Raw genomic sequence first — 57671 nt, 5'->3', positions numbered from 1 at the left:
TCAATCACGCCATTAGCCATAAATGCGGCCCGGTCAGACATATGGGCAATCACATCGGCATCATGGCTGACCAGCAGATAGCTCATACCGTGCTGCTGCTTCAGGCGATTAAGCAGGTTAAGGATTTCGGCCTGCACCGACATGTCCAGTGCCGACGTCGGTTCATCCAGCAGCAGAATTTTCGGTCGCAGCAACAGTGCACGGGCGATCGCCACGCGTTGGCGCTGGCCACCGGATAACTGGTGCGGGTAACGGCGTGCGGCATCAACCGGAAGCCCGACCTGCTCCAGCGCGGTAGCCACCTGCTTATCAATCTCCGGTTCGCCGTGGATTTTCAGCGGCTCCGCCAGCGTTCTCCACAGCGTATGGTTCGGGTGTAGCGAGGCGTAAGGATCCTGGAATACCATCTGTACATTACGGCGCAGCGCCCCTTGATAACGTGTTCCGGCTTTCACCGGCTGGCCGAACAGCGACAACTGGCCCTGCCATTCGCGCTGCAACCCTGCCAGCACACGTAGCAGGGTTGATTTTCCGCAGCCAGACGCGCCAATCAGGCTGAAGGTTTCACCTTCTTCCACGCACAGACTGGCACCTTTCACCACCGTTTTCTCACCAAAAGTGACCTGCAACTGCGCGATATTAACGATGCTCATCATTCACCTCCGTGAAGGACTGGCTGCGATCCAGCGTCGGCAGCATCTGGCCCCAGGTTTCCGCGCCCGGTCGGCAGGTCCACAGCGTGCGGGTGTAGGGATGCTGTGCGTGAGGCAGATTGCTCGCCGCCATCGCGTCCACGCACTCCCCCTGATACATCACCATCACCCGGTGACAATGCTGCGCCACCAGCGGCAGATCGTGGCTAATGAGCAGCATCGCCATTTGTCGTTGTTCACACTGGGCGACCAGCAGTTCAAGGATCTGGTTACGCAGACGCGCATCCAGGGCAGAAGTGGGTTCATCCGCAATCAGCACATGTGGATCGTTAACCAGTGCAATGGCGATCATTACCCGCTGCCCCATACCGCCGGAGAGTTCGCCGGGGTAACGTTGCAGCACTGTTGGTTCCAGCTCTACAGCCCGCAACGCCTCGTTGATCTTCTCCATCCGCTGCTTGCGGTTCATCCGTTGGTGGAGCGTCAACGCTTCATCCAGTTGTGCCAGCACAGTTTTCACCGGGTTCAGCGCGTAGCGCGGATCCTGTAAGACCATCGCGATATCGTTGCCGCGCAGCGCGCGCCATCCGCGATCGTTGAGTGTGGTGACATCCCGTCCCAATACATTCAGCGTGGTGGCGCTGACGTGACCCGGCTTGCGCACCAGTCCCATCAGGGCGCGGGCGGTCATCGATTTTCCCGAACCGGATTCGCCGACCAGTGCCAGCCGCTCGTTGCCAAGCGTAAAGCTCAGGTTTTTCACCACCCGAGCACCGGGGTAGTCGATATTCAGGCCGCTTACCGCGATACGAGTCTCAGTCATGTTGCGGCTCCAGTACATCGCGCAGACCATCGCCCAGCAGGTTGAAGGCGAGGCTTGCCAGTAAGATCACCGCACCAGGCGCTGCGGCAATCCACCATTGATCGAAAATCACCTGCATACCGTCGGCGATCATCGCGCCCCATTCCGCCATCGGCGGGCGGGCGCCTAACCCTAAGAAACCCAGCCCGGCGGCAGCCAGAATGATGCCTGCAAGATCGAGCGCCAGCCGCACAATCGCCGAGGGCAAACAGAGCGGCAGAATATGGCCAAACAGCAGCCGCCAGCCGCGAATGCCCATCATTTCGGCGGCAGCCAGATAATCACTGTGGCGCAAACGCTGGATCTCGCTGCGCGCCTGGCGGGCGTAAGCGGGCCAGGTGGTGAGTGCCAACGCCAGCGCACCGTTCACCAGCCCTGGGCCAAGCATGGCGACGAAGGCAAAGGCAAGGATCAGGCGCGGCATCGACATCACCACATCGGTAAAGCGCATCAGCACACGCTCCAGCCAGCCGCCGTAATAACCGGTAACAATACCGATCAGCAGCCCGACAGGCAGGGTAATGGCGGTCACCAGCGCCACCAGACCGAGCGCCGGGCGGGTGCCGTAAATCAGCCGCGAGAGTAAATCGCGCCCGTAGCTGTCGGTGCCGAGCCAGTATTTCGCGCCCGGTGCCTGCAAGCGCGCGGCGGCGTCTTGCCAGTTGGGATCGCGCGGCGCTAGCCACGGCGCAAACAGGGCAATCAGCAGCAGTACAGCGACAATCAGCAGCCCGCTAAACGCGGCGGGCGAGCGGCGCAGACGGCGCAGAAAAAGAGTCGTCGGCATCAGCGCACCCTCGGATCGGTTAACCGTACCAGCAGGTCGGTCAGGTTATTGATCAGCACAAAACAGACGCCAATCACCAGCGTACCGCCCATGATGGCTGTGGTGTCGCCAGCGAACAGTGCGGTAGTGAGATAACGGCCAATACCGGGCCAGGAGAAGACCGTTTCGGTGAGTACCGCGCCTTCCAGCATGCTGGTGTATGCCAGCGCGATCACCGTCAGCAGCGTACCGCGAATATTCGGCAGTACATGGCGCAGCAGAATGGTCATCTCACCTGCGCCTTTGGCGCGCGCCAGCAAAATGTACTCTTTGTTCATTTCACTCAGGCAGGCAGAGCGGGTAAGGCGAGTAATGCTTGCCAGCGAATAGTAGGCCAGCAGCAATACCGGCAGCAGCAGGTGGCTGAGCGCATTTTTAAACGCGCTGTTGTCACCGGAAAGCCAGGTGTCGATCAGCGCAAAACCCGTGCGCGGCGTGACAGTGTACTGGTAGATATCATCGAGTCTGCCCGGCCCGGCGCTCCATTGCAGCCGGGCGTAAAACAGCGCCAGCATCAACAAACCCAGCCAGAAAATTGGCACCGAGTTGCCGAGCAGTGTAAAGGTGCGCACCGCCATATCCCACAGCGAGCCTTTAAAGCGCGCACATAAAACTCCCGCGATCACGCCGAGCACGCTGCCGACAACCAGCGCCAACGTTGCCAGCTCCAGCGTCGCCGGAAACGCGGCGAGCAGATCCTGCAACACCGGTTGCCCGGTCGCGCTGGCAGTGCCTAAATCGCCATGTATCAGGTTCACCAGGTAGTGCCAGAACTGCACTGGCAAAGTCTGGTCCAGCCCCAGTTGATGACGTACCTGATCGTAGGTGGACTGGCTGGCATGATCGCCGACAATCTGCAAAACCCGGTCAACGGGGGAGAAGGCCGATAACGAAAAGGTCACCAGCAGCAGGCCAAAAAGCGTCAGGGCTAGCGTGAGCAGCCCCTGAAATAGCGCGAGCAGAGGGCGTTTGATGCGCCGCTCTGCTCTGTTGGGTAAGACCACTGACATGGAAAAACTCGTCTTCAGCGAAAGAACCCTCCCGCGTGGGCGGGAGGAGGAAACGTTACTTGGTGACGTGGTCGTACCATACCATATCGGCATTCAGGCCTTGCTGGTAGCCTTTCACGTTATCACGTACCACGATCTGCGTTTTGCCTTGATCGACAAAGACATATGGTGAGTTGTGCTGCAATTCCTGTTGCATTTTCTTATACAGTTCGAGGCGTTTTGCCGCATCCGGCTCGGCCACTGCCGCCAGCGTCTCTTTATTCAGTTGCGGGATCTGCCAGCCGTTGAGCCCGGCTACGGTGCTGGATTTTCCATCGTTCCAGGCAAAAGCGCTGGCGTTAGAGTGAGCGTCGAAGTAGTCAGGGATCCACAAACGAATCGCCGCCTGATGCTGTTTTGCCCGTACTCGGGCGTACACCTGACTGCCCGCTGCGGGCAGCAGATCCACTTTCACGCCGCCCTGGGCGAAGCTGGCCTGCATTGACTGGGCAATGGTGATAAACGGCGGTTTGTTTTCGACATCCAGTGTGAAGTGCGCATCTTTAATGCCCGCTTTAGCGAGGATCGCTTTTGCTTTCGCCGGATCAAAGGTGAACGGGTTATCCTCCAGCGCGCCCGGCAGGCCAACCGGCAGGAAACTCTGGTGAACAAAATACTGGCCTTTCAGCAGATCTTTGGTGATGCCGTTGTAATCAACCAGCCAGCGCGCGGCTTCCCAGAATGCCGGGTTGTTCAGCAGCGGGTTGGCGCTGTTGCCGGTGTTAAATACCAGGTAATTCTGCTCGGCGGACGGAATGCTCAGCACTTTCACGCCTTTTTTATCCGCCAGCGCGCTGATTTGATCGGCGCCCAGATCGCGTGCGACATCGGCATCGCCCTGCTGGATCAACAGACGGCGGGAAGCCGGATTCGGTACGTTTTTAATGATGATGTTTTTAAGCTTCGGCGCACCGCCTGGTGCGCTGGCGTTGGCATCCAGCACAATGGCCTGGTGTGGCTGGTAGACGCGCATTTTAAACGCGCCGCTGCCCGCCGAGTGCATCTTCAGCCAGGCGTTGCCGAAGTCATTTCCCTGCACATTAGCGCTGACCAGCTTCTCATCCACGATCGAGGCAATCGGCGTGGAGAGAATATTCAGCGCTACCGCCGGGCTGACATCCGCCGTCCAGTGCAGTTGCAGGGTGTGGTCATCCACTTTTTTCAACTGGCTGGCAATATTATCTGGCTGCCAGCCGAGGACGTTGAGGATAAACGCCGGGGATTTGTTGAGTGTCACCGCGCGGGTATAAGAGAAAATTACATCTTCCGGGCGCAGTGGGTTGCCGGAGGCAAATTTCGCGTCGCTCTTCAGTTTGATGGTCAGGGTTTTTGCCGCTGGGTCTGCCTGCCAGCTTTCGGCCAGAATTGGGGTGATTTTTTCCGGATTTTCACGATCGGGCTGTACCAGGCGCTGATACAGGCTCGGCACGGTCTGAATACTGGAGAGTTCGTTCGCTTCCGCTGGGTCAAGGCTGACAATATCATCTAAACCCTGAGCGACTACCAGCGTATCCGGCGGTGTTGCTGCGTAGCTGGCAGCAGAAAGGAGCGTCAATATGACAACAGACAGTAGTTTTTTAGTCATAAGAAATCCCTGAAAAGTTAATACGATGTGATTATTTTGTACTGCTAAGGTAGGCCAGCTTCCGCCGTTTCTTAAAGTTTAAATTCATCTTTCTATATGCTGCATGCGCATAAGCCAGATTTTTTTGTCATTAGGGGAAAAATGCGCAGGGCGAGTACCCAGCGCCGATTGCTGATAGTTCTGGCGCATCGCTGCGCTCACCCGGCCAATGACCAATGCACATACAGCCATGTCTAAGCTATTTTTGGGCACAACTCTCACAGCGAGGGGTTGTGTCCCCGCTGAAATCGGCGAACCGAAGCGCAGATGACAAGGTCTGGACGCCATGGATGGCGACCAGAGGTGAAACGAGACAGGACGTCGAGTCGAGCCGACCGCAGGCAGATGCGTGGGAGGTGAGTGTAGTGCGCAGCACCGATTTCCCGCGGGGCCGCGGGGATTGGCAAGGGGAGCGCGGCAGCTCCCCTTGTCCCGTTCACGTGATGTCATGTTTCTGAAACTACCGAACGTCTGGTGAACGGAACCTTTACTCATAGGGTGAGTCAGCGGTTTGCTAAATTCGTAGACCCGGTTCGCGCAGCGTCAGCGGGCATTTCCCCCACGACACCCGCAGTGGTTGTCATCACTATTTTCAAATAAAAGCCACCGCCTTATTTCTTTTTAATCTTAATTAACTCTGTCGTAACGCCGATGGAAATTTAAGCAGCGCTGTATGACTGCTATTTCTTTTCTTCACAGCAACTTACCGGGATTTTTATGCACTTTATTCGAAATTTAAAAATCAAGGTCGTGATGCTTGCGATCCTGATCATTTTCACTCTGCTCTGGGGCGGTGTGTCGTTTTTCTCACTGCATGCATTAAACGGCTTAACGGGCGAAGTTGAACTCACCAATGTTCAGCAGGTGAACGGCGACATTATCAATAACGCCAGCGACCGCTACTATCAGGTGAAACTGCTGATGGATCGCGCGATGGTTTACCAGGCAAATAACGATACTCAAAACTACCAACAAACCATCGAGCAAATCGGCAAAGATATCGACTTTCTGCAGGGCGGGTTGAATCAGTTTAAAGCTACCGACCACGCTAATATCAGCACCACTGCCACGGATAATATCTACAACAGTTCGCTGACACTGTTTAACCAGGCCATTACTCCTATGTTTGCCGCTGTTAAGGGGAACAACGCCACGAGTTATGCGCAACTGTCGAAAGATCAGTTCAGCCCGCTGCGCAGTGGTTTTTCGCAGGCTATCGTCGCTTACAACCAGGAAATTCACGATCTGAAATCTGCGGCGAATGGGCGTATAGCCAGTTGGGTGTCGGTGACGCGCACCATCATTATTATTGCGATGGTCATTGGCCTGGCGATGCTGGTACTGTCGGAACGTTACCTGGCGCTGTACCTGGCGCGTTCGCTGGAGTGGGTGAAACAGCATTTGCAGGTGCTGTCGGTTGGGAGTCTGGATAAACCGACCAGGGACCTGGGGCGCAACGAAGTTGGGCAGTTGATCCCGTATCTGGCAACGATGCAGGAGAACTGGGTGAAAACCGTCGCTCAGATCCGTAACAGTGCCGGAGAAATCTACCAGGGAACCAGCGAAATCGCTTCCGGGAATACCGATCTCTCTTCGCGCACCGAAGAGCAGGCTGCGGCGCTGACCCAAACCGCCGCCAGCATGGAAGAGTTAAGCGCAGTGGTGAAACAGAACGCCGACAACGCCAACCAAGCCAGCCAACTGGCGAAAACCGCGTCGGAAGCGGTGAACACCGGTGAACAACGGGTGCAGGCAGTCATCGCCAGCATGAAGAACATTACCGAAAGTTCGCAGAAAATCACTGACATTATCAATGTGATCGACAGCATTGCTTTCCAGACCAATATCCTCGCGCTAAACGCCGCCGTGGAGGCCGCGCGTGCTGGTGAACAGGGGCGCGGTTTTGCCGTCGTCGCCAGCGAAGTTCGTAACCTGGCGCAGCGCAGTGCCGGTGCGGCGAAAGAGATCAAAGCGCTGATCGACGAGTCAGTGGTTAACGTCAATAACGGTTACGACCAGGTGACGCTGACCAGCGAATCGATGGATAACATCCTGCGTTCAGTCACCAGCGTGACGGACATCATGGGCGAGATCGCGTCGGCATCCAGCGAGCAGAGTAAAGGGATAGTTCAGGTCGGCACGGCGATTTTGCAAATGGACGGCGTTACCCAGCAGAACGCCGCGCTGGTGGAAGAGTCCTCCGCCACCTCCGCTTCGCTGGAGCAACAGGCTTACCAACTGACCGAAATCGTGTCGGTGTTTAAGCTGCCGGGCGATGTTGCTGCGCCAGGGGCTGCCAGCAAACCAGCATCTAAAGCGCCGAATGCCGGAAAATCGGCGCTGAGCCCGACGCTCGCCAGCGCCAGTAAAGCGCCGAATACCGAGTGGGAAGCGTTTTAATAAAAAATGCCCGGCCGCATCGTGCGAGCCGGGCAAGCTGGTCTATTTACCTTCCATCACCGCCACGCCTTTTTGCCGCCCGCAGCCGGGAAAAATATTCTCCGCGACGTTGAGATTTTCAAACAACTTCAGCTCCTGGCACACTATGGCGATACTGCGCGCGGCGGCACGGGTGTTGGTAAAGTGCATTATTAAGATAAAAAGATCACCATCCGAACGGCAAACCAACGGCTAGCGTCATCACCTGTTTATGGTTGGCTTTCCAGTGGATGTTTGCTTTTTTATCAATCAGTTGTGGGGAAAATTCCGCCAGAAAACGCAGTTCAAGATGCCATTCGTCAATGGCGGTGATATGGGTGCTGGCAAAGCCGGGGAAGGGCTGCGCCAGCGAGGAAAACGCTTTGTAAAGGCTCTCTTTCGCGCTGAAGGCGAGCGTTAACGCCAACGGAAACGGCAAGGTGCAGGCGGCCAGCAGCGCCTGTTCCTGCTCGTTAACAATGCTTGCAGCCAATTCATCGCACAGCGCCGGGCTGAACTGCGCCTCAAGATCAACGCCTACAGGATGCGGTGCCACCACGGCAACGGCACGCTGCCCGCTGTGGCTGATGCTACCCGATACGCCTTGCGGCCAGCAGGGTTCACCTGCCAGGCCAATGGCCGGAATCGTACTGAAACCATGCTCCTGTAATGCGTACAGCGCGGCGATACGCCCGGCCAGATGCTCGGTCTGGCGCTTTAACGCACAGTGTGCCAGCGCGTCGTGATGGGGCAACCAGAGCAGATCGGCGTGGGTAAACGTCGCGGGAAGAAAGTCGATCAAATGAAGCGTATGACCGGCGAGGGAAATAGTGTGATGCGTGGTGTGCATGGTGTTTTCTCGCCTGGCGCTCTCCCCGCCGGGAAGCGGGAGATCTTCCGTTGGGGGAGAGGGCGGGTGCAACTTAGAAGTGGGTATTCACACTCATATACCAGGTGCGGCCCGATTCGTTATAGGTTTCTGCGCCAGCGCCATACATCCAGCCGGTGCTACCGCCGGTGCTCTGGGCGTTACCCGCGCGCCAGTGGCGTTTATCGAACAGGTTATCGATACCGGCCGTCAGGCTGACGTATTTGGTCACATCCCAGGTGCCGCTCAGGCCAACAATACTGTAAGGGCTGACTCCATTGGTGGCGGAACCGGTCACGCGGTTGCCCTGATAGTCATACTTTTTCGGTTCCTGTTTGCCGTACCAGGTAAAGGTCGACTGAACAGAAATATCCGGCACAATCTGCCAGCTCAGGGTGGAGTTTACTGTGTACTCCGGAATGATCGACAGACGTTCTCCAGTGGTCTTGTTTTTGCTTTGCAGCATGTAAGTGAAGTTGTTGCTCCACGTTACCGCATCGCTGACCGGCACGTTCAGTGTGCCTTCTAAACCTTCCACTACCGCTTTTGGCACGTTTTCCCATTGATAGAGATCGGTTTTGGTACTGCCAACAGAGGTCTGGCTCAGCGGTGAATAACCGGCTTCAATCTTGTTGCGGTAATCGTTGCGGAACCAGGTCACGCCAGCCAGCCAGCCCTCATGTTTGAACTCCAGACCAATCTCTTTGTTGATGCTGGTTTCCGCTTTCAGATCGTCGTTACCCATCATGTAGCAACCCACGCCGCTGCCACTGGCGTAGCAACCCTGGCCCTTACTGTAGAGGATGTAGTTCGGGTTGGTCTGATAGAGGCTCGGTGCTTTGTAAGCGCGGGCAATCCCCATTTTCAGCGTGAAGCCATCGCCCAGCCCCTGCGACAGGTTCAGTGATGGGCTCCAGTTATTGCCGACAATGGTGTGATGATCAAAGCGCAGAGCCGGCGTTAGCATGGTGCTGTCGGTCAGCTCCATATTGTCTTCCGCGAATACCGAGTAGATGTCGGCGCTGGAGTAGGGGCTGCGGTTGGTGCTGCTCAGACCGGAAATCGGGCCGCCCTGGAAAGCCTGCTGATTCGACGCCATGTCTTTCATCCGTTGCTGGTTCCACTCGGTTCCCAGCGTCAGCGTCTGGTTAACCAGTAGATCCAGCGGCAGGTTCACTTCGTTATGCAGCATCACGTCCGAGAGATCGATATCGGTGAACTTATTGGTGTTGAATAACCCTTCCTGACCGCCCGCCAGGCCTTCGCCGAGACGCGAGTTGCGTGTGTGCTCATACTGGAGCCAGTTATTGGTGGTCACACCGTTATCCCAGCCGCCATTCCAGGTGACAGAGTAGTTCTGGCGATAAAGGCGGTTAGTCTCTTTGCCATAGTTCTCTTTCACGTAGTTATTGGTGCTGCTGTCGTTGTTAGTGTTCTGCGTATCGCCCGCGTAGAGATTCCCCTGGCGGCTGTACCCGGCTTCGAACTCCAGCGACTGCAAGGGTGCGAAGTCCCAGCGCACCACGCCATTGATATCTTTGTTAATCGAACCTTCGCGCCCGGCGGCCATGGTGTTGGCATAGATCCCGGTACGTTCAGACTGGTGATCCTGGTTGATGTCCCACGCGTCGGCCTGGGTTTTAGCCAGGTTGCCATACAGGCGGAAGCTGACATCGCCGCCCAGCGGGCCGCTCAGGCTAAAGTCGGTACGTTTGGTGGCGCCTTCGTCTTTATGTTCCGGCGCGTTGAACCAGGTGTTCCATGCGCCGTGCCATTCGGTTGTTTTATCCTTTTTGGTGATGATATTCACCACGCCGCCAGCCGCGCCGTTACCGTAACGCGCCGCTGCCGGGCCACGAATCACTTCGATACGTTCGATCATCTCTGGCGGCACCCAGTTGGTGTCACCGCGGCTGTCACGCTCACCGCGCCAGCCAAGGCGCACGGAGTTGCGGCTGGTAACCGGTTTGCCATCAATCAGGATCAGGGTGTTTTCCGGGCCCATACCGCGAATATCGATTTGGCGGTTGTTGCCACGCTGACCGCTGGTGGCGTTACCGGTTAAGTTAACGCCTGGCATGGTACGGATAATTTCAGAAACGTCGCGCGCTGGCGGGTTTTTACGAATTTCGTCAGCGGTGATAGTGGAAACGCCCGGCGCCTGCAAATTTTGCTGCGCGGCGGTAACGACGATGGTGTCATCCGTCGCGGTGGAGTTGGTGGTATTGCTGTCTGCCGCCATGGCGGGCAAGGCAGCACCGTAGATCCCCAGATTGACCAACAAGGTCAAGGTATTGATTTTGTTATTCATTGTTTTACCTGCTTTTCATCTCATCGCCGCTTCCCGGTTAATCCATTCCCAGAGGGAGAGGAGGCGGCATCATGGAGCCAACATAAAGCGAGCTACTCAGCCTGAGCAGCATCGACAAAGGTGGCCAATGTAGTGAAAGACGCGCTTCGCACAGTGTGTCAATACGCTATTGCAAATGAAAATTGTTATCAATATTATTATCAATAAATTTCGAAGTGCAAGCAAAAATTTCCACAGCATATTTGGAGTAATAGACGTGACATCAACAACAGGAAGTGATGCCTGGTGGGAGTCAAAACAGGGACCAGAATGGGTGCAGGAATCGGGTGAATACCGCGTCACGTTTTGGTGGCGGGATCCGGCAGGCACGGAAACCACGTCCCCCATTCAACGGGTCTGGCTCTATATCACCGGCGTGACCGATCATCATCAAAATGCCCGGCCGCAATCACTTGAGCGCGTTGCCGGTACCGATGTCTGGTGGCGGGAAATCCGCCTTGAAGCGGGCTGGCGCGGCAGCTACTGCCTGATACCTTCACAAAATCACGACGATTTTCCCCCCGCAGTGTTTGCGGCCATTCCGCCAGATCACGCCGCTCTGCGCGAAGGCTGGCGCAAACTGTTGACGCAGGCGATTGCCGATCCGCTTAACCCGCAAAGCTGGCGTGGCGGGCGTGGGCATCCGGTTTCGGCGCTGGAAATGCCCGATGCACCGCTACAGCCGGGCTGGCAGGCATCTGAGAACCCTTTTAATGAACCGCAATTACTGCACTGGCGTAGCCAACGACTGAACAACACGCGCCGCGTGTGGATCTACACCACTGGCGAGGAAAACACCGCTGAACGCCCGCTGGCGGTGCTGCTTGACGGGCAATTCTGGGCGCAGAGCATGCCGGTCTGGCCTGCACTGGCCGCGCTCACCAACGAGGGACAATTACCGACGGCGGTCTATGTGCTGATCGATGTGATTGATAACGCGCACCGCACGCGCGAACTGCCCTGCAATGCCGATTTCTGGCTGGCAGTGCAGGAAGAACTGCTGCCTCAGGTGCAGGTACTGGCGCCGTTCAGCGATCGTGCTGAGCGCACTGTGGTGGCCGGACAGAGTTTTGGCGGTCTCTCTTCACTTTATGCCGCGCTGCACTGGCCGCAGCGTTTTGGCTGCGTACTGAGTCAGTCCGGCTCTTACTGGTGGCCGCATCGTGGCGCAGAACAGAATGGCATCATTATCCAACAACTTCAAAGTGGTGAACTGCATCCCTCCGGCCTGCGCATTGTGCTGGAAGCGGGTGTGCGCGAACCGCTTATTTTTCGCGCCAATCAGGCTCTTTTTTCTCAGCTACAACGCATACAACAGCCGGTTTTCTGGCGTCAGGTTGACGGCGGGCATGATGCACTTTGCTGGCGTGGCGGGCTGACTTCCGGGCTGATTACGCTCTGGCAGCCATTGGCCAGCGACCGCTGACGCGCCTTTCTATGACAGGAGTTTGCTATGGAGTTCACTAACCCCTTCGATAATCCGCAAGGGCAGTTTTATATTCTGCAAAACGACCAGCAGCAATACAGCTTGTGGCCTGCACAGTGTGCATTGCCTGACGGCTGGCGCGTGGTGTGTGAACCGCAACCGCAGGAGGCCTGCAATATGTGGCTTGATGCTCACTGGCAGACCTTAACCCCGGCCCACTACGTGACAGCAAGGAGCGGCCAATGACGCAACGTTTACCGCTGGTCGCCGCCCAGCCAGGGATCTGGATGGCAGAAAAACTCTCGTCGTTACCCAACGCCTGGAGCGTAGCGCACTATGTTGAACTGAATGGCGATATCGATGCCGCGCTGCTGGCGCAGGCAATTGTCACCGGTATGGTGCAGGCTGATACGCTGCGCATGCGCTTTGTGGAAGATAACGGAGAAGTTTGGCAGTGGGTGGATGAATCGCAACAGTTTGCGCTGCCCGCCATCACCGATTTACGCGCCCACCGTGATGCGCATACCGTCGCACTCAACATGATGCGCGCCGATCTGGCGCAAAACCTGCGTGTCGAGAGCGGCAAACCGCTGGTCTGCCATCAACTTCTGCGCGTGGGTAAGCAGTGCTGGTACTGGTATCAGCGCTATCATCATTTACTGGTCGATGGTTTCAGTTTTCCGGCCATTACCCGCCAGATAGCCGCAATTTATAGCGCCCGGCGACGCGGCGACGCGGTACCGCCGTCCCCCTTTACGCCGTTTGCGCAAGTGGTGGACGAGTATCAGCGTTATCGCGATAGCGACGGCTGGCAGCGTGATGCCGCTTTCTGGGCGAAACAGCGCAGCGAACTGCCACCGCCGGTTTCACTTTCACCGGCACCGCTGCCGGGACGCGCAGCGACCACCGATATTCTGCGTCTGAACGTTGCGCTCAATATTGATGATTTCCATCGTTTAACCCGCGCACAGCCGAACAGTCAGCCCGCCGATCTGGGGCTGGCGCTGATGGCGCTGTGGTTCGGGCGTCTGTGCGGGCGGATGGATTACGCCGCAGGATTTATCTTTATGCGCCGCATGGGCTCCGCCGCGCTGACGGCGACCGGGCCGGTACTGAACGTGCTGCCGTTAGGCATTCATATCGATGGCACTCAAACCCTCGCAGAACTGGCCGCGCAACTGGCGGGCAGCCTGAAAGTGATGCGCCGCCATCAGCGTTACGATGCCGAACAGATTGTCCGCGATGCGGGCCGCGCCGCAGGCGATGAGCCGCTGTTTGGCCCGGTATTCAACGTCAAAATGTTTGACTATCTGCTGGATGTCGATGGCATTCATGGCACCACGCACACGCTGGCTACCGGGCCGGTTAATGATCTGGAGATTGCACTGTTCCCGGATAACGAGGGCGGCCTTGCCGTTGAAGTGCTGGCGAACCGCAGCCGTTATGATGAGGCCACGCTGCGCGGCCATGTGGCGCGGCTGGGCCAATTACTGGCTCAGTTTGCCGAAAACCCGGCGCTGCGCTGTGGCGATGCCGATCTGCTTGCCCCGCAGGAAGCGCAGCAGTTGGCAAATATTAATGATACCAGCAGGAGGTTGCCGACCACCACCTTAAGCGATTTAGTGGCGACGCAGGCGGCGAAAACCCCGGATGCGCCCGCATTGCGCGATGCCTGCTGGCAGTTCAGCTACCGCGAAATGCGTGAACAGGTTGTCGCGCTGGCGCAGCATCTGCGTCAGCTTGGCGTGCAGCCCGGCGACAGCGTAGCGGTGGCGTTGCCGCGCTCGGTCTTCCTGACGCTGGCGCTACATGGCATTGTCGAAGCGGGCGCCGCCTGGTTGCCACTGGATACCGGTTACCCGGACGAGCGTCTGCGGATGATGCTGGAAGATGCGCAGCCAGTATTATTGATCACCGCAGAAGATCAACGCTCCCGCTTTAGCGATATTCCGGGGCTGGCACACTTCTGCTACCAGCAGCCGCTGGCCGTACAGGGCAGTGAAGCGCTTAATCTGGCGCACCCGGAACAGACGGCGTATATCATTTTCACTTCTGGCTCGACCGGGCGACCGAAAGGGGTGATGGTCGGCCAGACCGCTATCGTCAACCGTCTGCTGTGGATGCAGGAGCAGTATCCGCTGAATGCGCAGGATGTGGTGGCGCAGAAAACGCCATGCAGTTTTGACGTCTCGGTGTGGGAATTCTGGTGGCCGTTTATCGCCGGGGCCAGCCTGGTAATGGCCGAGCCGGAAGCGCACCGCGATCCACAGGCGTTACAGGCTTTCTTTGCCGAAAATGGTGTGACCACGACTCATTTCGTACCGTCGATGTTGGCGGCTTTTGTCGTTTCGCTGACGCCTCAGAGTGCGCAGCAAAGCTGTCGTTCGCTAAAACTGGTGTTCTGTAGCGGCGAAGCGTTGCCGACGGAATTATGTCGCGAATGGCAACAACTGACCGGTGCGCCGCTGCATAACTTGTATGGCCCGACGGAAGCGGCGGTGGACGTGAGCTGGTATCCGGCGCACGGAGAAACGCTGGCGCAGGTGCGCGGCAACAGCGTGCCGATTGGCTTCCCGGTGTGGAATACCGGGTTGCGTATTCTCGACGCCATGATGCACCCGTTGCCGCCGGGCGTGGCGGGCGATCTCTATCTGACTGGCATTCAACTGGCGCAGGGCTATCTGGGCCGTCCGGATCTGACCGCCAGCCGCTTTATTGCCGATCCGTTCGCGCCCGGCGAGCGCATGTACCGTACCGGTGATGTGGCGCGCTGGCTGGAAAATGGCGCGGTGGAATATCTGGGGCGCAGCGACGATCAACTGAAAATTCGCGGCCAGCGTATTGAACTGGGAGAAATTGATCGGGCGATGCAGACCCTGGCGGATGTGGCGCAGGCGGTGGCTCATGCCTGCGTCTTTAATCAAGCGGCGGCCAGCGGCGGCGATGCGCGCCAACTGGTGGGTTATGTGGTTTCCGCATCCGGTTTGCCACTCAATACCGCCGCGTTGTTGGATCAACTGCGTGGGCAACTGCCGCCGCATATGGTGCCGGTGCGCCTGCTGCAACTGAGCGCCTTGCCGCTGAGCGCGAACGGTAAACTCGATCGCAAAGCATTGCCGTTGCCGGAACTGGCAGCGATACGTCCTGGTCGCCCGCTGAACGTCGGTATGGAAACGCATGTAGCGCAGGCGTTTACTGCGCTGTTGGGCTGCGAGGTGCAGGATGCACAGGCCGATTTCTTTGCGCTTGGCGGTCATTCGCTGTTGGCAATGCGTCTGGCGGCACAACTCAGCCGCGAGCAGCAAAGGCCGGTGACGCCGGGACAGATTATGGTCGCTTCTACGGTGGAGAAACTGGCCGCGCTGCTGGAACAGAGCCTGACGGCGGAGCAAACGCAGCGTTTCGGGATGGAAACGCTGCTGCCGCTGCGTGAAAGCGACGGCCCGACGCTGTTCTGCTTCCATCCGGCTTCCGGTTTTGCCTGGCAGTTCAGCGTGCTCGCGCGTTACCTTGCGCCGCGCTGGTCGATAACCGGCATTCAGTCGCCGCGACCTTTCGGACCGCTACAGCAGGCGGCGACGCTGGATGAAGCCTGCGAACAGTATCTTGCCACGCTGCTGGCTCAGCAGCCGCACGGGCCTTATCACTTGTTCGGTTATTCGCTTGGCGGCACGCTGGCACAGGGCATTGCCGCGCGTTTACGGGCAAGGGGCGAAGAGGTGGCCTTCCTTGGGCTGCTCGACACCTGGCCACCGGAGACGCAAAACTGGGCGGAGAAAGAGGCCAATGGGCTTGATCCGCAAGTGTTGGCAGAGATTGAGCGTGAGCGGCAGGCTTTTCTTGCCGCCCGGCAGGAGCAAGGCTCCGGGGAGCTGTTTTCGACTATTGAGGGCAACTACGCTGACGCGGTGCGTTTGCTGACCACCGCGCATAGCCTGCCGTTTGACGGTAAGGCGACGCTGTTTGTCGCCGTGCGCACGTTGCCCGCAGGCACCGATCCACATAAAGCCTGGGCACCGTGGGTGCGGGAACTGGAGGTGTATCGCCAGGATTGCGCCCATGTTGATATTATTTCGCCGCAGGCGTTTGAGCGTATTGGGCCGGTGTTAAGGGAGATATTGGGGGAGTAAAGGTGAATGTGCAGGTTGGGTAAGGCGTTTGTGGAATGGTTCCGTTCACCAGGCGCGAGGGAGTTCCAGTGAATCACTATGCGGTGAACGGGAAAAGGGGAGCTTACCGCGCTCCCCTTTTCAATCCCCGCGGCCCCGCGGGAAATCGGTGCTTCGCACTGCGCTCACCTCCCGGGCATCTGCCTGCGGTCGGCTCAACTCGCCGTCTATGGCTCGGTTCGCCTCTGGCCGCCATCCCTGGCGTCCAGCCCTTGTTATCTGCCCTCCGGTTCGCCGATTTCAGCGGGGACTCAACCCCATCGCGGCAGGCCTGGTGTTTCCCAAAACTGTTTCATTGCTGAAGTTAATGTAGAGATCCGGTAGCTCCCCTTTTCCCGTTCACGTGTTAGTGCGTTTCTGAAACTCTTGCATGCCTGGTGAACGGAGCTATACCTCTGACATGACATATCCTTAGGGGAGAATTCCGCTGCGCCCCAGCGGCACCACCAGCGGCGTATGCACCACCGGATCGTCAATGATCATGCAACGCAGCCCGTAGACTGCTTCTATCAGTTCGGCGGTAACGATCTCTTTTGGCGCGCCCTGCGCGACAATTTTGCCATCGCGCAGCGCAATCAGATGCGTGGCGTAGCGGCAGGCCTGATTCAAATCATGCAGTACCGCCGCCAGCGTATAACCCTGCTCGCGGTTCAGTTCGCTTAACAGCTCCAGCAGATCGATCTGGTAGCTGATATCGAGCCAGGTTGTGGGTTCATCGAGCAGCATAATGGCCGTCTCCTGCGCCAGTACCATCGCAATCCATGCCCGCTGCCGCTGGCCCCCGGAGAGTGTATCGACACTCTGGCGGGCCAGCAAATCCACGCCAGTGGCTTTCATCGCCCGCGCCACGGCGTCTTCATCCTCTTTACGCCAGCGGGTGAACAGCGGCTGATGCGGATAGCGCCCGCGCGCCACCAGTTCCTGCACGGTGATATCGCCCGGTGTGGTGGCGTTTTGCGCCAGCAGCCCGACGCGACGCGCCACCTCTTTGCTGGCGAAGCGCTGGATCTGTTCGCCATCGAGATAAACATGTCCCCGTGCGGGCGTCATCAGGCGGCTCAGCGTGCGCAGCAGCGTTGATTTACCGCAGCCGTTGGGGCCAATAATGGCGGTGAAATGGCCGTCGGGAATGGCGACGCTTAACTGCTCAGCAATGATTTTTTTACCATAGCCCAGTGTTAAGTCTGCGCCGTGCAAACGGGAAGATAACTCGGTCATTTCTTGCGGGACTCCTGAATTAACAAGGCGATAAGGTAGATACCGCCAAGGCTGACGGTGACCACGCCCACTGGCAACTGATAAGGCGTAAACCCTTGCCGGGCGATAAAATCCGCCAGCAATAGCAGCAGCGCGCCGCACAGGGCCGACTGCGTTAAGCCCCAACGGGCGGTGGCGCTGATGCGCCGGGCGATGTGCGGTGCCACCAGCGCGATAAATGAAATCGGCCCCGCCAGCGCAGTAGCCGCCGCCGTCAGTGCCACCGCCACCAGCATTAACAGTAAGCGCGAGCGCTCGACACTGACGCCGAGTGCACAGGCGCTGTCATCGCCCATCTCCAGCAGTCGCATCCGGCGTGCGAGCAGGGCGGCGCACACAAACATCAGCATAATGATTGGCGCAGAAGGCAGCGTCTTCGCCCAGGTCAGGCCGTTCAACGAGCCAGCATTCCACAGCCCGGCGGTAACGGCAGTTTCCAGCGATGCCCGCAGCAGCAGCCACGTATTGAACGCCACCAGCATCGCCCGCACGCCAATGCCGACAATAATCAGGCGAAAAGTTTCAATGCCATTGCGCCAGGCCAGCAGCCAGACCACCAGCGAGGTGAGCATACCGCCGGCCATCGCCGCCAGCGCAATGGCCGTTAAATGCTGACCAAACAGCACCATCGCCACCAGCACGCCGCTCCACGCGCCGGTGTTAAAGCCCATCACATCCGGGCTACCTAACGGGTTGCGCATCAGCGATTGAAAAATCGCGCCGCTGACGCCGAGCGCGGCACCAACCAGCAGCGCCAACAGGATGCGTGGTAAACGCCACTCCATCACCACGCGTTGAAGCGCGCGCGGCGCATCACCGGTTAATGCATTCATCACCTGGGTCAATTCCAGCGTCACCGCACCGCTGCGCAGGCTCCAGACCGCCATCAGCACGGTACAAGACACCATCAGCAAGCAACTGGTGACTAAACGACGGGACGGCGAAATCACAGACCACCTCCGCGCGCGCGGCGCACCAGGACAATCAGTACCGGCGCACCGAGAAAGGCGCTGACCACCGAAACTCGCAGCTCACCTGGCACAATCAGGCGGCCAATAATATCGGCGAACAGCAACAACGCTGGCGTCGCAAGCAATGTGACCGGCAGAGACCAGCGGTGATCCGCGCCCACCAGCCAGCGTGCCATGTGCGGCATCATCAGGCCGATAAAAGCAATCGGGCCGACCACCGCTGTCGCGCTGCCGCACAGCACGGTGATGGTCACTAATCCGAGCAACTGCGTACGTGCCACCTTGCTGCCAAGCGCTGTGGCGGTATCGCTGCCGAGGCTCAAACTGTTGAGCGAGCGGCTCAGCATCAGCGCGGTTGCCGCCGCCAGCAGCAGCGGAATTATCACAATTTTCAACGTTTGCAGGGTGCGGATATCCAGCGACCCGGCTTGCCAGAATCGCAATTGGTCGTAGACATCGGTATTCAGCAACGCAATCCCGCTGGAGAGTCCTTCCAGCACTGCGCCAAGCGCTACCCCTGCCAGTGTCAGACGCACCGGGCTGAGTTGCCCGCCGCCCTGGCTGCCGGTAAAGGCCACCAGCAGCGACGCGGCCAGTGCGCCGCCAAACGCCAGCAGCAATTGTTCCACTGGAGACGAAATACCAAGCAGCGCCGCGCCGAGCACAATGGCGAAACTGGCACCTGAGTTAACGCCAAGTAAGCCAGGATCGGCTAGCGGATTACGGGTGAGGGTTTGCATCAACGCGCCGGCAAGCCCCAGCGCGCCCCCTGACAGTAGACCTGCCAGTGTGCGTGGCAGACGTGCATCACGGATCACGGTGCAGTCGGCGCTCTGGCAGATGCCAGAGAGAGCATCGATCACCACGGCCGCGGGCATCGGTCTGGCGCCAATAAACAGGCTGAGTGCAGCAGCGACAACAAGCAGTACCAGTAATCCGGCGAGAACAGAGGGGCGCGCCGGAAAAGCAGAACACGACATAAGAACGTCCCGAGTTTGATAATGATAGTAATTATCGTTATCGATATTGTTTTGATATGTTAACATGCGAAGCCGACATATGGACATAAAAAGTACGTATTTAAGGCGCTGTGATGAAACAACAATCCTGGCTGTTGAACCTTAGTCTGCTGCGTACGCATCAGGCTTTTCGCGCGGTGTTTCTGGCGCGTTTTATCTCGATTTTATCGCTGGGCCTGCTTGCTGTAGCGGTGCCGGTGCAGATTCAGGCTATGACCCACTCAAGCTGGCTGGTGGGGTTATCGGTCACGCTGACCGGTTCGGCAATGTTTGTTGGCCTGATGTTTGGCGGCGTGCTGGCGGATCGCTATGAGCGTAAAAGACTGATTTTACTGGCGCGTTCCACCTGCGGTGTTGGGTTTATCGGCCTGTGTATGAATGCGCAACTGGCGGAGCCTTCGCTGGTGGCGATCTACTTGCTTGGTTTGTGGGACGGTTTTTTTGGCGCGCTTGGCGTGACGGCGCTGCTGGCGGCAACGCCTGCGCTGGTCGGGCGGGAAAATCTGATGCACGCGGGTGCGATCACCATGCTGACAGTGCGTTTGGGGTCGGTGATTTCGCCGATGTGCGGCGGTCTGCTGCTGGCTTCGGGCGGTGTGGTATGGAACTACGGTCTGGCGGCGGCGGGGACGTTTATCACCCTGTTGCCGTTACTCAGCCTGCCTGCATTGCCGCCACCGCCTCAGCCGCGCGAGCATCCGCTGAAATCGCTGCTGACAGCACTGCAATTTTTATTTCGTAACCCGTTAATTGGCGGCACTGCGCTGCTCGGTGGGCTGTTAACCATGGCCAGTGCAGTGCGCGTGCTTTATCCGGCGCTGGCGATAAGCTGGAACATGTCGGCGGCGGAAATCGGCCTGCTGTATGCCGCATTACCACTTGGTGCGGCGATCGGGGCGTTGACCAGCGGCAAACTGGCGCACAGCGAACGGCCTGGCGTGATTATGCTGATGACCAGCGTCGGCGCTTTTGTCGCGATAGGGCTATTCAGCCTGATGCCGGTGTGGGCGTTCGGCGTGCTGTTGCTGGCGTTATGTGGCTGGCTGACCGCCGTGAGTTCACTGTTGCAATACACCCTGCTGCAAACCCAGACGCCAGAAGCGATGCTCGGGCGCATCAACGGCTTGTGGACCGCACAGAACGTGACGGGCGATGCGATTGGCGCGGCGCTACTGGGGGCGATGGGATCAATAATGACGCCCGCGTCATCGGCGAGTATTGGCGGGCTGGTACTGGCGGCGGTCGGTTTAGCACTGGTGGTGGTGCTCGGTGAGCTGCGCCGTTTTCGTCGGATGCAGCCTGCCGCATAGCCTGCCGCATAGAAAGCTTACTACCGGGTGGCGCTGCCGCCTGCCGCATAGCCTGCCGCATAGAAAGCTTACTACCGGGTGGCGCTGCCGCCATCCGGCAGACGGATTAGCCAAACAGCGCCGCTAAACGCTGCAACACGCGGGTGGCGCTGTAGTAGTCCAGGCGGAAGGTTTCTGCACCGAGGGCGTAAACGCGTTTGTTCTGTACCGCAGGCAGATGCGCGAGCAGCGGATTCGCGTTCAGCGCATCGGCATCTTTTTGATCGCTGGCGAACAGGAACAGCGCTTCACCGTTCAGCCCGGAGGCAAGGTTTTCTCCGCCCAATTGCACGATATCGTGGCGTTTACCCTGGCTCTGGCTGGTTTGCAGCGTAGCCGGTAACGGCGCAAGGGTGAAGCCCAGTTGCTGCATCAACTTGCCCTGCGCGGAGTCGCGGGTCCACAGGTTGGCGCTGTGTGCGGCGGGGGTATAAACCAGCGCAGTAACCGGCTGCGGCGGCAGTTTCATTCGCGCTTTGACGTCGGCCAGTTGCTGGTTGAATTCGCTAATGCGCACAGCGGCCTGTTTTTCCTGCCCGGTGATTTCACCCAGCTGGATGAGCAGCGCCTGCCAGCTTTTGTCGTCGTAATTGATGACCAGCGTTGGCGCGATGGTGGAAAGCTGGTCGTACAGGGCGAGGGCGGAATCGCCACCAGTGGCGCTGATAAGGATCAGATCCGGCATCTGAGCGGCAACGGCCTCGGCATTCGGTTCCCCAATGTAAAGACGCGCGACGTTGCGTTGTTTCGCTACGTCACCCCACTGACGCAGAAAGCCCTGTGCGTCGGCAAAACGGTTATTCGGCGAGGTCGCACCGCTGGCAATCACCGCTGCATCAATCGCCAGCAGCGAACCGGTAAGAGTGACGCTGGTTGACACAATGCGCAGCGGCTTGCTGTCGAGTTGATGCGTACCGTGGCTATCGGTGACCTGGCGAGGCCATTCGGCGGCGCTCACTGAGGTTAATCCTGAAACAAAAATACCCAGAACCACTAAGGACTTACGGAACAAAAAAGACAATCTCACGGATGGCGTCCTGTTTTGTTGATGTTAATGCTTCTCATTTTCCTTATTGTATGAAAGGGATGCAAGCATTAGCGGCGCAGAAGAAGAATCTGCTGTTGACAGCGTGGGCAATAACTTTTTATCTTATCAATGTGAAAAACAAATGATAATGATTATTAAAATCACTTATGGTTTTTTTGGAGGATGATATGGATATGTCCCAGGCTGAGGACATCCAGCAGTCTGCGAAGACACTGGCCGCAGATCAGTTTTTGTTTATGTCGCCGTACCGCAGTTTTATAACCTCTGGATACGTTGCCCGTTTCTCTGAACCTGCCGTCGGCGGAGATTCCCCAGAGAGCGCCTTCCAGACCAAACTGGCGCAGGCCTTTGCCGATGCGAAAGCGCAGGGCGTTGTCCGTCCGGTGATGGTCGGCGCGATCCCGTTCGATACCACGCAACCTTCGACGCTGTTTATTCCGGCGTCATGGCAAACCTTCTCCCGCCCGGCGCGCCAGCGTTCTGCCCGCTATTTCAGCGCCAGCAACATGCCGAATATTGTCAAGCAACGCGAAATCCCGGAGCAGGACACCTTCATGCAGATGGTGGCGTGCGCGGCGCAGAAGACCGCCACGCCGGAAGTGGATAAAGTGGTGCTTTCCCGCCTGATAGATATTACCGCCGACAGCCACATTGACAGTGGTGTATTGCTGGAGCGATTGATTGCCCAGAACCCGGCCAGTTTCAACTTCCACGTTCCGTTGCCGGATGGCGGCGCGCTACTGGGTGCCAGCCCGGAGCTGCTGCTGCGCAAAGAGGGTGATCATTTCAGTTCGCTGCCGCTGGCAGGTTCCGCCCGTCGCCAGCCGGATGACATGCTGGATCGCGAAGCAGGCAACAAGTTACTGGCGTCGGAAAAAGACCGTCACGAGCACGAGCTGGTGACGCAGGCGATGAAAAAAGTGCTGCAACCGCGCAGCCGCTCTCTGACCTTGCCAGATTTCCCGCAACTGGTGACCACGCCCACGTTATGGCATCTGGCGACGCCAATTGAAGGCACAGCATTGGCGGGGGAAAACGCCACGACGCTCGCCTGTCTGCTACATCCGACACCGGCGCTGAGCGGTTTCCCACATCAGGCGGCAAAAAAACTGATTGCCGGGCTGGAACCGTTCAATCGGGAACTGTTCGGCGGCATTGTCGGCTGGTGTGATGACGAAGGAAATGGTGAATGGGTGGTGACTATCCGCTGCGCCCGTATTCATGAAAACAATGTCCGGCTGTTTGCCGGCGCCGGTATTGTGCCTGCTTCCTCGCCGCTGGCGGAGTGGCGCGAAACCGGGGTGAAACTGACCACCATGTTGAACGCATTTGGTCTGCACTGAGGAGCGAAGATGAGCATTCCTTTTCCCCGCTGGCCGGAAGAATTCGCCCGTCGTTACCGCGAAAAAGGGTACTGGCAGGATCTGCCGCTCACTGACATTTTGACCCGTCATGCGCACAGCGATGCCACGGCGGTGATCGATGGCGAGTGCGCGTTGAGCTACCGTCAACTGCATCAGGCTTCCGATAATCTGGCGTGCAGCTTACAGATGCAGGGGATCGCGCGCGGCCAGACCGCGCTGGTGCAACTGGGCAATGTGGCGGAGTTCTACATCACGCTGTTTGCTCTGCTGAAACTCGGCGTTGCGCCAGTGAATGCGCTGTTCAGCCATCAGCGCAGCGAACTAGCCGCCTATGCCGCCCAGATCAAACCGGCGCTGCTAATTGCCAATCGCGATCACGGGCTGTTTGCCGATGACGCTTTTATTCGCACGCTGGATTCCGTTCGCGTGGTGCTGTTGCGTGGCGAACAGGGCGAGCGCGCGTTGGACGCGGTGATTGCCCGCCCGGCGGGTAACTTCGTCGCCACGCCGACACCGACCGATGAAGTGGCGTTTTTCCAGCTTTCCGGCGGCAGTACCGGCACGCCGAAGCTTATCCCTCGCACCCACAACGATTATTACTACAGCATTGCGTGCAGCAACGCGATTTGCGGTTTCACCGCGCAAACCCGCTACTTATGCGCACTGCCCGCAGCGCACAACTACCCGATGAGTTCTCCCGGCGCGCTGGGCGTCTTTCTCGCGCAAGGTTGCGTGGTGCTGGCTGCCGATCCGAGCGCCACACTCTGCTTCCCGCTGATCGAAAAGCACCGGATTACCGTCACTGCGCTGGTGCCACCTGCGGTAAGCCTGTGGTTGCAGGCGATTGCCGAGTGGGGCAGCAATGCGCAACTGACATCGCTCAAACTGTTACAGGTCGGCGGCGCGCGGTTGTCAGCCACGCTGGCAGCGCGTATTCCGGCGGAACTCGGCTGCCAGTTGCAGCAGGTGTTTGGCATGGCCGAAGGGCTGGTGAACTACACCCGGCTGGACGATCCCTTTGATCGCGTTATCCATACGCAGGGCCGTCCGATGTGTCCGGATGATGAAGTGTGGGTGGCGGATGAACATGGTAATCGGCTGCCGCCAGGCCATGTCGGTCGGCTGATGACACGCGGGCCGTACACCTTCCGCGGCTATTTCAATAGCCCCGAGCATAACGCCAGCGCCTTCGACGCGAATGGTTTTTACTGCTCCGGCGATCTGATTTCAATGGATGAGCAGGGCTACATCACCGTGCAGGGGCGGGAAAAAGATCAGATCAACCGTGGCGGCGAGAAGATCGCTGCCGAGGAGATAGAAAACCTGCTGCTGCGCCACGAGTCGGTTATCCATGCCGCACTGGTGAGCATGGAAGATAGCCTGCTGGGGGAAAAAAGCTGCGCATGCCTGGTAGTGAAAGAACCGCTGCGTGCCGTTGCTGTGCGTCGTTACCTGCGTGAACTGGGCGTCGCGGAATATAAGCTGCCGGATCGCGTGGAGTGCCTGGAGGCACTACCGCTAACGCCGGTCGGCAAAGTGGATAAAAAACAGTTACGTCAGTGGCTGGCCGGGCGCGCCACTGCGTAAAGGAGAGAAGATGGCTATTCCAAAATTACAGGGTTACGCGCTGCCTGCTGCGACCGATATTCCGCAGAACAAAGTCAGTTGGCCGTTTGAGCCGGGGCGCGCGGCGCTGCTGATTCATGATATGCAGGACTATTTTGTTAGCTTCTGGGGCGATAACAGCCCGATGATGCAACAGGTAGTCGCGAACATTGCTGCGTTGCGCGCGTTCTGCAAACAGCAGCGCATCCCGGTTTACTACACCGCGCAGCCAAAAGAGCAGAGCGATGAGGATCGTGCGTTACTGAATGATATGTGGGGGCCGGGACTGACCCGTTCGCCGGAGCAGCAGAAAATTGTCGGCGAACTAACCCCCGATGAAGCCGATACAGTACTGGTGAAGTGGCGCTATAGCGCGTTTCATCGCTCGCCGCTGGAGCAGATGTTGAAAGAGTGCGGGCGCAACCAGTTGCTGATCACCGGGGTCTATTCGCACATTGGCTGTATGACCACCGCCACGGATGCGTTTATGCGTGATATCAAGCCGTTTATGGTGGCCGATGCGTTAGCGGATTTCAGCCGCGAAGAACATTTGATGTCGCTGAAATATGTCGCCGGGCGTTCCGGCCGTGTGGTGCTCACCCAGCAACTGCTGTCGGTACCGGGCAGCAAAGCAGCGCTGCGCGCAATAGTATTGCCGCTGCTGGATGAATCCGACGAACCGCTGGATGACGAGAACCTGATCGACTACGGTCTGGATTCCGTGCGCATGATGGCGCTTGCCGCCCGCTGGCGCAAAGTCCACAGCGATATCGATTTTATTATGTTGGCGAAAAAACCGACCATTGATGCGTGGTGGGCGCTGCTCGCGCGCGAGGTGAAATAATGACCCGCCTGGATTTTATCGGCAAAACTGTATGGGTGACCGGCGCCGGGAAGGGTATCGGTTATGCTACCGCACTGGCCTTTGTTGCGGCGGGGGCGCAGGTTACTGGCTTCGATCTGGCCTTTCCCGGCAGTGATTATCCCTTCTCCTGTGAAACGGTGGATATTGCGGATGCCGCGCAGGCGCAAGCTGTCTGCAAACGCCTGTTGGCGCAGAACGAACGGCTGGACGTGTTGGTCAATGCCGCCGGGGTTTTGCATATAGGCGCCACCGATGCGCTGAGCGCAGAAGCCTGGCAGCGCACCTTTGCTGTGAATGTTGGCGGCGCGTTCAACCTGTTTCAGCAGACGATGGCGCAGTTTCGACGTCAGCAGGGTGGGGCGATCGTCACAGTGGCATCTGATGCGGCTCATACGCCACGTATCGGCATGAGTGCTTATGGCGCGTCGAAAGCCGCGCTGAAAAGCCTGGCGCTGACAGTCGGCCTTGAGCTGGCGGCAAGCCGTGTACGCTGTAATGTCGTTTCGCCGGGTTCGACAGACACCGATATGCAACGCACGTTGTGGGCGAGTGATGCTGCTGAACAGCAGCGCATTCGTGGCTTTGGCGAGCAGTTCAAGCTCGGCATTCCGCTGGGCAAAATCGCCAGGCCGCAGGAAGTGGCGAATACCGTACTGTTTCTGGCGTCCGATCTGGCCAGCCATATCACCTTGCAGGATATTGTGGTGGATGGCGGCTCAACGCTGGGGGCGTAGATGATCTGGAAACGTCACCTAACCCTTGAGGAACTAAATGCCAGCAGTGAAAACACGCTGGTGGCGCATCTGGCTATTCTCTATACCCGCATCGGCGACGATTTTATCGAGGCCGAAATGCCGGTCGATGCCCGCACCCATCAGCCGTTTGGCTTGTTGCACGGCGGCGCATCGGCGGCGCTGGCGGAAACGCTTGGCTCAATGGCGGGCTATATGATGACGCGTGATGGCCAGTGCGTGGTCGGCTCCGAGTTAAACGCCACGCATCACCGCCCGGTTGCCGAGGGGAAAGTGCGCGGTGTCTGCCAACCGCTGCATCTTGGGCGGCAAAACCAGTGCTGGGAAATTGTGGTGTTTGACGAGCAGGGGCGTCGCTGCTGTACCTGCCGCCTGAGTACCACCGTGCTCGGCTAATTTATCCCTCTCCTGTCGCGGAGAGGGCATTCTTGCGATCCCGCTAACACAATCATGTAAATACCTGGTTGCAGGGCAAATTTCCCATGTTCTAAAGTTGTTAAAAGCCGTGGGTTGATATAGATACAAAATGTAACATCTCTCTGTTTCTCACACGGATAACCGCTATGAACAACCCAGGGAAATACCTTATCTGGGCAATATTCTCCCTCGTTGGAGCCTTTGCCCTCGGCTATATCGCGCTCAATCGCGGCGAACAGATCAATGCACTGTGGATCGTGGTTGCTGCCGTCTGTATTTACCTTATTGCTTACCGGTTTTATGGCCTCTATATCGCCAAAAATGTGTTGCAGGTTGATCCTACGCGCATGACCCCGGCGGTACGGCATAACGATGGCCTCGACTATGTGCCGACGGATAAAAAAGTGCTGTTCGGTCACCATTTTGCGGCAATTGCCGGGGCAGGGCCGCTGGTAGGGCCGGTACTGGCGGCGCAGATGGGTTATCTGCCTGGTATGATTTGGATCCTCGCAGGCGTGGTGCTGGCCGGGGCGGTGCAGGACTTTATGGTGCTGTTTATCTCGACCCGCCGCGATGGGCGTTCGCTCGGCGAGATGGTAAAAGAAGAGATGGGATCGACCGTCGGCGTGATTGCGCTGGTGGCGACTTTTATGATCATGGTGATTATCCTTGCGGTACTGGCGATGATTGTCGTCAAAGCGTTGACCCACAGCCCGTGGGGCACCTACACCGTAGCATTCACCATTCCGCTCGCCATTTTTATGGGTATTTATATTCGCTATCTGCGCCCCGGACGCATCGGCGAAGTGTCGGTGATTGGCCTCGTGCTGTTGGTATTTGCCATTATTTCCGGCGGCTGGGTTGCCGCCAGCCCGACCTGGGCGCCGTTCTTTGATTTCACTGGCGTGCAACTAACGTGGATACTGGTGGGCTATGGTTTTATTGCCTCGGTACTGCCAGTGTGGCTGCTGTTGGCACCGCGTGATTATCTCTCCACCTTCCTGAAAATTGGCACCATTATTGGCCTGGCGATTGGCATTTTGATTATGCGCCCAACGTTAACCATGCCGGCGCTGACCAGGTTTGTCGACGGCACTGGCCCGGTATGGACTGGCAACCTGTTCCCGTTCCTGTTTATCACCATCGCCTGTGGCGCGGTCTCCGGCTTCCATGCGCTGATCTCTTCCGGCACCACGCCGAAAATGCTCGCCAGCGAAGGGCAAGCCTGTTTTATCGGTTACGGCGGTATGTTGATGGAGTCGTTTGTGGCAATCATGGCGCTGGTCTCGGCGTGCATCATCGATCCGGGCGTTTACTTCGCGATGAACAGCCCGATGGCAGTGCTGGCACCCGCAGGCACGGCGGATGTTGTCGCCTCGGCGGCGCAGGTGGTCAGTAGCTGGGGCTTTACCATCACGCCAGATGCGCTGACGCAGATTGCCAATGAAGTGGGCGAACAGTCGATCATCTCAAGGGCGGGCGGTGCGCCGACGCTGGCGGTGGGGATGGCGTACATTCTGCACGGCGCGCTCGGTGGCATGATGGGCGTTGCGTTCTGGTATCACTTCGCCATTCTGTTTGAAGCACTGTTTATTCTGACGGCGGTTGATGCCGGTACGCGCGCGGCGCGCTTTATGTTGCAGGATCTGCTGGGCGTTATCTCGCCGAACCTGAAACGGACTGAGTCGCTGTCTGCCAACCTGCTGGCGACAGCGCTGTGCGTGCTGGCGTGGGGGTACTTCCTGCATCAGGGCGTGGTTGATCCGCTCGGCGGCATCAACACTTTGTGGCCGCTATTTGGTATCGCCAACCAGATGCTGGCAGGTATGGCGCTGATGCTTTGCGCGGTGGTGCTGTTTAAAATGAAACGCCAGCGTTATGCGTGGGTGGCATTAGTGCCGACCGCCTGGTTGCTGGTGTGTACGTTGACCGCTGGCTGGCAGAAAGCCTTCAGCCCGGATGGTAAAGTCGGCTTCCTGGCTATCGCCAATAAATTCCAGGCGATGATCGACAGCGGTAACATTCCGGCGCAGTATACTCAGTCGCAACTGGCACAACTGGTATTTAATAACCGTCTTGATGCCGGGCTGACTATCTTCTTTATGGTGGTTGTGGTGGTACTGGCGTTTTATTCGCTGAAAACTGCGCTGGCGGCGCTGAAGGTGAATGAACCGACGGCGAAAGAGACGCCGTACGAACCGATGCCGGAGGATCTTGAACAGATTGTCGGCCACGCAAAAAGCGCCCATTAATGGTTTCCCCCTCTCCCATGCGGGAGAGGGTTTTCTTAGGGGGAAAAGATGTTTGATACGCTCTCAAAAGCCGGAAAATATCTGGGCCAGGCGGCGAAGATGATGATTGGCGTGCCGGACTATGACAACTACGTTGAGCATATGCGCGTCACGCACCCGGATCAGACGCCGATGACCTACGAGGAGTTTTTCCGCGAACGCCAGGATGCGCGCTACGGCGGTAAAGGCGGCGCGCGCTGCTGCTAACGCGTTTTTATGTCAGCATCCGGCAATGAGCATTAGCGGTCTTCTTTTGTATGCCAGATCCGCAGGATGATGATATGGCTGTCTGTCAGCTCGTAAATCATTTCATAACTGCCAACAAACAAAGAACGGACTTCACGCGGATACCAGCTTTCATCCGGTGGGCCAACCTGCGGATGTAGTAAAAGCATTTCAGGGGCGTCAGCCAACATGATGACAACTTTGCGGGCTGCTTCAGGGTTTCTGATAAACAGGAATTTTGACAGTCTCTCTACATCCTGAAGAGCGAATTGCGTCCATTCTAACTGCATTCACCATCCCCGTTTTTTAACGCCTGGCAGTGGCGGTGGATTTGCCGTCCCCAAACTTTTAAGCCAGTTCGCTGCTTCTGCATGGCTGACGGTTTCACCGCGTTCAACGGCATCCAATCCTTGCTGGATCATGGTCTGGCGTAATTCTGCACGCTCAACATATTCCGCGAGCGCACGCTTGATAATCCAGCCCCGAGAGCGTTCGCTGCTTTCCGCAAGTAAATCGACTTTATCGGCGAGTTCAATGGGTACATGCGCTGTCAGTACTTTCGTCCCAGGCATTTGGGCACCTCAATCAGTGTGATTTTTTAAAAATCGTAGCGATTAGGTGGCAGAGTTTCAATCTGTTTTTTGGCTCAGTGTCCGGCATAGCCGCTTATTGCCGGATAAGCGCCATCCGGCGTTATTATTAGCGCGACAGCGCCTCGACTTTTTCAAACGCCGCTCGCAGCGTGTCGGCGGAGAGATTTACCGGCAGGTAGTGGATGGATTCCACTGGACGCAGAGTGTGAGCAATCACTTTATCCAGTTCAGCATGATTGTTGATATCCACCTCCAGCGCCGCCAGCGTGGCGGGCAAGTTGAAGCGCTGATACGCGTCGATCAGTTGCGCCAGCACATCATCCTGGCCGAGCAGGGCGCTCTGCACCAGAATGCCGTAAGCGACTTTGGTGCCGTGCAGGAATTTATCCGTTTGCGGCAGTACCGTCAGTCCATTATGCACGGCATGTGCAGCCGCCACGCGGGTATAGCGCTCGCCCAGCCCGCCAACCATACCGCCGCCAGCAATAATGGCGTCCACCACGTCACGAAATGTCTGCGTTACTTCGCCGCGCTGTTGATCGGCCAACGCCTGTTCGCTGCTTCCCAACAGTACATCGCGGATAGCCAGTGCGCCGTTAATCCCCAACCGCACGGTCAGCGGCAGGTTTTCCGGCTGTGGCGCCAGCACTACGGCTTCATACCACTTCGCCAGCGTATCGCCGATACCTGCCAGCAGGTACTCCGCCGGGGCATTGAGGATGATTTGCGGCTCGACCAGGACGAGGAAGTTGGCGTCGTCGAAAATCTCAAAATGTAGCGCCTGCCCGGCATCGTTGTACCACACTGACAGTGGCGTCCAGCCCGCGCAGGTTGCAGCAATGGTCGGGATCGCCACTACCGGTAAACCGAGGCGCCGCGCCACCGCTTTGGCGGTATCCAACAGCGCGCCGCCACCAACGCCAATCACCACCGCGCGGTCATCGCCGGATTGCTGAACCAGTTCGGCCACGTCGCGTTCGCTGCAATGGCCCTGAAACAAAATGTGTTTTGCGCCCGGCGCGTTGAACCCTTGCGGTAGAAAGGCTTTGGCCCCGGCAAAAGCACGTTCGCCGTAGATCCACACCGCGCGCGCGAGCTGCTCTGCGCTGTAGAAGTCGTGTAAACGCGCAAGGCTTCCGGCATGGGAATAATAATTGGCAGGGCCGGGTACAACGCGAATATCAGTGTTGCTCATGTGTAGTGTCCTTGTGCATGTTTGCTAACCTGATGTTATGTCTGGACATCCGGATGGCTAATAATATTTTGCTTTATCTTATGCATTTTCTGTCGTTGCCAGTCAAGCGAGGCTGTGAAAAATTCGTTAAATCAATCTATTAATTGCAGGAATTCATGCAGCATGAGCCGTAACCACCTCCAAATGCGCACCATTAGCCTGGCCTTCGGCGGCTTCAGGGCGCTGTCGCAAGTGGACTTCAGCCTGCATGGCGGCTCTGTGCATGCCTTGACCGGGGCGAACGGCGCGGGGAAATCTACGCTGATGGCGGTGCTATGTGGCACGCATGATCACTACGAAGGTGAAATCAACATCAACAATCAGGTGGTGTCTATTCGCACCCCGCGCGATGCCAAACGACTCGGTATTCATCTGGTGCAGCAGGAAGTGGATGTTGCGCTGATCCCCGGTTTAAGCATCGCCGAAAACATCATGCTCGATACGCTGGCAGAAACCGGGCACCGCTTCCGCTGGCGCGATGTCCGCCAGCAGGCGCGTGATGCGCTGGCGCAGCTTGACGTTCAGCTTGATGTAACGCGCTCAATTGATAGCTGCACACTGGCGGAGAAGCAGCAAATTCTGCTGGCGCGGGCGCTGTCACACCACTGCCGTTTTTTGATTCTTGATGAACCCACTGCGCCGCTCGATCAGCATGAAAGTGAGCGCTTGTTCACCGTGGTGAAACGCCTGCAACAGCAGGGGATTGGCGTCGTGTTTATCTCGCACCGCATTCACGAGTTGAAAGCGATTTGCGACACCTTAACGGTGCTGCGCGACGGCAAGCTGATTGAATCCGGGCCAATGGCGGAGCTGAGCGGCGAAGAGATTGTCGAGAAGATGCTAGGTCATGAATTAAGCGATATCTATCCGCCTGCGCGTCCGCCGCGCAGCGATGAGGTGTTGCTGAGTATTGACGGTCTGCACGACGAAGGGTTGCTGAAAGATATTTCGCTACGCCTGCGCAAAGGCGAAATTCTGGGTATTGCCGGGCTGGCGGGTGCGGGGAAAACCGAATTATGCAAGGCGCTGTTTGGCGCAAGTAAGAGCCGCATCAATCGTGGCGAGCTGAATAACCAGCCGTGGCGGCCGCGCGATCCGGCCGACTCGGTGATACGCGGTCTGGCGCTGGTGCCGGAAGAGCGGCGCAAAGAGGGCATCTTTGTTGACGAACCGATCAGTATGAACCTTGCCATCAGCGCGGATAACAGCTTTTCACGCTGGGGAGTGTTTGGTCATCGTCTGGCCTGGCGCTGGGCGGAAGAGGTGATTGCCCGTGTCGGCATTCGCACTACCGGCCCGGCGCAAACGTTGCGTCGCCTCTCTGGCGGTAACCAGCAAAAAGTTGCCATTGGGAAATGGTTGCGCGGTAACGCTAACGTGGTGATTTTCGACGAGCCGACCAAAGGCGTGGATGTGAAAGCGAAGACCGACCTGTTCCAGTTGATTGACGGGCTGGCGCGGGAAGGGAAAGGCGTGATCTATGCGTCAGGTGAATTCGCCGAGTTGGTTGGGTTGTGCGATCGAATTTGTGTGCTGTGGGATGGGCGCATCGTAGCAGAAGTGGCGGGTAAGGAGGCCCGTGAAGAGACATTACTTTATTATTCCACCGGAGGAACGGCGCTGTGAGTAAGGCCCTGTCAGTCAATGCGGCGGTAACGCCCCGCCAGCAGTTTTTTGATTTTCTGTATAAATGGGGCATGTTGCTTACCGTGGTCTTGTTGATCGCGATTTTTGGCCTCGCGTCGAACAACTTCCTCGACCCGTTTAACATTATCAATATCTTACGCTCAATCGCTATTGTGACGGTGATTGGGGTAGGCGTCTCGATTTCGCTGACTATCGGCGGCTTTGATCTCTCCGTTGGTTCGACGGCTTCGCTGGCGAATGCGCTGGTTATTTCGCTGTTTGTCTGGCACGGCTTCGGCACGACGGAGGCCATCATTATTACCCTGGCGCTCTGTACGCTGGTCGGCCTGTTCAATGCTTTTTTGATTGTGGTGCTGCGTATTCCCGACATGCTGGCGACGCTTGGCAGCCTGTTTGTGATTCAGGGCGTAGCGATGACTTACAGCTACGGCGGCTCGATCACGGAAAATATGGTGCTGCCGAGCGGCGATATGGCGGAAGGGACGATTCCGGCCGCTTTTAGTCTGCTTGGCCAGGTGCCGACGATCGTGATCATTATGCTGGTGGTGACGGTAGTGGCACAGCTTGGCCTGTCGCTGACCACGCACGGTCGCCGGATGTATGCCATTGGCGGTAACCCGGAAGCGGCGCGTCTCTCGGGTATCCGTACCACGCGTTATAAAGTGGTGGCGTACGTTATTGCCTCGCTGCTGGCGGGTCTTGGCGGCATTCTGCTCGCCTCGCGTATTGGCTCTTCGCAGGTGAACGCGGGCGGCGGTTATTTGATGGATGCAGTGGCAGCGGCATGGATTGGCTTTTCGCTCGCTGGTTCCGGCAAACCGAATGCGCTCGGCACGCTGGTGGGCGCGGTGATCCTTGGCGTGCTGCAAAACGGGCTGGTGATGCTGTCGGTGCCCTACTATGCGATGGACATTATTAAGGGGCTGGTGCTGGCCGGTGCTCTTGCGTTGACTTACTTCCAGCGTCGTTAATTTTCAGGGGAAAACAGACATGAAAAAAATTGCACTCTCACTGTTAGCGCTGGGGTTACTGAGCGCGCTTCCGGGCCATGCGGCCCTGCCCGCGCCGGTACCGGATGCTATCGCCAATCACAACGGCCCGGTGCGTATTGCGCTGATCCGTAACCTTGGTTCCGACGATAACACGACGCAGTTCGTCTCCGGTGCCTTACAGGAAGGTAAAAAACTCGGCTTTAAAATCAGCACCTTTTTGAGCAATGGCGACGATGCCAAATTCCAGGACTTTGTAAACCAGGCGATCAGCCAGAAGTATGACGGCATCATCCTGTCGCAGGGCCGCGATCCCTATTCCACCGATCTGATTAAAAAAGCGGTAGCAGCCGGGATCAAAGTGTCGGTGTTCGATACTGCGGTTAACGGGGAGATTCCGGGTGTGACCGTCACCCAACAGGATGACACCTCGCTGACCAAACTTTCGTTTGGCGAACTGGTAAAAGATTTCAACGGCAAAGCCAATATTATCAAACTGTGGGTCGCCGGTTTCCCGCCGATGGAGCGTCGTCAGGCAGCTTATGCCGAGCTGCTGAAAGCCAATCCGGGTATTAAAGAGCTGGAATCCATCGGCGCGGTCTCTTCCGATGTGCAGGGCGATACGGCTAACAAGGTCGGCGCGGTGCTGGCGAAATACCCGAAAGGTAAGATTGATGCTATCTGGGGTACCTGGGATGCCTTCAGCCAGGGCGCGTATAAGGCGCTGAAAGAGAATGGCCGCACGGAGATCAAACTCTACAGCATCGATATTTCCAACCAGGATCTGCAACTGATGCGCGAAGCTAACAGCCCGTGGAAAGTGAGCGTGGCGGTGGATCCGAAACTGATTGGCGCGACTAACGTCCGCCTGATTGCCAACAAGATTGCCGGTGAGCAGACGCCTGCCACCTACGACTTTAAAGCGGCGGCAATCCCGCAGGCGCTGCTGGCCAGCCAGCCGGGTGCGGTGAACGTTGCATCGCTTGGCAAAATCATTCCGGGTTGGGGCCAGACGGAAGACTTTATTGCGCCGTGGTTCGCGACGCTGGAAGCGAAAAACAAATAATAGACATGCCGGATAAGGCGCGGCCGCCATCCGGCATTTTAACATCCGGCAGCGGAAAGGATTAATCATGGCAACTGAACTTCCGCGTCCCGAATACAGCCGCAATATGCGGTTGATTGGGCACAGCGATCAGGGGGGACGCCCGGATGGCGTCCAGTTGATGGTGCATCGCGGCTTTGCGTATATCGGCCATATGGTGTCGCAGGGTTTTTCTATTGTTGATGTCCGCGACCCAAAAAAACCGAAACCCGCGGGCTACGTAGCTGCACCGCCGGGCACCTGGAATGTGCATTTACAGGCGCATGACGATCTGCTGCTGGTGATTAATGCCCGCGATCTGTTCGCCGATGCGCGCTTTGCGGATGAAAAGGTTTACTACACCCGATCGGTTGGCGACACGGTCAGCGATGTGCAGGATAAAGGCTGGAGCGCCGGGCTGCGTATTTTTGATATCTCCACGCCGGATAAACCGCGTGAAATTAGCTTTCTGTCGCTCAATGGCATTGGTATCCACCGCATCTGGTACGTTGGCGGGCGCTGGGCTTATGTATCGGCGCTGATCGACGGTTTTACCGACTATATTTTTCTGACCATTGATCTGGCCGAGCCGCGTAAGCCGCAGGTCGCCGGGCGCTGGTGGCTACCGGGTATGAACCAGCAGAACGGAGAAACACCCACGTGGCCGGAAGGAAAACGCTATGCGCTGCACCACGCGATTATCAGTGGTGACACCGCCTACGGAAGCTGGCGCGACGGTGGCTTAACGCTGCTGGATGTGAAAGATCGCACTCAGCCGAAGCTGATTAGCCATCGGAACTGGAGCCCGCCGTTTGGCGGCGGTACGCATACCGCGTTGCCGCTACCGGATCGCAATCTGCTGGTGGTGCTGGATGAAGCGGTGCTCGACAATCAGGAAGATGGCGAGAAGCTGATCTGGCTGTTTGATATTCGCGAGCCGTCGAATCCGGTCAGCATTTCAACCTTTCCGCAGCCGGACGAGACGGATTATGTGGCAAAAGGGGCGCACTTCGGCCCGCACAACCTGCACGAAAACCGTCCCGGCAGTTTTATCAGTTCGACGCTGATTTTCGCCACCTACCAGAATGCCGGTGTCCGTGCTTACGATATTTCCAACCCGTATCGTCCGGTGGAGACCGGTGCACTGGTACCTGCTGCGCCCGCGAAGATGATGGATACCCGGCCAGGACGCCCGCGCGTGATCCAGTCGTGTGATGTGTTTGTTGATGTGCAGGGGATTATCTACAGCACCGATTATAACGGTGGGCTGTCGGTGATTGAGTATCTGGGGTAAACCACCGGCTGGATAAGGCGAAGCCGACATCTGGTAAAACGCGCGTTCGGCGTATGAGGAAAAGTTCCGTTCACCAGATGTTTGGCAGACACATAATCTATGTGGCACGTGAACGGGAAAAGGGGGCGCCGCCGCGCTCCCCCTTTTCAATCCCCCGCGGCCCCGCAGAGAAATCGGTGCTGCGCACTGCGCTCACCTCCCGCGCATCTGCCTGCGGTCGGCTCGACTCGACGTCCTGTCTCGTTTCGCCTCTGGCCGCCTTCCCTGGCGTCCAGACCTTGTCATCTGTGCTTCGGTTCGCCGATTTCGAGCGGGGACACAACCCCATTGCTGTAAGAATTGTGCCTGGAAACAGCGAATGTGTTGCTGTAGAGCCGCCACCCGATATTTACCATAGGAGCATAATGTTTGCCGGATGGCGTTACGAATACTGGCGTACCCGCGCGATCAGCTCTTCCACGCTATCAATACGTTCGGCAATCAAGATCAGCGCTTTGCCGAGCGAAATAGCGTGACGCAGGCATTCGTGGCGCATCTCTTCATCTTTAATGGTGTCGATGTCCGCTACATGTGACAACCCGACGCTGCGGCGAATCAGTTCAGTACCGCAAAAACCAATTGCATCGGCCCACACCTTTTTCAGGAAAGCTGAAGCATAACCGGGCTGCGCCAGCGCAACGTCGCGGGTTTTTTCCGTTGCCAGCGCCTGGAAGCGTTCCGCAAACGTTGTCCACAGCGTCTGAATATCGGCGAGGCGCTGTTCGCGTGCTGCGGCGGCATCTCGAATGCCCAGATGCCCCGGCAGACCACAATAGTTGAGCAGCAGGTTGCCAATGGCGGTACCGACGTCAAAACCGATCGGCCCAAAATAGCCAAACTCAGCATCGATAGCTTTCAGGCTGCCATCGGCCACAAAAATCGAGCCGCTGTGAATATCGCCGTGCAGCAGGGCTTCGGCGTGAGAGAAGAAACGGTGCTTCAGCGCCGCGACGGTCAGTTTGAGCTGCGCATCGTCGCGCAGGGCCGCAACATCCGCCTCCAGCGCCGCTGGATAATTGTTGCGCTCGTGGATCTGATACGGATCGTTGAAGAACAAATCTTCGGTGATCTCGCACATTTCCGGGTTAATAAACTGCGCCACCTGCGCTTTTTTCTGATGCGGATGCAGGTAGAAATCGCTGGTGTGGAACAGCGTTTGCGCCAGGTAGTTGCCGAGTTGCGCGGCCGCCTGCGGGTAGTAGACATTGGCGATCAATTCGCCGCGCCAGATCTTATGGGCAGAGAGATCTTCCATCACCATCACCGCTAGTTCCGGGTCGAAGTGGTGGATTTTCACCGTATGTTGCGGGCTGTGCTGGTAGTGTTCCACCAGCGTTTGCGCTTCCAGCCTGGCTCTGTCCAGCGTCAATGGCCAGGATTCGCCAACGCAGCGCACGTAAGGCAGCGCCTGTTTCACAATGATACGGCTGATGCCCTGCGCGTCGAAAATTTTAAACACCAGATTGAGGTTACCGTCGCCCACCTCCTGTGCGTCCACCAGTTCAGACGGGTTGTCCAGGCCGCCAAATTGTTGTGCATACGCCACGGCATCACGGGCGGAGAAGGTACGGTATTGCGACATTGCCTCGATCCTCTTTTTGCTGATTAAGCCATTTAGACGTCTATACATCTGAATGTCATCCTGACACAATACGATACAACAACGCAACAGGGATTTAACGATATGCATGCATTACAGACCACCAGCCTGCGAGTCGCCGACAATCACTTATTTATTCTCGACCAACAGGCGCTTCCGCAGGAGAAACGCTGGCTGTCGGCGGATACGGTAGCGGAACTTGTCGGTCATGTTCACGCTTTGCGCGTGCGCGGCGCGCCGTTGATTGGCCTCTCCGCCAGCTTGTTACTGGCGCTGCTTGCTGAACGGGGCGCAAACCGCGACCAGTTAGCGCAGGCACTGGAAACGCTGCGCGCGGCGCGCCCGACGGCGGTCAACCTGATGAACAACCTTGATCGCATGAAGCAGGTGCTGGCGCAGCAGACGTTTGTTCCGGCGCTGACGGCAGAAGCGCTGCGACTGATCGATGAAGATAAACAACTGTGCGACAGCATCGCGCAGGCAGGCAGCGCGCTGGTCACTGCTGGCAGCCGCCTGTTGACGCATTGCAATACCGGCGGCCTGGCGACAGCGGGAGTCGGGACAGCGCTCGGTGTTATTGCGCTGGCGCATCAGCAGGGCAAAGTGGCGAGTGTCTGGGTGGATGAAACCCGTCCGCTGTTGCAGGGCGGTCGTCTGACGGCCTGGGAACTCGGTGAACTGGGCGTGCCTTATCAGTTGATTACCGATTCGATGGCCGCCAGCCTGATGGCGAAAGGGCAGGTGGATGCGGTGTGGGTCGGCGCTGATCGTATTGCTGCCAACGGTGATGTGGCGAACAAAATCGGCACCTATTCACTGGCGGTGCTGGCTAAGTTCCACGATGTGCCGTTCTATGTTGCTGCGCCGCAGACTACGCTCGATCCACTGTGTCCTGATGGCGATGCGATTCCGATTGAGCAGCGTGCGGCTGCGGAAGTGACTGGCGTAGCTGGCAGTTTCGGCACGGTGCAGTGGGCGCCGGAGCATGCGCAAGTCTACAACCCGGCATTTGATGTGACGCCCGCGGCGCTTATCAGCGGCTGGGTGCTCGACAGCGGCGTAGTGACGCCAGCGGAGGTAGCGAACGGCGCGTTTCAGCCTAAATAACGTATTGCCCGAGCGCTCACAAGCCGGGTAGGCGTTACCGCTATCCGGCACCATTGCTGGTGACGCTTCGCTTACCGGCCTGCGGTTTTGCAAACCAGCTCTGGCCGGATAAGGCACAATGTCTGCAACACTATCATTTCCCTAATCATTTCCCTGATAACCATCCGTAATAAATTATGTCAGCTACGCAGAAAACGGATCAGGATGTTAAAGCGGGGTTGCGACACAACGAATTATTGATGTTGTATACCCGTCATACTTCAAGTTGCACGTGCGTTGGCTTTCTTATTCGGCTCATCCCTGAGCCTTACCCCTTCGGGGCCGCTGCTTACAGCGTTCAAATCTGCTCCCGGCAGATTTGTTGCTCACCCCAGCCACGGACTTATGTAAGCTCCAGGGGATTACTGAGAGACATCCTGTCTCTCACCGGAGGCCAACCTTCGGTTGGGCAAATTCGTTCCCGACGAATTTGTCACTGCGTCGCCGCCTTCCTGCAACTCGAATTATTTAGGGTATATATCGCTTGTTTAGTTTATAGTAATTATTATCAAAATCATTATGATTCAACTCTCAGCAAGGTTGTTTTTTTATGCAAGGAAAATCCATCAGTAAGTTCGTATTCGCGGCTTTACTCGCCGTTCCGCTGCTGGCCCACGCCACGCAATATCCCCTGACGGTGACCGATTTTTCCGGCCAAAAAGTGACCATCTCGCATGAGCCGCAACGCGTGATCTTGCAGGACGGCCGTGACATTATGGCGATGGCGCTGCTCGATCGTGACGATCCGTTTAAACGCCTGGTGGCATGGAACAACCTCGCGAAAAAGCAGGATGTTGCTACCTGGGAGATGCTGAAAACCCAGTGGCCGGAGGCAACTGGCATTATGGATATGGGCTTTAGCGATAAAGGCAACGTCGATCTGGAAAGTGTGCTGGCAAAACAGCCGGATCTGATGGTCGCCCAGCTACGTGCCAAACCGGCGCTCGCCGATAGCGGCGTGCTTAGCAAGCTGGCGGCGCTGCATATCCCGGTGCTGTTTATCGATTACGAAGTCAATCCGGTGAAAGATACCGCTTCCAGCGTCGATTTGCTGGGAAAAGTGCTGAACCGCGAGGGCAATGCGGCGGCGTATACCACCTACTATCGCCAGCAATTAACCGCCATCCAACAGAAAACCGCGACTATCAAACCGCAGGCGAAAGTGTTTGTTGAAGCGCTGGCCGGTAACACGGATGCCTGCTGCTTTACCCACGGCCACAGCGGCTGGGGCGGGCTGGTGGAAGCCGTCGGCGCGAAAAATATCGGTTCTGAATTGCTGCCGGGCGCCAGCGGTTTTATCGCGCTGGAGAAGGTAATTAGTGAAAATCCTGATGCTTACATCATGACCGGCTCGAAACGCGGTAACAGTCAGGTACTGCCGCTGGGGCTGAAGGTTTCGCCGCAGGAGGTGAATGCCCAGGCGCAGATATTGTTGCAGCGTACCGGCGTCGGTCAGATCCCGGCGGTGGCGGCGAAACACGTTTATGGCGTTTATCACCACTTCTACAACCATCCGTACAACATTGTAGGGATGGAGTATCTGGCGAAAGATATCTATCCGCAGGCTTTCGCGGATCTCAACCCGGATGCGACGTATCACCACATCATCAAAAACTTCACCAAACTACCGGATGACAATTTCGTCTTTAGCTGGCAGCAGAGTAACTAACCGTGAGTACGACCATTGAAGCGGGGGTATCGCAGACCGACGGCCTGATGCTTAACTACCGCGCGATTTTGCGCCGCCGTGCTAGCCTGCTGGTGCTGCTGGCGGTATTGATTATGGCGTCGATGTTGCTCGATTTTACCCTTGGCCCGTCGGGCCTGCCGCTGGATACGCTGTGGCAGACGCTGATTGATCCGGGCAGTGTCGATGCCGGGACGCGGGTGATTGTCTGGGATATTCGCATGCCGTACGCGCTGATGGCGATTATCGTTGGCCTGACGCTTGGCCTTGCCGGGGCGGAGATGCAGACCATTCTCAATAATCCGCTTGCCAGCCCGTTTACGCTTGGCGTTTCGTCAGCGGCGGCGTTCGGCGCGGCGCTGGCAATCGTGCTCGGCATTGGTATTCCGGGCATTCCGGCGCAATGGTTTATCTCAGCAAACGCCTTTATATTCGCGCTGCTGGCGGCGCTATTGCTGGACGGCATCACCCGCTGGACGCAGGTAGCGACCTCTGGTGTGGTGCTGTTCGGTATTGCGCTGGTGTTCACTTTTAACGCGCTGGTGTCGATGCTGCAATTTATTGCCAACGAAGATACCTTGCAGGGGCTGGTGTTCTGGACGATGGGCAGTATTGCCCGCGCTTCGTGGGAGAAACTCGGCATTCTGCTGCTGGCGCTGGCGGTGATTATGCCGCTGTCGATGCTCAGTGCGTGGAAGCTCACCTCGCTGCGCCTCGGTGAAGACCGGGCAATCAGCTTCGGGATTAACGTGCGCCGTCTGCGGCTGGCAACACTGTTGCGCATCAGTATCCTGTCGGCATTGTCGGTGGCATTTGTCGGGCCGATTGGCTTTATCGGCCTGGTGGCGCCGCATATTGCGCGTCTGCTGTTTGGCGAGGATCACCGCTTCTATCTGCCGGCCAGTGCGCTGCTCGGCGCGCTGGTGCTGTCGCTGGCATCCATCGTTTCGAAAAACCTGATCTCCGGCGTCATTATCCCGGTCGGTATTGTTACTTCACTGGTGGGCGTACCGTTCTTTATCACTATCATCGTGCGTCACCGGGGGAGTGTATGAGCCATAGTGGTCTGAGCCTGCGCGGGTTTGGCGCGGGCTATCACAAACGTCAGATTATTCACGATCTCAATATCGCTGAGCTGCCGCGCGGCAAAGTCACCATTTTGCTGGGGCCGAACGGCAGCGGGAAATCAACATTGCTGCGAGCCATGGCCGGGTTGAACAAAGCCGAGGGTGAGTTGCGGCTGGATGATGCCGATCTGCTGAGCCAGCCGTTTGCCAAACGGGCGGAGCAGGTGGTCTACCTGCCGCAGTCGTTACCAGCGGGCGTGCATCTGCATGTGCTGGAGTCGATCATCGTCGCCCAGCGCGCCTCTGGTGGCCTGCACAGCGCAGCAAAGCAGGCGGAAGTGATGACCCTGCTGCGCCAACTTGGAATCGAACATCTGGCGCTGCATTTTCTCGATCAGCTTTCCGGTGGGCAAAAACAACTGGTGGGGCTGGCGCAGTCGCTGATCCGCCAACCGTCGCTGCTGCTGCTGGATGAGCCGCTGAGCGCACTGGATCTCAATTATCAATTCCATGTGATGGATCTGGTGAAGCGCGAAACGCAGCAACGCAACATTGTCACGGTGGTGGTGGTGCACGATATCAATATCGCCCTACGCCATGGCGACCATGTATTGATTCTGAAGCAGGGCAAGCTGTTAGCCAACGGTAAACCTGATGAGGTGATCACCCCGCAAAGTCTGGCGCAGGTTTATGGTGTGCGCGGGCGCGTGGAACCCTGTTCGCAGGGGATGAGACAGGTGATTATCGACGGATTGACTGACATGGCGCACTGATCGTGACGTCAGTTGCGCCATCCATTTGCTGTGTTCCTTGCCTGCTCGGTGTTTGGCGCTGTTTATCTCTTCCTTACCTATTAAACAAACATGGCGCAGTAGATTCATCATAATAAAGCATCAAGGAAAATCCTATATTTCTAAAACTGCTGGTGAAGCCACAAGGGATGTTTTAATATTACTATTAATTTGTAGTCATAATGAAATTGCGCAGGGTCTTATTTTAAGACGCGCTGATTAATAATATTTTTATTTGCTTTTTTTTGGCTCACACAGCAAAGGTAATCATTATGGTCTGGATTGCATTGATTTTCATTGCAATCATAGCTGCGTTCGTTATTTTTGTTATAAAGCAAAGGGATTCAATGGATGTCATGAAATTCATTGATTTACTTTATAAAGATAACGATGATACGCAGCGGTGATAAAATGAAGAGTAAATCGCTGATAAATTCATTCTGGCTGGTTATGGAAAAAATTATTTCCATGGTTGGCCTTTTTTTGGTCAGCGCTTTTGTTGCCAAATATATTGGCCCGGTGCTGGTGGGGAAAATAGCGTTGGCTGTAGCCAGCTTTCAAATTGTGATGGTGGTTGCACAATTTGGTAGTGAAAATATTATTATCAGACGGTTGTCGAGGAATATCTACTCTGGCGTAGTGCTGGCCAGAATATCGCTGCTATTACGTTCGGGTATTTATATTATTGTTGCGCTTCCCGTACTCTGGTACAGCCACAGTAAGGATATGATTGAATTTGTCTTTTTTTGTGCGGTGGCGGTGGCCAGCTTTTTTACTACCATTGATGTTGTTGCCACCTACAATGACACGACGTTAAATTCAAAAATCAATGCGTTTTTCAATGTGGTCGGGTTGATTGCGGCGCTAATACTGCGCTTTTTTATTGCCGAACTGAAATTAAATCCTTTATTACTCACCATTCCGATTATCGTGACAACGGTATTACCTTTTCTGCTTCGGTTGATCCATTTTGCCAGAAATGGCAATAAAAAAGCACTGGCGGAGAAAACAAAGAAACCGGCAACTTACCTGAAGTATCTGGTTATTACCGGTAGTTCGATGTTGATTGCGAATATTTCCGTGGCGATATATCCACGTATTAATTTGTTTTTTCTCTCCGGGTTAAGTGATGCTCATCAATTAGGCATCTACTCAGTGGCGGTCACGTTAGCCACCTCGTGGAGTTTTGTCGTGCTGGCGCTGGTTACTTCCTATTTTCCGGCTGTCTACAATGAAAAAAATGAGAGTGCGGCGGCGCTAAAAGCCACGGAGTTGAATATTGCGATTGCGGCGATTTCTTTGTGTGTGATTGTCGGTTTTGCTGCCGTGGGTAAAATGTTTATTAGTATGTTGTATGGCCCGGCATTTGCCGATGCCTGGTTACCGGCGCTGATATTATGTGTTGGTACGATGCTTTCCACGATGGGCGCTATTTCGTCACGCTATATTTTAAAGACGTCGGGCTACCGTTATCTCTCCTGTAAATCGCTCATTGCGCTCATCTTGTGCGTGCCGCTGTCGTTCTTTTTTATCACCTCTGAAGGGATTGTCGGTGCCGCCGTCTCGGTGGTGGTGCTGGAGTTTATCTCGCTAACGCTGCTGAACTACGGCTACAAAAAAGGCACCGTGCTGAAGATGCACCTGCTGATGTTTGGCGCGTTACCTGGCATGGTGCGAAGGATCTTCTGACATCAGCCGGAAAGTGTGGCTTTCCGGCGTGTCATGCAATCAGGCTGTTTTTTCTTCGTAGCCCAGCTTCTGGGAAATCGCTCTGGAGGTATTTTCAGCGCCGCACATCTAACAACTCCAGCCGGGAGACGGCGTGCGGCACGCGATCGTCTTCTGTAAGGATAAAAAATCACATAATCCGCAGTCAGTTTCTATACTGACTGCGGAGGTGATGAATGAAAAAAATGTTGTATTCGTTGTTTGCCAGTCCCGATCGGTTATTACAGGTGATGAGCCATAGCGAGATCCAGGATTCGATTGAAGATGGCGATCGTATTGTTGTTGATGCCGATGGTAATACCTCGGTGAATATTCACTGTCAGCAGGTGCAGGACGATTTTAAACGTCATGTTGCTGCTTTGAAGAGGGCGTAAATATGGGAACTGCCATCTTCATGGTATTAATGGTCTGCGGTTACTGGTATACCTCGCACGATCTCTCCACGCGCTTTAAATTCAAACGCAGCTTCGGCTGGGATGTCTATTTCCTGGTGGCACTTTACGGCTGCGTTTTTGTCCTGCAGGGCATTCTGGCCACGGCGCTGCTATGGCTGTGCCTGTTAATTGCATCCACCGTGATGAACCAATTGCCTACGGAATTTGGCCCGCAATCCCACCATCTGCAAATGAGCTTTATGAACTGGAGCTTTTTAGGCATTCAGGCACCAGTGGTGATCATGTTATTTGTCCTTCTCTGACATGTTTCGCTCCTTTTGTGCTAACGCCAAACTGTAATTTACTGATAACGCCAACCGTGATCTCCATCATTCGATGAGAAGTTGGACCCCAGGCAGGCTCTCAAAAACGTTGTTCTAGCCCCCTGACAAGAGGCTAGATGATTAATAAAAAACTAAACTAACTTCGGATACCCTTGCGCAATATCACTCCCGGTAAACTGCGCGATCCAGCCTTCGGGATTATCGAAAATCCTGATCGCCGTGAAGTTCGGCTCCGATCCCATATCAAACCAGTGCGGGGTTCCGGCCGGTACGGAAATCAGATCGTTCTTTTCGCACAGCACCTGATAGATCTCGCTGCCGATGTGCAGACAGAACAGGCCCGCGCCTTCAACGAAGAAGCGAACTTCATCTTCTCCGTGGGTGTGTTCGTTGAGGAATTTGGCGCGCATCGCCTCTTTTTGCGGGTTGTCGGCGCGCAGGCTGATCACATCCCAGCTCTGATAGCCTTTTTCGGCCACCAGTTTGTCGATGGCGTGCTGGTAAGCGGTGATCACCGTCTCTGGCGTCGGGTTCGCGCCCAGATCGCGGTCGGCCTGCCAGCGCTCAAAACGCACGCCTTTGGCGTTTAGCTGCTGCTGAATTTCACTGGCCTCTGTGCTGTGCCACACCGGCGTGCTGGCATCTTTGTCGGTATAAATCGTCAGTGCGCTCATGAAGGGATCTGCTCCGGCTTAATGTTGCTGAAAGAGTTAACCTGGTGATGATGGCTGGCTGCGTCATCATCGCCGCGAATCAGTTGTGTGGTGCGAAAACCTGCCGCTTCGGCGGCGTCCAGCTCCTGATAAATATCGGAGAGGAACAGAATGGAAGCGGGCGGTAGCCCAATTTGCGTCGCAATATTGCGGTACGACTGCACGTCCCGTTTCGCGCCGACCAGCGTGTCGAAATATCCGCTGAACAGATGAGTAATATCACCTTCATCGCTGTAGCCAAATAACAGTTTTTGCGCCGCTACTGAGCCAGAGGAATATACATACAGATCAATGCCCTGCGCTTTCCATTTTTCCAGAGCTGGCAGCACATCCGGGTAGAGATGGCCTTTAAAATCGCCATTCACGTAGCCGTCGCGCCAGATGATCCCCTGCAATGCCTTCAGTGCCGTCGATTTACGATCTTCATCCATAAAGGCAAACAGCACCTCGATCAGTTCGGCGGCGGTTGCCTCCGGTTGCGCCACTTCTTCACGCAGATTATTGAGGATGGTACTGACCGGCTCTTTGTACTGCTCTGCGGTGACAAACCCGGCCAGACGCTCGCGGGCGTACGGGAACAGGACGTTGTGCACAAAGCGGATGTCACTGGTGGTGCCTTCAATATCGGTAACGATAGCGCGGATCATGGTCTCTCCAGCAGGCGACGCTGCATTTCGCATTCAAATAAAAATTCCAGCCCTTCCAGATGGCGACGAGCTTCGGCGACATCGCGCCCCCAGCAGGTCAGCCCGTGGCCGCGCAGCAGAAAACCATAGCGCAGCGGGTGCGTCTGCGCGTAGTCGGCAATGCGATCGGCCAGCGCGTCGATATCCTGATCGTTATCGAAAATCGCCACTGGCACGGTATCAAGGTGCGTGGTCTGGCCGCTGAGGGATTTTTGCATTTCAAAGCCGTTCAGCAGCAGGGCAGGGGATTTCTCCACCCGTGAGAGCACCGTGGCGTTCACCGTGTGCACATGCAGCACCGCGTTAGCTTGCGGGTAAAGGCGATAAATCAAAGTATGCAGGCCGGTTTCCGCCGAGGGTTTTCGGCCGGAGGGCGCATGGTTATCGGCAATGGAAACCTGCAAAAAATCCGCTGTCGTCAGGCTGCCTTTGTCTTTGCCGGATTCGCTCAGCCAGCACCAGTCGGCGCTCTGGCGAACGGACATGTTTCCGCCGGTGGCGGGCGCCCAGCCTTTCGCGCCGATCCAGTGGCAAGCGGCGACGAGTTGTTGGAGGTGCAGGTGGTCTGTCATAACCCTTCCTTATAAGGAATATTGTTATCGTATAGACGTCTAAGCGTCTTGATTGCCAAATACTAACATCGTGTTATAGTGGCAGCAACACGCGTATTACAAGCAGGCACACAACGATGAGCAATAACGCATTGATTCCGCAAAGTAAACTCCCCGCTTTAGGTACCACCATCTTCACGCAAATGAGCGCGCTGGCGCAGCAGCACAACGCCATTAATTTGTCGCAGGGCTTCCCGGATTTCGACGGCCCGCGCTATTTGCAGGAACGTCTGGCGTTTCATGTGGCGCAGGGGGCGAATCAATATGCGCCGATGACGGGTGTGCAGGCGCTGCGCGAAGCCATTGCCGATAAAACGGCGGAACTGTATGGCCATAAACCGGATGTGAACACGGATATTACAGTGACCGCCGGGGCGACAGAAGCGTTGTACGCGGCGATTACTGCGCTGGTGCGTCAGGGCGATGAGGTTATCTGTTTTGATCCGAGCTACGACAGCTATGCGCCTGCGGTGGAACTTTCCGGCGGCGTGCTAAAACGCATTGCTTTGCAGCCGCCGCACTTTCGCGTTGACTGGCAGCAGTTTGCTGCACAGCTTAGCGAGCGTACGCGGCTGGTGATTCTGAATACGCCGCACAACCCGTCGGCAACGGTGTGGCGCAAAGCGGATTTTGCCGCCCTGTGGCAGGCGATTGCCGAGCGTGAAATCTACGTGCTGAGCGATGAAGTGTATGAGCACATCTGTTTTGCCGAAGAGGGTCATGCCAGTGTGCTGGCGCATCCACAACTGCGTGAGCGCGCGGTGGCGGTATCGTCATTCGGTAAAACCTATCATATGACTGGCTGGAAAGTGGGTTACTGCGTAGCGCCTGCTGCCATCAGCGCCGAACTGCGTAAGGTGCATCAATATCTGACTTTCTCGGTCAATACCCCGGCGCAACTGGCGCTGGCAGATATGCTACGCGCCGAGCCGGAACATTATCGCCAGTTGCCGGAATTTTACCGCGCGCGTCGCGATGTGCTGGTTAATGCGCTTAGCAACAGCAAGCTGGAGGTTTTACCGTGTGAGGGCACTTACTTCCTGCTGGCGGATTACAGCGCGGTTTCCGATCTGGATGACGTGAGTTTCTGCCAGTGGCTGACCAAAGAGGTTGGCGTGGCAGCGATCCCGCTGTCGGTGTTCTGCGCCGATCCCTTTCCGCATAAGCTGATTCGCCTGTGCTTTGCAAAACAGGAATCGACGCTGCTGGCAGCGGCAGAGCGCCTGTGTAAGCTGTAATGTTCCCCGGCGGCGCGGCCTGCGTCGCCGTTATTTATCGCCCATGATGGTTTTCAGTTTTTCCGCGTCCGGCAAGCCCACTTCCTGCTGTAACACGTTATCTTCATTCATGTAGTAAATCGCTGGCGTGGCATTCGCACCGAGATCGTCCATGAGCTTCTGGTTGATATTGAGCTTTTTCAACATCTCCGGCGGCACGGATTTCGCCAGTGTTAGCGCCATCTTGCCGTTGGACTGCTCATAATCGTGCCAGATTTTCGCCGGATCTTTCGCGCTCATGATCGCCGCAGCCGCCGCCGGGCTTTCTGGCTTGATTACGCCAACCAGTAACGTGCGCAACTGCACTTTGCCGGACTCTACCCACGGACGCGCCTGCTGCCAGAACTGTTTGCAGTACGGGCAGTAGGGATCGGCGAACATATACACCACGTGCGGCGCCTCTTTTTTGCCATCAAGGATCCAGTCGGCTTTTTCCATCTGCTGCCACAACGCGCGGCCCGCCGGGGCGTAGATCTCTTTGCTGATTAACTTCTCGCTGAGGTTTGTGCCCGCCTCGTCGTACATATACCCAGAAATGGCGTGTTTACCGTCCGGCGTGACGTAAATGGTAACGCCCATATCCTGATATTTACCGAGATATCCCTTCATACCGTCTGGCGCATCAAAGGATTTGATGATAGTGATTCCTTGTGTTTGAAGGGCCTTTACCGGCGCGGGCAGCTCTTCGGCGTGCAGGGTCAGTGGCAGTAAAATCAGCATTAACAGGCGCTTAAGCATAAAAATCCTTACTAATTAAATGGTTGATATTCAACTTAGGGGAAACCTATCACAATCATCGGCAGGATCGCGAAATGAAACGTTGTCGTCAGCCGCCAGCAGTGTTCTAATCGAATGGCTTGATGACCTTAAGGTTATGAGCGCAACGCATAGCCAGCTTGCTGGCGCTGAAGCACCCACGGGTATTTCAGGTATCGAGGCCACCCGTCGCGGTGGCCTTTTTACTTTGGTATATCAGCCGTTCACATGGTTGCTCGTTAAGGTCTGTTAGCTAACGCTTATTGATTTGATAAAGCAAACGCATTGGCCCTGGCAAACAAAGTTCGTTAACTTACACCTCAACGAAAACACGGAGGAAGTATAGATGTCCTTAATTAATACCAAGATCAAACCTTTCAAAAACCAGGCGTTCAAAAACGGTGAGTTCATCGAAGTAACCGAGAAAAATACTGAAGGCCGCTGGAGCGTCTTCTTCTTCTACCCGGCTGACTTCACTTTCGTATGCCCGACTGAACTGGGCGACGTGGCTGACCACTACGAAGAACTGCAGAAACTGGGCGTGGACGTATACTCTGTTTCTACCGACACCCACTTTACCCACAAAGCGTGGCACAGCAGTTCTGAAACCATCGCGAAAATCAAATACGCGATGATCGGCGACCCGACTGGCGCCCTGACCCGTAACTTCGAAAACATGCGTGAAAACGAAGGCCTGGCTGACCGTGCCACTTTCGTTGTTGACCCACAGGGCATTATCCAGGCCATCGAAGTAACCGCTGAAGGCATAGGCCGTGACGCCTCTGATCTGCTGCGTAAAATCAAAGCGGCCCAGTATGTTGCTTCCCACCCAGGCGAAGTTTGCCCGGCGAAATGGAAAGAAGGTGAAGCGACTTTGGCTCCGTCTCTGGATCTGGTCGGCAAAATCTAAATTTCCTGGCGTCTTTCATGTCATAGCGGCGTTGGCGTCACCTGCTCACTTACTGGTGTGAGCTCCCGGGGACTCTCAGGCTAGCCGCCTTGCTATGACGCGAAATACTGGAGAAATTATTCTGCAAACGGGTGCTTTTGGGTACCCGTTTTATTCAGCACCATGATGCAAGTTGCATTGATGCAGCGCTGAACAACGCGGCTTGCATGATGATGTTTTAAGCGAGGGACTAAAAATGCTCGACACCACAATGAAAACCCAGCTCAAGGCCTACCTTGAGAAACTAACTAAACCTGTTGAGTTGATTGCTACGCTGGATGACAGCGCGAAATCGGCAGAAATTAAAGAACTGCTGGGCGAAATCGCTGAGCTGTCTGACAAGGTCTCTTTTAAAGAAGACAACAGCCTGGCGGTGCGTAAACCGTCATTTCTGATCACCAACCCAGGCTCAACCAGCGGCCCGCGCTTTGCTGGTTCGCCGCTGGGCCACGAATTTACCTCATTGGTGCTGGCACTGCTGTGGACCGGCGGGCATCCATCCAAAGAGGCGCAGGCGCTGCTGGAGCAGATCCGCGATCTCGACGGTGATTTTGAATTTGAAACTTATTACTCGCTCTCCTGCCATAACTGCCCGGATGTGGTGCAAGCGCTGAACCTGATGGCTGTGCTGAACCCGCGCATCAAACATACGGCGATTGACGGCGGTACGTTCCAGAACGAAATCACCGATCGCAACGTGATGGGCGTTCCGGCGGTGTTCGTGAATGGTAAAGAATTCGGTCAGGGTCGCATGACGCTGACGGAAATCGTCGCTAAAATCGATACCGGCGCGGAAAAACGAGCAGCGGAAGAGCTTAACAAACGCGATGCTTACGATGTGTTGATCGTCGGTTCCGGCCCGGCGGGCGCGGCTGCGGCAGTCTATTCCGCACGTAAAGGTATTCGTACCGGCTTGATAGGAGAACGTTTCGGCGGTCAGGTGCTGGATACCGTGGATATCGAAAACTACATCTCCGTACCGAAAACCGAAGGCCAGAAACTGGCGGGCGCACTGAAAGCGCACGTATCAGACTATGACGTGGATGTGATTGACAGCCAGAGCGCCAGAAAACTGACCCCTGCGGCAGTTGAAGGCGGCCTGCATCAGATTGAAACCGCCTCCGGCGCGGTGCTGAAAGCACGCAGCATCATCATTGCAACTGGCGCGAAATGGCGCAACATGAACGTTCCGGGTGAAGATCAGTATCGCACCAAAGGCGTGACCTACTGCCCGCACTGCGATGGCCCGCTGTTTAAAGGCAAACGCGTGGCGGTGATCGGCGGCGGTAACTCTGGTGTGGAAGCAGCTATCGACCTGGCGGGGATTGTTGAGCACGTAACGCTGCTGGAATTCGCACCGGAGATGAAAGCCGACCAGGTGTTGCAGGATAAAGTGCGCAGCCTGAAAAACGTCGACATCATTCTGAACGCACAAACCACCGAAGTGAAAGGCGATGGCAGCAAAGTGACCGGCCTTGAGTACCGTGACCGTATTAGCGGTGACGTACACCAGGTCGCGCTGGCTGGGATCTTCGTCCAGATTGGTCTGCTGCCGAACACCACCTGGCTGGAAGGTGCGATTGAGCGCAACCGCATGGGCGAAATCATCATCGACGCTAAATGCGAAACCAGCGTGAAAGGTGTGTTTGCGGCGGGCGACTGCACCACGGTGCCGTACAAACAAATTATTATTGCGACTGGTGAAGGTGCCAAAGCGTCTCTCAGTTCGTTTGATTACCTGATTCGTACTAAGTCTGCATAAGCAAAATAAGAAAGTAAGCAATACCTGCAAATGAAAGAGGCTACCTTCGGGTAGCCTCTTTTTTACGCCGAAAAGCAGTTTGTGCCACCTGGCGAGCAAGCAATATTTACCGAACCACCAGCACCGGGATATGCGCGTGGCGTACAATGCTGGCGGCATTGGAGCCAAGCAGGTGAGTGGTAATAGACGGGTTACGCGAGGCGATGACTACCATATCTGCGAGCAGTTCTTCCGCCAGCTCGTTGACCACATCGCGCACGCTGCCAAAACGCACATGGGTGTGGATGCGTGACGGCTCAATGGAAAAATGGGTCTTCATGGTGTCGAGGCGGTTTTGCGCTTCATGCTGCAAATGTTCTTCAAAGCGGCGCAAATCAGCAGCAAAACGGTGAAGACTCATGCTGGCGGAAGCGGGTAATACGTGCAGAAGATGAATAACGCCCTCGTGCTGGGCGAGGAACTCAGCGTGGCGCACTGCTTTGTCGCTCAGCGCCATTTCGAAAACATCAACCGGCATAATAATGGTCTGATACATAAACGCTTCTCCCTGTGGGTTATGTTGTGCTGATTGAAGCATAAATGGTGTGAATTTTTTGCTGCGTATATGGCAAATATGAGGAATATGATGGCAGGAACGGAAAGAGGATGCGGGCGCATCCTCTGTGAACAAAACAGGGGGAAATTAAAGCCGGAAATCGCCCGCTGCTTCGGGCTGATAAAGCAGTTCAAGCACTTCAAGATCGGTGGTGGTGCCGCCTGGCAACTGCCAGTGAATGCTGTCACCCACCCGTAAACCGAGCAGTGCAGCGCCAACCGGGGCCAGTACGGAAAGCTGCGTGGCGCTGTCGGTCATCTGCGCCGGATACACCAGCGTGCGTACCCGCTCTTCACCACTTTTCAACTCGCGGAACTTCACCGTACTGTTCATTGTTACCACGTTATGCGGCATCGCTTCCGGCGCGCACATCTGAGCACGATCCAGCTCATTGTTCAACGCATCCGCGACCGGCAAGTTGGCATAATCGGGTTGCTCCAGTAATCGGTCAAGACGCTCGGCGTCTAGCTCATTAATCATAATGGCAGGTCTGGACATCAGTTACTCCATGTCGTTTGATTGATCCAAAGAAAAACCCTCGCCGACGGGCAGCGAGGGTTTGTCTACAACGGATGATACTGAGCGTGCGGCCCACTGTGAAGTGATGTGGTGCACATTTGCTGGAAATATGAACGTTCCAGTCGTCGGTTCAGTAACCCGCTTTATCAATCACAAAACTGTTCCCGCAGTTACCGGGATGCGGCTGCGGTAAAAGGGAACCGTTAACCAGCGGGGCATTGATGGCATCAGCTTTGATGGTAATTTGCATTTCCGTCAGCCAGGCCGGGTTGCCGCTACAGGTCAGCTTCACCGCTTTTACGCTTTGTTCGCCGTATGCTTTGGCGACAGCCGCGTTGAATGCGTCGCGGGTAACGGTTTTTCCGTAATTTTCTGCGAGGAAAATGCCGAGCGGGCTGGCTTTGACTTCGGTATCCAGGCGCACCATCGTACTGAAATAGTCATCCGGATCGAATCCGAAACAGATGCCGTGTTTGGCATATTCATAGCGCTCAAGGCAGGTATTGCTACCTGCGCCGGGCATGACGGCATTCAATTTATTCGCCACTTCCAGCGATAAACCGGTTTCCGCTGCGGCGCATTTCTGGCTGGTTCTGGCTTCCGGCATATTAGGAACCGGACGAGTGGCGCAGCCGTAACGCATCCAGCGACGATCATCAACACCGCGCGCGGCGATGGATTTCGGCAACGCTGGCCACAGACCGTGTATCGTCAGGTAATCCGCTTTATTGGCGGGCTCTTTTCGCAGACGGCATTCATCGGGCTCGCTTCGCCCGCTGTCATGCAGAGTCTGGCAAAAACCTGTCTGCCACGATAGTGCCAGCACATAGCGATCGAAATCACCATATTGTTTGGGCTGGAGCGGGGCAGAGTGTGCAGAAGAGATCTGGATGGCAGCAACGCACAGGCCGATGGAGAGTCCCTTTTTAATCATTTCGTTTCCTGATGGATGAGTCCGGGTAATTACTATGAGTTATTAAAGCATAAAAAAAGCGCCGGGCAGGCGCTTTTTCATAAGCGGTGTTTATTGTTTATTGTTGATTAATAAACCGCAGCTCCCGGAACCAGAAATTCAGTCGCAATAATCACTACAATCAGGCCAACCATCACCGGAACTGACGTGCGTTTTACCACTTCAAACGGCGAAATATTCGCCATCCCGGCGACCGCAACCACCACGCCGGAAACCGGAGAGATGGTGCGACCGAGGTTGGACGCCTGCAACATTGGAATCGACAAATAAGCCGGATTGATGCCGGATTCATGGGCCAGTTTCGGGATCATCTCGACAAATGCGTAAAACGGCGCATTACCGGAACCGGTGGTCATTGCCGCCAGCATGGTGAGGATCACCAGAACCAGCATCAGAATAATGCTCGCCGAACCGAAAGAAGTGGCGATGGAGATCAGACTCTGGATAAAACCGATGGTGCTCAGGCCCTGGGCGAAAACCCCGGCGGCGACCAGCAGCATCACCACTCCCGCGAAAGCGTCGGCCATACCGCGATACGCCACTTCCAGCCCGGAGAAGACTTTTTGCGTATTAAGGCTGCGTAAAAATTCCAGCGCTGCCGCCAACAACATACAGATCACCAGAATGGTAATGATATGTAGCTCCGGACCCCATTTGCCGTCGAAAATCAGCACACCAATAATTGGCGTAAATGGCAGAATGGCGTAAAACGCCGGCGCCGTGGTGGTGATATCTTTCACATCCAACATTTCGCTGGCAATGTGCTCTTTTTTATCGAGGAAGCGCTGCCAGAAGTAGTGTGCGATCGCCATGGCGATAATCGCCGCAATCGAGATTGGCAGTGTGGTTTTGAAGGCAAAATCGATCAGCGGCATTTCGGCGGCTTTCGCGGCCAGCACTACATCGCCGGAAGTGGGTGAGAGAATAATTGCCGCTGGCGAGGCGCAAATCGCCGCTGCTGCGCCGCGACTGATACCGACATTGACCATCACCGGGAACAGCGTTGCCATCAGCAGCACGCCGAGGCCCGTGGCCGACGATACCGCCAATGACATCATGCAAGCAACGAAGTATGCGGCAATCATCAGCACATAAGGTGAGTTGATAAAACGCAGCGGGCGCGAAGCCAGCTTGACCACCATATCGTTCGCACCAATGTGCGTCATATAGGCGGCAAAGCCGCACAGCATCATGATCATCATGCCGAGATCGCCGCCGCGGCTCATCAGCAGGATTTTAATGTATTCGACAATATCCGTGGCGCTGTAACCGGTACTGGTGGCGCTACCAGGTAATATTTTGTGCCCCATCAGCGCACTGACGATTAATAACGCCAGACCGCCGACAAACAGCACGCCGGTGGCGGAATAGCCTTTGATGATGTAGCGTGCAACGCCGACAATCACCACCACGCCGATCAGCAGTTCGAGCAATGTTAAAATCATGTTATTGGTCCCGGAGGTTGGCCTGAAAGATAAGTAAGTAAAAAAAATCAGCAACGCAATGTGCCGAATAACGTGCGGTTAGTAGATGATTAAAATCAATGAAGCGTAATGTTTAGGGTAATATCGCGGAAATTTGCTATCAATCTACAGAATAAATAATGACTGGTTGATAAGTTGAGTGAATTCGTTACGGCAAAAAGGCACTGGGTACTATCCACCTGCTAAAGCCAAATAGGGTGAAATACATAAAAGGCTGCCTGCCAGCGTTGAGATCGTGGCGGTTTATGATCGTCCGACGCTGATCGAAGGATTTATCGTTGTTGTACTTGTTTGCACACTGTTCTTGTTCCACTTCCGATCTGCGCTGGTGGCAATCGTCTCGTTGCCGCTGGGGATTCTTGGCGCGTTATCCGTAATAACCGAAAATGGCAGCCAGATTGCACTTGGTGATCTGGCCGATATCGTAGTTACGGAAGGGCCAACGATGCTGAAAGGCAAAAATGCGCACCTGTCCAACTGGATCCATGTCAACCTGCGCGGGCGGGATTTAAAATCTGCCATTGAAGAGATGCAGCAACGGGTGGCGCAGCAGGTCAAGTTGCCGCAAGGGGGGCTGCTGTCGTGGTCTGGACAGTTTGAATATCTGGAGCGCGCGACAGCGTAGTTGAAGATCGTCTTGCCAGTAACGTTAATGATTATCTTTGTCTTGCTGTTTATTACTTTTAAATGCGTCACCGATGCTCTGTTAATAATGGGAATATTATCCTTCTCATTGATTGGCGGTATGGTCACTGCGCCATTACTGTCGATACTTGTCATTCCGGCGGTGGTACCGCCGATGCTAAGAAAATGTACACCGCAATCAATACTGTTGAGGTATAACGTATTGTATTTAAAATGGAAAACATTAGCACGACAAACAATTTTTGTTATATTTTTAGAATTAATCTGATATCGTTAAGAATTTATTCAGTTAGTCTGCTACAGACTATACGTCAATACGTAAAATGGAATGCATACGGTGTCTGTCAAAAATAAGAAATTCATACTCTTCACTCTATTTTGTCAGTTTTCGGTTGTTTCTCTGACGCATGCAGCTCAGCAGTCCTGGTTCTCCGATTTTACCGACAATGTAAAGCAAACCTGGCAAGCGCCAGAGCATTATGATCTCTATGTTCCGGCTATTACCTGGCATGCGCGTTTTGCCTATGACAAGGAGAAAACCGACCATTATAACGAACGCCCGTGGGGCGTCGGATTTGGTCAGGATCGCTGGGATGAGAAAGGCAACTGGCATGGCTTGTACCTGATGGCCTTTAAAGACTCATTTAATAAATGGGAACCGATTGGTGGCTACGGCTGGGAGAAAACCTGGCGACCGCTTGCGGATGATAATTTCCATCTCGGACTCGGTTACACCGTAGGCGTAACTGCGCGCGATAACTGGAATTACATTCCGATTCCTGTGCTGTTACCGATGGCTTCAATTGGCTACGGTCCGGCAACCTTCCAGATGACCTACATCCCAGGGACTTACAATAACGGCAATGTTTACTTCGCGTGGATGCGCTTTCAGTTCTGACGATGATCCGCAGATGATGCCCTGCACAGTTCCTGAACAGTACAAAAAATGCGGAATAAAGCATCAAAGAAGCAAACTTAGCGACATATATCACTTTTTAGCTAATAACGACTGGACAAAGGTCGCTACAATTGATGTACTGATACCCGACACAGCATTTGTGTCGTTTTTCATGTAAAGGTAATTTTGATGTCTAAGATTAAAGGTAACGTTAAGTGGTTTAATGAATCCAAAGGATTCGGTTTCATTACTCCGGAAGATGGCAGCAAAGATGTGTTCGTACACTTCTCTGCAATCCAGAGCAATGGTTTCAAAACTCTGGCCGAAGGTCAGCGCGTTGAATTTGAAATCACTAACGGTGCCAAAGGCCCTTCTGCTGCAAACGTAATGCCTGTTTAATTCAGCTACGTAAGCAAGAATTCCAAAACCCGCTGATAAAGCGGGTTTTTTTATGGTGTGCCGGGCATGCTCAGCAGCCTGGGGGTGAAAGTCCCCTGTCCAGCCTGATGGTGGCGAAGGACTAGTGAAGCGCAAGGGCGTCGTCGTGAGGCGGGGTCTGAAGGAAGCGTGGAGCAAAACCATGACCTGACGAACAGAAATCCGATACGAGGCCTACCCGGCAGGCGGAGCAAGCCATTGATTGCAAAGGCCATAACCATCAAGAGCCGGGGTGGTAGATTGGGCAGGTGTGTGGTGAAAGCGGCTGAGCTTACCCCGGGAGGCCTGTCCGGCGTTCTGCATTCAGAACTGAGCGCACCGTAAGGTGCGCTGACCGGCG

The 57671-nt window shown here is 55.9% G+C and carries 51 protein-coding genes and 2 pseudogenes (1 of these 53 running past the window's edge); 30 read left to right on the top strand and 23 right to left on the bottom strand.

Annotated features, from left to right (window positions below; all coding sequences use genetic code 11):
- The 5 genes in view from GA0061070_RS05610 to GA0061070_RS05590 are tightly spaced (at most 55 nt apart) and all read right to left on the bottom strand, a layout consistent with a single transcriptional unit that may run on beyond the window.
- A protein-coding gene (locus GA0061070_RS05610; RefSeq protein WP_090134375.1) for an ABC transporter ATP-binding protein crosses the window boundary here: on the bottom strand, positions 1-653 show its 5' portion. 52 nt of this gene lie to the left of the window's left edge; 653 of the gene's 705 nt are visible here — the first part of the coding sequence; it begins with the start codon at positions 651-653; the stop codon falls past the left edge of the window.
- Positions 640-1476, bottom strand: coding sequence for an ABC transporter ATP-binding protein (locus tag GA0061070_RS05605; RefSeq protein ID WP_090134373.1), 837 nt, complete (start codon positions 1474-1476; stop codon positions 640-642). The genes GA0061070_RS05610 and GA0061070_RS05605 overlap by 14 nt, the downstream gene beginning before the upstream one ends.
- Positions 1469-2302 carry an ABC transporter permease gene (locus GA0061070_RS05600; protein WP_090134371.1) on the bottom strand — a complete coding sequence of 278 codons (834 nt, stop codon included), beginning with the start codon at positions 2300-2302 and terminating at the stop codon, positions 1469-1471. The genes GA0061070_RS05605 and GA0061070_RS05600 overlap by 8 nt, the downstream gene beginning before the upstream one ends.
- Positions 2302-3351: an ABC transporter permease gene (locus tag GA0061070_RS05595; RefSeq protein WP_244153045.1), complete on the bottom strand. Its 1050-nt coding sequence runs from the start codon at positions 3349-3351 to the stop codon at positions 2302-2304. Before GA0061070_RS05595 ends, GA0061070_RS05600 begins: the two co-directional genes overlap by 1 nt.
- Before the next feature lie 55 nt (positions 3352-3406).
- Positions 3407-4975: an ABC transporter substrate-binding protein gene (locus GA0061070_RS05590; RefSeq protein ID WP_090134369.1), complete on the bottom strand. Its 1569-nt coding sequence runs from the start codon at positions 4973-4975 to the stop codon at positions 3407-3409.
- Positions 4976-5731: 756 nt separating this feature from the next.
- Between GA0061070_RS05590 and GA0061070_RS05585 the strand changes: the two genes are divergently transcribed.
- Entirely contained in the window at positions 5732-7414 is a 1683-nt protein-coding gene (locus tag GA0061070_RS05585) for a methyl-accepting chemotaxis protein (protein WP_090134367.1), read from the top strand.
- 21 nt (positions 7415-7435) lie between these two features.
- Positions 7436-7609, top strand: a complete 174-nt coding sequence (locus tag GA0061070_RS25095; protein ID WP_167353534.1) for a hypothetical protein — start codon at positions 7436-7438, stop codon at positions 7607-7609.
- Positions 7610-7619: 10 nt separating this feature from the next.
- Here the strand turns inward: GA0061070_RS25095 and entD are convergent, their stop codons facing one another.
- The gene (gene entD / locus GA0061070_RS05580) at positions 7620-8282 is read right to left on the bottom strand and encodes an enterobactin synthase subunit EntD (protein ID WP_090134365.1); all 663 of its coding nucleotides are present in this window, start codon (positions 8280-8282) and stop codon (positions 7620-7622) included.
- Positions 8283-8355: 73 nt separating this feature from the next.
- Complete coding sequence (locus GA0061070_RS05575; RefSeq protein ID WP_090134363.1) at positions 8356-10611, bottom strand: TonB-dependent siderophore receptor; 2256 nt, start codon at positions 10609-10611, stop codon at positions 8356-8358.
- 256 nt (positions 10612-10867) lie between these two features.
- Between GA0061070_RS05575 and fes the strand changes: the two genes are divergently transcribed.
- The 3 genes from fes to entF are packed head-to-tail and all read left to right on the top strand — an operon-like array spanning position 10868 to position 16206.
- The gene (gene fes / locus GA0061070_RS05570) at positions 10868-12076 is read left to right on the top strand and encodes an enterochelin esterase (RefSeq protein ID WP_090134487.1); all 1209 of its coding nucleotides are present in this window, start codon (positions 10868-10870) and stop codon (positions 12074-12076) included.
- Between the two features lie 27 nt (positions 12077-12103).
- Positions 12104-12322 carry an MbtH family protein gene (locus tag GA0061070_RS05565; RefSeq protein ID WP_090134361.1) on the top strand — a complete coding sequence of 73 codons (219 nt, stop codon included), beginning with the start codon at positions 12104-12106 and terminating at the stop codon, positions 12320-12322.
- Positions 12319-16206, top strand: a complete 3888-nt coding sequence (gene entF, locus GA0061070_RS05560) for an enterobactin non-ribosomal peptide synthetase EntF (RefSeq protein WP_090134359.1) — start codon at positions 12319-12321, stop codon at positions 16204-16206. The genes GA0061070_RS05565 and entF overlap by 4 nt, the downstream gene beginning before the upstream one ends.
- Before the next feature lie 450 nt (positions 16207-16656).
- On the opposite strand, the gene fepC is transcribed toward entF, so the two are convergent.
- The 3 genes from fepC to fepD are packed head-to-tail and all read right to left on the bottom strand — an operon-like array spanning position 16657 to position 19453.
- On the bottom strand, positions 16657-17463 hold the full coding sequence (fepC, locus tag GA0061070_RS05555; RefSeq protein WP_090134357.1) for an iron-enterobactin ABC transporter ATP-binding protein: 807 nt from the start codon (positions 17461-17463) through the stop codon (positions 16657-16659).
- Entirely contained in the window at positions 17460-18452 is a 993-nt protein-coding gene (gene fepG, locus GA0061070_RS05550) for an iron-enterobactin ABC transporter permease (protein WP_090134355.1), read from the bottom strand. The genes fepC and fepG overlap by 4 nt, the downstream gene beginning before the upstream one ends.
- Positions 18449-19453, bottom strand: coding sequence for a Fe(3+)-siderophore ABC transporter permease (gene fepD, locus GA0061070_RS05545; RefSeq protein ID WP_090134354.1), 1005 nt, complete (start codon positions 19451-19453; stop codon positions 18449-18451). Before fepD ends, fepG begins: the two co-directional genes overlap by 4 nt.
- A gap of 113 nt (positions 19454-19566) precedes the next feature.
- Between fepD and entS the strand changes: the two genes are divergently transcribed.
- Entirely contained in the window at positions 19567-20802 is a 1236-nt protein-coding gene (entS, locus tag GA0061070_RS05540) for an enterobactin transporter EntS (protein WP_090134352.1), read from the top strand.
- Between the two features lie 106 nt (positions 20803-20908).
- Here entS and fepB read toward each other — a convergent pair whose 3' ends face one another.
- Positions 20909-21868, bottom strand: a complete 960-nt coding sequence (gene fepB, locus GA0061070_RS05535) for a Fe2+-enterobactin ABC transporter substrate-binding protein (protein WP_090134350.1) — start codon at positions 21866-21868, stop codon at positions 20909-20911.
- A 188-nt stretch (positions 21869-22056) separates the two neighbouring features.
- On the opposite strand from fepB, the gene entC reads away from it, so the two are divergent.
- From entC to GA0061070_RS05500, 7 genes are all read left to right on the top strand, one after another.
- Positions 22057-23232: an isochorismate synthase EntC gene (gene entC / locus GA0061070_RS05530; RefSeq protein WP_090134485.1), complete on the top strand. Its 1176-nt coding sequence runs from the start codon at positions 22057-22059 to the stop codon at positions 23230-23232.
- A 9-nt stretch (positions 23233-23241) separates the two neighbouring features.
- Positions 23242-24840, top strand: coding sequence for a (2,3-dihydroxybenzoyl)adenylate synthase EntE (entE, locus tag GA0061070_RS05525; protein ID WP_090134348.1), 1599 nt, complete (start codon positions 23242-23244; stop codon positions 24838-24840).
- A 10-nt stretch (positions 24841-24850) separates the two neighbouring features.
- Positions 24851-25702 carry an isochorismatase gene (locus GA0061070_RS05520; protein WP_090134346.1) on the top strand — a complete coding sequence of 284 codons (852 nt, stop codon included), beginning with the start codon at positions 24851-24853 and terminating at the stop codon, positions 25700-25702.
- Positions 25702-26457, top strand: a complete 756-nt coding sequence (gene entA, locus GA0061070_RS05515; RefSeq protein ID WP_090134344.1) for a 2,3-dihydro-2,3-dihydroxybenzoate dehydrogenase EntA — start codon at positions 25702-25704, stop codon at positions 26455-26457. The genes GA0061070_RS05520 and entA overlap by 1 nt, the downstream gene beginning before the upstream one ends.
- Positions 26458-26871 (top strand): proofreading thioesterase EntH, encoded by a 414-nt coding sequence (entH, locus tag GA0061070_RS05510; protein ID WP_090134342.1) that lies wholly within the window; start codon positions 26458-26460, stop codon positions 26869-26871.
- A gap of 167 nt (positions 26872-27038) precedes the next feature.
- Positions 27039-29144: a pyruvate/proton symporter CstA gene (cstA, locus tag GA0061070_RS05505; RefSeq protein ID WP_090134341.1), complete on the top strand. Its 2106-nt coding sequence runs from the start codon at positions 27039-27041 to the stop codon at positions 29142-29144.
- 48 nt (positions 29145-29192) lie between these two features.
- Positions 29193-29390: a YbdD/YjiX family protein gene (locus GA0061070_RS05500; protein WP_000460621.1), complete on the top strand. Its 198-nt coding sequence runs from the start codon at positions 29193-29195 to the stop codon at positions 29388-29390.
- Between the two features lie 32 nt (positions 29391-29422).
- On the opposite strand, the gene GA0061070_RS05495 is transcribed toward GA0061070_RS05500, so the two are convergent.
- The 3 genes from GA0061070_RS05495 to GA0061070_RS05485 all read right to left on the bottom strand — a co-directional run bounded on the left by GA0061070_RS05495 (position 29423) and on the right by GA0061070_RS05485 (position 31196).
- Positions 29423-29698: a type II toxin-antitoxin system RelE/ParE family toxin gene (locus GA0061070_RS05495; protein WP_090134339.1), complete on the bottom strand. Its 276-nt coding sequence runs from the start codon at positions 29696-29698 to the stop codon at positions 29423-29425.
- A complete protein-coding gene (locus tag GA0061070_RS05490) occupies positions 29699-29980 on the bottom strand; it encodes a CopG family ribbon-helix-helix protein (protein WP_090134337.1) in 282 nt (93 codons plus the stop codon).
- Positions 29981-30107: 127 nt separating this feature from the next.
- Positions 30108-31196 carry an oxidoreductase gene (locus GA0061070_RS05485; RefSeq protein ID WP_090134336.1) on the bottom strand — a complete coding sequence of 363 codons (1089 nt, stop codon included), beginning with the start codon at positions 31194-31196 and terminating at the stop codon, positions 30108-30110.
- Positions 31197-31358: 162 nt separating this feature from the next.
- Between GA0061070_RS05485 and GA0061070_RS05480 the strand changes: the two genes are divergently transcribed.
- From GA0061070_RS05480 to GA0061070_RS05465, 4 genes are all read left to right on the top strand, one after another.
- Entirely contained in the window at positions 31359-32861 is a 1503-nt protein-coding gene (locus tag GA0061070_RS05480; protein WP_090134335.1) for a sugar ABC transporter ATP-binding protein, read from the top strand.
- On the top strand, positions 32858-33853 hold the full coding sequence (locus GA0061070_RS05475; protein ID WP_090134333.1) for an ABC transporter permease: 996 nt from the start codon (positions 32858-32860) through the stop codon (positions 33851-33853). The genes GA0061070_RS05480 and GA0061070_RS05475 overlap by 4 nt, the downstream gene beginning before the upstream one ends.
- Positions 33854-33872: 19 nt before the next feature.
- The gene (locus tag GA0061070_RS05470) at positions 33873-34937 is read left to right on the top strand and encodes a sugar ABC transporter substrate-binding protein (protein ID WP_090134331.1); all 1065 of its coding nucleotides are present in this window, start codon (positions 33873-33875) and stop codon (positions 34935-34937) included.
- A gap of 67 nt (positions 34938-35004) precedes the next feature.
- A complete protein-coding gene (locus tag GA0061070_RS05465; RefSeq protein WP_090134328.1) occupies positions 35005-36249 on the top strand; it encodes an LVIVD repeat-containing protein in 1245 nt (414 codons plus the stop codon).
- A 421-nt stretch (positions 36250-36670) separates the two neighbouring features.
- On the opposite strand, the gene mtnK is transcribed toward GA0061070_RS05465, so the two are convergent.
- Positions 36671-37870 carry an S-methyl-5-thioribose kinase gene (gene mtnK, locus GA0061070_RS05460; protein ID WP_090134326.1) on the bottom strand — a complete coding sequence of 400 codons (1200 nt, stop codon included), beginning with the start codon at positions 37868-37870 and terminating at the stop codon, positions 36671-36673.
- A gap of 102 nt (positions 37871-37972) precedes the next feature.
- Between mtnK and mtnA the strand changes: the two genes are divergently transcribed.
- The 7 genes and pseudogenes from mtnA to GA0061070_RS05425 form a co-directional block, all read left to right on the top strand.
- Positions 37973-38995 (top strand): S-methyl-5-thioribose-1-phosphate isomerase, encoded by a 1023-nt coding sequence (mtnA, locus tag GA0061070_RS05455; protein WP_090134324.1) that lies wholly within the window; start codon positions 37973-37975, stop codon positions 38993-38995.
- Between the two features lie 589 nt (positions 38996-39584).
- Entirely contained in the window at positions 39585-40703 is a 1119-nt protein-coding gene (locus GA0061070_RS05450; RefSeq protein WP_090134322.1) for an ABC transporter substrate-binding protein, read from the top strand.
- Between the two features lie 44 nt (positions 40704-40747).
- Positions 40748-41776, top strand: a complete 1029-nt coding sequence (locus tag GA0061070_RS05445; protein ID WP_167353539.1) for a FecCD family ABC transporter permease — start codon at positions 40748-40750, stop codon at positions 41774-41776.
- Positions 41773-42561 (top strand): ABC transporter ATP-binding protein, encoded by a 789-nt coding sequence (locus tag GA0061070_RS05440; protein ID WP_090134320.1) that lies wholly within the window; start codon positions 41773-41775, stop codon positions 42559-42561. Before GA0061070_RS05445 ends, GA0061070_RS05440 begins: the two co-directional genes overlap by 4 nt.
- Before the next feature lie 429 nt (positions 42562-42990).
- Positions 42991-44268 (top strand): oligosaccharide flippase family protein, encoded by a 1278-nt coding sequence (locus tag GA0061070_RS05435; RefSeq protein WP_167353533.1) that lies wholly within the window; start codon positions 42991-42993, stop codon positions 44266-44268.
- Between the two features lie 215 nt (positions 44269-44483).
- Positions 44484-44681 (top strand): hypothetical protein, encoded by a 198-nt coding sequence (locus tag GA0061070_RS05430; protein WP_090134316.1) that lies wholly within the window; start codon positions 44484-44486, stop codon positions 44679-44681.
- A 2-nt stretch (positions 44682-44683) separates the two neighbouring features.
- A pseudogene (locus GA0061070_RS05425) lies at positions 44684-44989 on the top strand (hypothetical protein); the annotation flags it as partial.
- Between the two features lie 167 nt (positions 44990-45156).
- Here the strand turns inward: GA0061070_RS05425 and GA0061070_RS05420 are convergent.
- The 3 genes from GA0061070_RS05420 to GA0061070_RS05410 are packed head-to-tail and all read right to left on the bottom strand — an operon-like array spanning position 45157 to position 46996.
- Positions 45157-45699 (bottom strand): 1,2-dihydroxy-3-keto-5-methylthiopentene dioxygenase, encoded by a 543-nt coding sequence (locus tag GA0061070_RS05420; RefSeq protein ID WP_090134313.1) that lies wholly within the window; start codon positions 45697-45699, stop codon positions 45157-45159.
- Complete coding sequence (mtnC, locus tag GA0061070_RS05415) at positions 45696-46385, bottom strand: acireductone synthase (RefSeq protein WP_090134312.1); 690 nt, start codon at positions 46383-46385, stop codon at positions 45696-45698. The genes GA0061070_RS05420 and mtnC overlap by 4 nt, the downstream gene beginning before the upstream one ends.
- The gene (locus GA0061070_RS05410) at positions 46382-46996 is read right to left on the bottom strand and encodes a methylthioribulose 1-phosphate dehydratase (RefSeq protein ID WP_090134310.1); all 615 of its coding nucleotides are present in this window, start codon (positions 46994-46996) and stop codon (positions 46382-46384) included. The genes mtnC and GA0061070_RS05410 overlap by 4 nt, the downstream gene beginning before the upstream one ends.
- 116 nt (positions 46997-47112) lie before the next feature.
- Between GA0061070_RS05410 and GA0061070_RS05405 the strand changes: the two genes are divergently transcribed.
- Entirely contained in the window at positions 47113-48273 is a 1161-nt protein-coding gene (locus tag GA0061070_RS05405; RefSeq protein WP_090134308.1) for a pyridoxal phosphate-dependent aminotransferase, read from the top strand.
- A gap of 30 nt (positions 48274-48303) precedes the next feature.
- Here GA0061070_RS05405 and dsbG read toward each other — a convergent pair whose 3' ends face one another.
- Complete coding sequence (dsbG, locus tag GA0061070_RS05400; protein WP_090134306.1) at positions 48304-49050, bottom strand: thiol:disulfide interchange protein DsbG; 747 nt, start codon at positions 49048-49050, stop codon at positions 48304-48306.
- Between the two features lie 364 nt (positions 49051-49414).
- Between dsbG and ahpC the strand changes: the two genes are divergently transcribed.
- Together ahpC and ahpF are read left to right on the top strand one after the other, a co-directional pair.
- Positions 49415-49978: an alkyl hydroperoxide reductase subunit C gene (gene ahpC, locus GA0061070_RS05395; protein ID WP_090118846.1), complete on the top strand. Its 564-nt coding sequence runs from the start codon at positions 49415-49417 to the stop codon at positions 49976-49978.
- A gap of 235 nt (positions 49979-50213) precedes the next feature.
- Positions 50214-51779, top strand: a complete 1566-nt coding sequence (ahpF, locus tag GA0061070_RS05390; RefSeq protein ID WP_090134305.1) for an alkyl hydroperoxide reductase subunit F — start codon at positions 50214-50216, stop codon at positions 51777-51779.
- Positions 51780-51885: 106 nt separating this feature from the next.
- Here the strand turns inward: ahpF and uspG are convergent, their stop codons facing one another.
- The 4 genes from uspG to dcuC all read right to left on the bottom strand — a co-directional run bounded on the left by uspG (position 51886) and on the right by dcuC (position 55308).
- On the bottom strand, positions 51886-52314 hold the full coding sequence (gene uspG, locus GA0061070_RS05385; RefSeq protein WP_090134303.1) for a universal stress protein UspG: 429 nt from the start codon (positions 52312-52314) through the stop codon (positions 51886-51888).
- Positions 52315-52461: 147 nt separating this feature from the next.
- The gene (rnk, locus tag GA0061070_RS05380; RefSeq protein ID WP_090134301.1) at positions 52462-52872 is read right to left on the bottom strand and encodes a nucleoside diphosphate kinase regulator; all 411 of its coding nucleotides are present in this window, start codon (positions 52870-52872) and stop codon (positions 52462-52464) included.
- Positions 52873-53023: 151 nt separating this feature from the next.
- On the bottom strand, positions 53024-53827 hold the full coding sequence (gene rna / locus GA0061070_RS05375; protein ID WP_090134300.1) for a ribonuclease I: 804 nt from the start codon (positions 53825-53827) through the stop codon (positions 53024-53026).
- A 107-nt stretch (positions 53828-53934) separates the two neighbouring features.
- Positions 53935-55308, bottom strand: coding sequence for an anaerobic C4-dicarboxylate transporter DcuC (gene dcuC, locus GA0061070_RS05370; protein ID WP_090134481.1), 1374 nt, complete (start codon positions 55306-55308; stop codon positions 53935-53937).
- Positions 55309-55717: 409 nt separating this feature from the next.
- Between dcuC and GA0061070_RS05365 the strand changes: the two are divergent.
- From GA0061070_RS05365 to cspE, 3 genes and pseudogenes are all read left to right on the top strand, one after another.
- Positions 55718-56098 (top strand): annotated as a pseudogene (locus GA0061070_RS05365) (efflux RND transporter permease subunit); the annotation flags it as partial.
- Between the two features lie 234 nt (positions 56099-56332).
- Positions 56333-56893 carry a lipid IV(A) palmitoyltransferase PagP gene (gene pagP / locus GA0061070_RS05360; RefSeq protein WP_090134298.1) on the top strand — a complete coding sequence of 187 codons (561 nt, stop codon included), beginning with the start codon at positions 56333-56335 and terminating at the stop codon, positions 56891-56893.
- Positions 56894-57082: 189 nt separating this feature from the next.
- Complete coding sequence (cspE, locus tag GA0061070_RS05355) at positions 57083-57292, top strand: transcription antiterminator/RNA stability regulator CspE (protein ID WP_007373839.1); 210 nt, start codon at positions 57083-57085, stop codon at positions 57290-57292.
- Positions 57293-57671: the final 379 nt, after the last annotated feature.

The organism is Kosakonia oryziphila (assembly GCF_900094795.1).
Lineage (GTDB): Bacteria > Pseudomonadota > Gammaproteobacteria > Enterobacterales > Enterobacteriaceae > Kosakonia > Kosakonia oryziphila.
Note: the sequence above shows the minus strand (reverse complement) of the source record. Positions and strands in the feature narration are given on the sequence as shown.

Excerpts from the sequence above, each read along its gene's own strand:
- GA0061070_RS05420 (WP_090134313.1), bottom strand. The coding sequence starts at position 45,699 with ATGAGCGCACTGACGATTTATACCGACAAAGATGCCAGCACGCCGGTG.
- GA0061070_RS05575 (WP_090134363.1), bottom strand. The coding sequence starts at position 10,611 with ATGAATAACAAAATCAATACCTTGACCTTGTTGGTCAATCTGGGGATC.
- entC (WP_090134485.1), top strand. The coding sequence starts at position 22,057 with ATGGATATGTCCCAGGCTGAGGACATCCAGCAGTCTGCGAAGACACTG.
- GA0061070_RS05435 (WP_167353533.1), top strand. The coding sequence starts at position 42,991 with ATGAAGAGTAAATCGCTGATAAATTCATTCTGGCTGGTTATGGAAAAA.
- GA0061070_RS05600 (WP_090134371.1), bottom strand. The coding sequence starts at position 2,302 with ATGCCGACGACTCTTTTTCTGCGCCGTCTGCGCCGCTCGCCCGCCGCG.
- uspG (WP_090134303.1), bottom strand. The coding sequence starts at position 52,314 with ATGTATCAGACCATTATTATGCCGGTTGATGTTTTCGAAATGGCGCTG.
- GA0061070_RS05480 (WP_090134335.1), top strand. The coding sequence starts at position 31,359 with ATGAGCCGTAACCACCTCCAAATGCGCACCATTAGCCTGGCCTTCGGC.
- GA0061070_RS05595 (WP_244153045.1), bottom strand. The coding sequence starts at position 3,351 with ATGTCAGTGGTCTTACCCAACAGAGCAGAGCGGCGCATCAAACGCCCT.
- dsbG (WP_090134306.1), bottom strand. The coding sequence starts at position 49,050 with ATGCTTAAGCGCCTGTTAATGCTGATTTTACTGCCACTGACCCTGCAC.
- ahpC (WP_090118846.1), top strand. The coding sequence starts at position 49,415 with ATGTCCTTAATTAATACCAAGATCAAACCTTTCAAAAACCAGGCGTTC.
- ahpF (WP_090134305.1), top strand. The coding sequence starts at position 50,214 with ATGCTCGACACCACAATGAAAACCCAGCTCAAGGCCTACCTTGAGAAA.
- mtnA (WP_090134324.1), top strand. The coding sequence starts at position 37,973 with ATGCATGCATTACAGACCACCAGCCTGCGAGTCGCCGACAATCACTTA.
- entS (WP_090134352.1), top strand. The coding sequence starts at position 19,567 with ATGAAACAACAATCCTGGCTGTTGAACCTTAGTCTGCTGCGTACGCAT.
- GA0061070_RS05465 (WP_090134328.1), top strand. The coding sequence starts at position 35,005 with ATGGCAACTGAACTTCCGCGTCCCGAATACAGCCGCAATATGCGGTTG.
- fepD (WP_090134354.1), bottom strand. The coding sequence starts at position 19,453 with ATGTCGTGTTCTGCTTTTCCGGCGCGCCCCTCTGTTCTCGCCGGATTA.
- rna (WP_090134300.1), bottom strand. The coding sequence starts at position 53,827 with ATGATTAAAAAGGGACTCTCCATCGGCCTGTGCGTTGCTGCCATCCAG.
- GA0061070_RS05470 (WP_090134331.1), top strand. The coding sequence starts at position 33,873 with ATGAAAAAAATTGCACTCTCACTGTTAGCGCTGGGGTTACTGAGCGCG.
- fepC (WP_090134357.1), bottom strand. The coding sequence starts at position 17,463 with ATGACCGAGTTATCTTCCCGTTTGCACGGCGCAGACTTAACACTGGGC.
- GA0061070_RS05485 (WP_090134336.1), bottom strand. The coding sequence starts at position 31,196 with ATGAGCAACACTGATATTCGCGTTGTACCCGGCCCTGCCAATTATTAT.
- GA0061070_RS05490 (WP_090134337.1), bottom strand. The coding sequence starts at position 29,980 with ATGCCTGGGACGAAAGTACTGACAGCGCATGTACCCATTGAACTCGCC.
- GA0061070_RS05565 (WP_090134361.1), top strand. The coding sequence starts at position 12,104 with ATGGAGTTCACTAACCCCTTCGATAATCCGCAAGGGCAGTTTTATATT.
- mtnK (WP_090134326.1), bottom strand. The coding sequence starts at position 37,870 with ATGTCGCAATACCGTACCTTCTCCGCCCGTGATGCCGTGGCGTATGCA.
- GA0061070_RS05430 (WP_090134316.1), top strand. The coding sequence starts at position 44,484 with ATGAAAAAAATGTTGTATTCGTTGTTTGCCAGTCCCGATCGGTTATTA.
- mtnC (WP_090134312.1), bottom strand. The coding sequence starts at position 46,385 with ATGATCCGCGCTATCGTTACCGATATTGAAGGCACCACCAGTGACATC.
- GA0061070_RS05410 (WP_090134310.1), bottom strand. The coding sequence starts at position 46,996 with ATGACAGACCACCTGCACCTCCAACAACTCGTCGCCGCTTGCCACTGG.
- GA0061070_RS05520 (WP_090134346.1), top strand. The coding sequence starts at position 24,851 with ATGGCTATTCCAAAATTACAGGGTTACGCGCTGCCTGCTGCGACCGAT.
- GA0061070_RS05590 (WP_090134369.1), bottom strand. The coding sequence starts at position 4,975 with ATGACTAAAAAACTACTGTCTGTTGTCATATTGACGCTCCTTTCTGCT.
- rnk (WP_090134301.1), bottom strand. The coding sequence starts at position 52,872 with ATGTCCAGACCTGCCATTATGATTAATGAGCTAGACGCCGAGCGTCTT.
- GA0061070_RS05605 (WP_090134373.1), bottom strand. The coding sequence starts at position 1,476 with ATGACTGAGACTCGTATCGCGGTAAGCGGCCTGAATATCGACTACCCC.
- entA (WP_090134344.1), top strand. The coding sequence starts at position 25,702 with ATGACCCGCCTGGATTTTATCGGCAAAACTGTATGGGTGACCGGCGCC.
- GA0061070_RS05585 (WP_090134367.1), top strand. The coding sequence starts at position 5,732 with ATGCACTTTATTCGAAATTTAAAAATCAAGGTCGTGATGCTTGCGATC.
- GA0061070_RS05500 (WP_000460621.1), top strand. The coding sequence starts at position 29,193 with ATGTTTGATACGCTCTCAAAAGCCGGAAAATATCTGGGCCAGGCGGCG.
- GA0061070_RS05405 (WP_090134308.1), top strand. The coding sequence starts at position 47,113 with ATGAGCAATAACGCATTGATTCCGCAAAGTAAACTCCCCGCTTTAGGT.
- entE (WP_090134348.1), top strand. The coding sequence starts at position 23,242 with ATGAGCATTCCTTTTCCCCGCTGGCCGGAAGAATTCGCCCGTCGTTAC.
- GA0061070_RS05495 (WP_090134339.1), bottom strand. The coding sequence starts at position 29,698 with ATGCAGTTAGAATGGACGCAATTCGCTCTTCAGGATGTAGAGAGACTG.
- GA0061070_RS05440 (WP_090134320.1), top strand. The coding sequence starts at position 41,773 with ATGAGCCATAGTGGTCTGAGCCTGCGCGGGTTTGGCGCGGGCTATCAC.
- entF (WP_090134359.1), top strand. The coding sequence starts at position 12,319 with ATGACGCAACGTTTACCGCTGGTCGCCGCCCAGCCAGGGATCTGGATG.
- GA0061070_RS05450 (WP_090134322.1), top strand. The coding sequence starts at position 39,585 with ATGCAAGGAAAATCCATCAGTAAGTTCGTATTCGCGGCTTTACTCGCC.
- entH (WP_090134342.1), top strand. The coding sequence starts at position 26,458 with ATGATCTGGAAACGTCACCTAACCCTTGAGGAACTAAATGCCAGCAGT.
- cstA (WP_090134341.1), top strand. The coding sequence starts at position 27,039 with ATGAACAACCCAGGGAAATACCTTATCTGGGCAATATTCTCCCTCGTT.
- cspE (WP_007373839.1), top strand. The coding sequence starts at position 57,083 with ATGTCTAAGATTAAAGGTAACGTTAAGTGGTTTAATGAATCCAAAGGA.
- entD (WP_090134365.1), bottom strand. The coding sequence starts at position 8,282 with ATGCACACCACGCATCACACTATTTCCCTCGCCGGTCATACGCTTCAT.